The organism is Cyanobium sp. Cruz-8D1, from assembly GCF_024345975.1.
Classification (GTDB): domain Bacteria; phylum Cyanobacteriota; class Cyanobacteriia; order PCC-6307; family Cyanobiaceae; genus Cyanobium.
This window is the reverse complement of sequence record NZ_JAGQCD010000011.1, coordinates 1-56,502: the sequence shown is the minus strand read 5'-3', so window position 1 is coordinate 56,502 and position 56,502 is coordinate 1. Positions and strand designations below refer to the sequence as shown.

The 56,502-nt window shown below is 68.8% G+C and carries 50 protein-coding genes and 1 pseudogene (1 of these 51 only partly in view); 27 read left to right on the top strand and 24 right to left on the bottom strand.

The genetic code is table 11. From position 1 onward, the window contains the following. The 5 genes from urtD to ureG form a co-directional block, all read right to left on the bottom strand. Window positions 1-436, bottom strand: the 5' portion of a protein-coding gene (urtD, locus tag KBZ33_RS09000) for an urea ABC transporter ATP-binding protein UrtD (protein WP_254952354.1). 311 nt of this gene lie to the left of the window's left edge; only the first 436 of its 747 coding nucleotides appear in the window; it begins with the start codon at window positions 434-436; its stop codon lies off the left edge, out of view. Between the two features lie 66 nt (window positions 437-502). Continuing rightward, window positions 503-1,609: an urea ABC transporter permease subunit UrtC gene (urtC, locus tag KBZ33_RS08995; protein WP_254952356.1), complete on the bottom strand. Its 1,107-nt coding sequence runs from the start codon at window positions 1,607-1,609 to the stop codon at window positions 503-505. A gap of 60 nt (window positions 1,610-1,669) precedes the next feature. After that, window positions 1,670-2,827, bottom strand: coding sequence for an urea ABC transporter permease subunit UrtB (locus KBZ33_RS08990; protein ID WP_254952358.1), 1,158 nt, complete (start codon window positions 2,825-2,827; stop codon window positions 1,670-1,672). Window positions 2,828-2,966: 139 nt separating this feature from the next. Then, window positions 2,967-4,262 carry an urea ABC transporter substrate-binding protein gene (gene urtA, locus KBZ33_RS08985; RefSeq protein WP_254952360.1) on the bottom strand — a complete coding sequence of 432 codons (1,296 nt, stop codon included), beginning with the start codon at window positions 4,260-4,262 and terminating at the stop codon, window positions 2,967-2,969. 235 nt (window positions 4,263-4,497) lie between these two features. Then, window positions 4,498-5,112, bottom strand: a complete 615-nt coding sequence (gene ureG, locus KBZ33_RS08980) for an urease accessory protein UreG (protein WP_254952362.1) — start codon at window positions 5,110-5,112, stop codon at window positions 4,498-4,500. A 14-nt stretch (window positions 5,113-5,126) separates the two neighbouring features. Here ureG and KBZ33_RS08975 point away from each other — a divergent pair, with 14 nt between their 5' ends. Next, window positions 5,127-5,783: a hypothetical protein gene (locus KBZ33_RS08975; protein WP_254952364.1), complete on the top strand. Its 657-nt coding sequence runs from the start codon at window positions 5,127-5,129 to the stop codon at window positions 5,781-5,783. A 2-nt stretch (window positions 5,784-5,785) separates the two neighbouring features. After that, window positions 5,786-6,655 (top strand): MlaD family protein, encoded by an 870-nt coding sequence (locus tag KBZ33_RS08970; RefSeq protein ID WP_254952365.1) that lies wholly within the window; start codon window positions 5,786-5,788, stop codon window positions 6,653-6,655. 24 nt (window positions 6,656-6,679) lie between these two features. On the opposite strand, the gene KBZ33_RS08965 is transcribed toward KBZ33_RS08970, so the two are convergent. From KBZ33_RS08965 to KBZ33_RS08955, 3 genes are read right to left on the bottom strand one after another with little or no spacing between them, the layout of a single operon-like run. Next, window positions 6,680-7,693 (bottom strand): ABC transporter substrate-binding protein, encoded by a 1,014-nt coding sequence (locus tag KBZ33_RS08965; RefSeq protein ID WP_261362343.1) that lies wholly within the window; start codon window positions 7,691-7,693, stop codon window positions 6,680-6,682. Beyond that, on the bottom strand, window positions 7,693-8,376 hold the full coding sequence (locus tag KBZ33_RS08960) for an urease accessory protein UreF (RefSeq protein ID WP_254952366.1): 684 nt from the start codon (window positions 8,374-8,376) through the stop codon (window positions 7,693-7,695). The genes KBZ33_RS08965 and KBZ33_RS08960 overlap by 1 nt, the downstream gene beginning before the upstream one ends. Beyond that, window positions 8,373-8,888, bottom strand: coding sequence for an urease accessory protein UreE (locus KBZ33_RS08955; RefSeq protein ID WP_254952368.1), 516 nt, complete (start codon window positions 8,886-8,888; stop codon window positions 8,373-8,375). Before KBZ33_RS08955 ends, KBZ33_RS08960 begins: the two co-directional genes overlap by 4 nt. Window positions 8,889-8,952: 64 nt before the next feature. On the opposite strand from KBZ33_RS08955, the gene KBZ33_RS08950 reads away from it, so the two are divergent. The 4 genes from KBZ33_RS08950 (at window position 8,953) to ureC (ending at window position 12,299) form a co-directional block, all read left to right on the top strand. After that, window positions 8,953-9,852, top strand: coding sequence for an urease accessory protein UreD (locus KBZ33_RS08950; protein ID WP_254952370.1), 900 nt, complete (start codon window positions 8,953-8,955; stop codon window positions 9,850-9,852). Between the two features lie 73 nt (window positions 9,853-9,925). Then, on the top strand, window positions 9,926-10,228 hold the full coding sequence (locus KBZ33_RS08945) for an urease subunit gamma (RefSeq protein WP_254952373.1): 303 nt from the start codon (window positions 9,926-9,928) through the stop codon (window positions 10,226-10,228). A gap of 22 nt (window positions 10,229-10,250) precedes the next feature. Next, a complete protein-coding gene (locus tag KBZ33_RS08940; RefSeq protein ID WP_254952375.1) occupies window positions 10,251-10,568 on the top strand; it encodes an urease subunit beta in 318 nt (105 codons plus the stop codon). Between the two features lie 6 nt (window positions 10,569-10,574). Next, window positions 10,575-12,299 (top strand): urease subunit alpha, encoded by a 1,725-nt coding sequence (ureC, locus tag KBZ33_RS08935; RefSeq protein ID WP_254952376.1) that lies wholly within the window; start codon window positions 10,575-10,577, stop codon window positions 12,297-12,299. A 15-nt stretch (window positions 12,300-12,314) separates the two neighbouring features. Here the strand turns inward: ureC and KBZ33_RS08930 are convergent, their stop codons facing one another. Further along, a complete protein-coding gene (locus tag KBZ33_RS08930; protein WP_254952378.1) occupies window positions 12,315-12,794 on the bottom strand; it encodes a PilZ domain-containing protein in 480 nt (159 codons plus the stop codon). Between the two features lie 237 nt (window positions 12,795-13,031). On the opposite strand from KBZ33_RS08930, the gene KBZ33_RS08925 reads away from it, so the two are divergent. The 6 genes from KBZ33_RS08925 to KBZ33_RS08900 all read left to right on the top strand — a co-directional run bounded on the left by KBZ33_RS08925 (window position 13,032) and on the right by KBZ33_RS08900 (window position 23,344). After that, entirely contained in the window at window positions 13,032-14,471 is a 1,440-nt protein-coding gene (locus KBZ33_RS08925; protein ID WP_254952380.1) for a circularly permuted type 2 ATP-grasp protein, read from the top strand. Further along, a complete protein-coding gene (locus KBZ33_RS08920) occupies window positions 14,465-15,445 on the top strand; it encodes an alpha-E domain-containing protein (protein WP_254952382.1) in 981 nt (326 codons plus the stop codon). The genes KBZ33_RS08925 and KBZ33_RS08920 overlap by 7 nt, the downstream gene beginning before the upstream one ends. Next, the gene (locus tag KBZ33_RS08915) at window positions 15,430-16,329 is read left to right on the top strand and encodes a transglutaminase family protein (protein WP_254952383.1); all 900 of its coding nucleotides are present in this window, start codon (window positions 15,430-15,432) and stop codon (window positions 16,327-16,329) included. Before KBZ33_RS08920 ends, KBZ33_RS08915 begins: the two co-directional genes overlap by 16 nt. Window positions 16,330-16,435: 106 nt before the next feature. Next, window positions 16,436-18,862 (top strand): glycogen/starch/alpha-glucan phosphorylase, encoded by a 2,427-nt coding sequence (locus tag KBZ33_RS08910; RefSeq protein WP_254952385.1) that lies wholly within the window; start codon window positions 16,436-16,438, stop codon window positions 18,860-18,862. A gap of 30 nt (window positions 18,863-18,892) precedes the next feature. Further along, window positions 18,893-20,986 carry a transglutaminase family protein gene (locus KBZ33_RS08905; protein WP_254952387.1) on the top strand — a complete coding sequence of 698 codons (2,094 nt, stop codon included), beginning with the start codon at window positions 18,893-18,895 and terminating at the stop codon, window positions 20,984-20,986. 222 nt (window positions 20,987-21,208) lie between these two features. Further along, window positions 21,209-23,344 carry a bifunctional diguanylate cyclase/phosphodiesterase gene (locus KBZ33_RS08900; protein ID WP_254952389.1) on the top strand — a complete coding sequence of 712 codons (2,136 nt, stop codon included), beginning with the start codon at window positions 21,209-21,211 and terminating at the stop codon, window positions 23,342-23,344. A gap of 9 nt (window positions 23,345-23,353) precedes the next feature. On the opposite strand, the gene KBZ33_RS08895 is transcribed toward KBZ33_RS08900, so the two are convergent. Then, window positions 23,354-23,830 carry a redox protein gene (locus tag KBZ33_RS08895; RefSeq protein ID WP_254952433.1) on the bottom strand — a complete coding sequence of 159 codons (477 nt, stop codon included), beginning with the start codon at window positions 23,828-23,830 and terminating at the stop codon, window positions 23,354-23,356. A 207-nt stretch (window positions 23,831-24,037) separates the two neighbouring features. On the opposite strand from KBZ33_RS08895, the gene KBZ33_RS08890 reads away from it, so the two are divergent. From KBZ33_RS08890 to KBZ33_RS08880, 3 genes are read left to right on the top strand one after another with little or no spacing between them, the layout of a single operon-like run. Then, entirely contained in the window at window positions 24,038-24,523 is a 486-nt protein-coding gene (locus KBZ33_RS08890; RefSeq protein ID WP_255011642.1) for a nitrate reductase associated protein, read from the top strand. Beyond that, entirely contained in the window at window positions 24,520-25,122 is a 603-nt protein-coding gene (locus KBZ33_RS08885) for a molybdenum cofactor guanylyltransferase (protein WP_254952392.1), read from the top strand. Before KBZ33_RS08890 ends, KBZ33_RS08885 begins: the two co-directional genes overlap by 4 nt. A gap of 10 nt (window positions 25,123-25,132) precedes the next feature. Continuing rightward, window positions 25,133-26,185, top strand: coding sequence for a GTP 3',8-cyclase MoaA (locus tag KBZ33_RS08880; protein ID WP_254952394.1), 1,053 nt, complete (start codon window positions 25,133-25,135; stop codon window positions 26,183-26,185). Here the strand turns inward: KBZ33_RS08880 and KBZ33_RS08875 are convergent. Further along, window positions 26,170-28,464: an FdhF/YdeP family oxidoreductase gene (locus KBZ33_RS08875; protein WP_254952395.1), complete on the bottom strand. Its 2,295-nt coding sequence runs from the start codon at window positions 28,462-28,464 to the stop codon at window positions 26,170-26,172. The two genes, KBZ33_RS08880 and KBZ33_RS08875, sit on opposite strands and share 16 nt — an antisense overlap. Window positions 28,465-28,491: 27 nt before the next feature. Beyond that, window positions 28,492-28,770 (bottom strand): glutaredoxin 3, encoded by a 279-nt coding sequence (gene grxC, locus KBZ33_RS08870; protein WP_254952396.1) that lies wholly within the window; start codon window positions 28,768-28,770, stop codon window positions 28,492-28,494. A 75-nt stretch (window positions 28,771-28,845) separates the two neighbouring features. Between grxC and KBZ33_RS08865 the strand changes: the two are divergent. Beyond that, a pseudogene (locus tag KBZ33_RS08865) lies at window positions 28,846-29,097 on the top strand (DUF1971 domain-containing protein); the annotation flags it as partial. Between the two features lie 36 nt (window positions 29,098-29,133). On the opposite strand, the gene katG reads toward KBZ33_RS08865, so the two are convergent. Beyond that, window positions 29,134-31,356 (bottom strand): catalase/peroxidase HPI, encoded by a 2,223-nt coding sequence (gene katG / locus KBZ33_RS08860; protein ID WP_254952398.1) that lies wholly within the window; start codon window positions 31,354-31,356, stop codon window positions 29,134-29,136. Between the two features lie 296 nt (window positions 31,357-31,652). On the opposite strand from katG, the gene KBZ33_RS08855 reads away from it, so the two are divergent. The 5 genes from KBZ33_RS08855 (at window position 31,653) to selD (ending at window position 39,232) form a co-directional block, all read left to right on the top strand. Further along, entirely contained in the window at window positions 31,653-33,074 is a 1,422-nt protein-coding gene (locus KBZ33_RS08855) for a hypothetical protein (RefSeq protein WP_255011635.1), read from the top strand. Between the two features lie 308 nt (window positions 33,075-33,382). After that, complete coding sequence (locus tag KBZ33_RS08850; protein ID WP_254952400.1) at window positions 33,383-34,933, top strand: lysozyme; 1,551 nt, start codon at window positions 33,383-33,385, stop codon at window positions 34,931-34,933. A 159-nt stretch (window positions 34,934-35,092) separates the two neighbouring features. Then, on the top strand, window positions 35,093-35,428 hold the full coding sequence (locus tag KBZ33_RS08845) for a hypothetical protein (protein ID WP_254952401.1): 336 nt from the start codon (window positions 35,093-35,095) through the stop codon (window positions 35,426-35,428). A 19-nt stretch (window positions 35,429-35,447) separates the two neighbouring features. Continuing rightward, the gene (sulP, locus tag KBZ33_RS08840) at window positions 35,448-37,154 is read left to right on the top strand and encodes a sulfate permease (RefSeq protein WP_254952403.1); all 1,707 of its coding nucleotides are present in this window, start codon (window positions 35,448-35,450) and stop codon (window positions 37,152-37,154) included. After that, complete coding sequence (gene selD, locus KBZ33_RS08835; RefSeq protein WP_254952404.1) at window positions 37,151-39,232, top strand: selenide, water dikinase SelD; 2,082 nt, start codon at window positions 37,151-37,153, stop codon at window positions 39,230-39,232. Before sulP ends, selD begins: the two co-directional genes overlap by 4 nt. Here the strand turns inward: selD and mnmH are convergent. Then, a complete protein-coding gene (mnmH, locus tag KBZ33_RS08830; protein WP_254952406.1) occupies window positions 39,229-40,269 on the bottom strand; it encodes a tRNA 2-selenouridine(34) synthase MnmH in 1,041 nt (346 codons plus the stop codon). The two genes, selD and mnmH, sit on opposite strands and share 4 nt — an antisense overlap. Before the next feature lie 106 nt (window positions 40,270-40,375). On the opposite strand from mnmH, the gene KBZ33_RS08825 reads away from it, so the two are divergent. The 4 genes from KBZ33_RS08825 to KBZ33_RS21470 all read left to right on the top strand — a co-directional run bounded on the left by KBZ33_RS08825 (window position 40,376) and on the right by KBZ33_RS21470 (window position 44,913). After that, window positions 40,376-41,326 (top strand): putative selenate ABC transporter substrate-binding protein, encoded by a 951-nt coding sequence (locus tag KBZ33_RS08825; RefSeq protein ID WP_396108234.1) that lies wholly within the window; start codon window positions 40,376-40,378, stop codon window positions 41,324-41,326. A gap of 50 nt (window positions 41,327-41,376) precedes the next feature. Beyond that, window positions 41,377-42,510 (top strand): ChaN family lipoprotein, encoded by a 1,134-nt coding sequence (locus KBZ33_RS08820; RefSeq protein WP_254952407.1) that lies wholly within the window; start codon window positions 41,377-41,379, stop codon window positions 42,508-42,510. A gap of 262 nt (window positions 42,511-42,772) precedes the next feature. Continuing rightward, window positions 42,773-43,849, top strand: a complete 1,077-nt coding sequence (locus KBZ33_RS08815) for a DUF1611 domain-containing protein (protein WP_254952408.1) — start codon at window positions 42,773-42,775, stop codon at window positions 43,847-43,849. Continuing rightward, window positions 43,846-44,913 carry an alanine/ornithine racemase family PLP-dependent enzyme gene (locus KBZ33_RS21470; RefSeq protein ID WP_315859175.1) on the top strand — a complete coding sequence of 356 codons (1,068 nt, stop codon included), beginning with the start codon at window positions 43,846-43,848 and terminating at the stop codon, window positions 44,911-44,913. The genes KBZ33_RS08815 and KBZ33_RS21470 overlap by 4 nt, the downstream gene beginning before the upstream one ends. Before the next feature lie 12 nt (window positions 44,914-44,925). Here the strand turns inward: KBZ33_RS21470 and KBZ33_RS08805 are convergent, their stop codons facing one another. From KBZ33_RS08805 to KBZ33_RS08790, 4 genes are read right to left on the bottom strand one after another with little or no spacing between them, the layout of a single operon-like run. Next, entirely contained in the window at window positions 44,926-45,591 is a 666-nt protein-coding gene (locus tag KBZ33_RS08805; protein ID WP_254952410.1) for an SDR family oxidoreductase, read from the bottom strand. A gap of 38 nt (window positions 45,592-45,629) precedes the next feature. Next, on the bottom strand, window positions 45,630-46,538 hold the full coding sequence (locus KBZ33_RS08800; RefSeq protein WP_254952411.1) for a cation diffusion facilitator family transporter: 909 nt from the start codon (window positions 46,536-46,538) through the stop codon (window positions 45,630-45,632). A gap of 13 nt (window positions 46,539-46,551) precedes the next feature. Next, on the bottom strand, window positions 46,552-46,773 hold the full coding sequence (locus KBZ33_RS08795; protein ID WP_254952412.1) for a hypothetical protein: 222 nt from the start codon (window positions 46,771-46,773) through the stop codon (window positions 46,552-46,554). Between the two features lie 12 nt (window positions 46,774-46,785). Beyond that, entirely contained in the window at window positions 46,786-46,926 is a 141-nt protein-coding gene (locus KBZ33_RS08790) for a hypothetical protein (protein WP_254952413.1), read from the bottom strand. A gap of 67 nt (window positions 46,927-46,993) precedes the next feature. Between KBZ33_RS08790 and KBZ33_RS08785 the strand changes: the two genes are divergently transcribed. Further along, the gene (locus KBZ33_RS08785) at window positions 46,994-47,764 is read left to right on the top strand and encodes an ATP-binding cassette domain-containing protein (RefSeq protein WP_254952415.1); all 771 of its coding nucleotides are present in this window, start codon (window positions 46,994-46,996) and stop codon (window positions 47,762-47,764) included. Beyond that, complete coding sequence (locus KBZ33_RS08780; protein ID WP_254952417.1) at window positions 47,761-49,305, top strand: ABC transporter permease; 1,545 nt, start codon at window positions 47,761-47,763, stop codon at window positions 49,303-49,305. The genes KBZ33_RS08785 and KBZ33_RS08780 overlap by 4 nt, the downstream gene beginning before the upstream one ends. Window positions 49,306-49,322: 17 nt before the next feature. Here the strand turns inward: KBZ33_RS08780 and KBZ33_RS08775 are convergent, their stop codons facing one another. The 6 genes from KBZ33_RS08775 to KBZ33_RS08750 all read right to left on the bottom strand — a co-directional run bounded on the left by KBZ33_RS08775 (window position 49,323) and on the right by KBZ33_RS08750 (window position 55,472). Further along, on the bottom strand, window positions 49,323-51,083 hold the full coding sequence (locus KBZ33_RS08775) for a mechanosensitive ion channel family protein (protein WP_254952419.1): 1,761 nt from the start codon (window positions 51,081-51,083) through the stop codon (window positions 49,323-49,325). Further along, window positions 51,080-51,595: a molybdenum cofactor biosynthesis protein B gene (gene moaB / locus KBZ33_RS08770; RefSeq protein ID WP_254952421.1), complete on the bottom strand. Its 516-nt coding sequence runs from the start codon at window positions 51,593-51,595 to the stop codon at window positions 51,080-51,082. The genes KBZ33_RS08775 and moaB overlap by 4 nt, the downstream gene beginning before the upstream one ends. A gap of 80 nt (window positions 51,596-51,675) precedes the next feature. Then, on the bottom strand, window positions 51,676-53,202 hold the full coding sequence (locus tag KBZ33_RS08765; protein ID WP_254952423.1) for a metallophosphoesterase: 1,527 nt from the start codon (window positions 53,200-53,202) through the stop codon (window positions 51,676-51,678). 10 nt (window positions 53,203-53,212) lie between these two features. Then, window positions 53,213-54,517 carry a diacylglycerol kinase family protein gene (locus tag KBZ33_RS08760; protein WP_254952424.1) on the bottom strand — a complete coding sequence of 435 codons (1,305 nt, stop codon included), beginning with the start codon at window positions 54,515-54,517 and terminating at the stop codon, window positions 53,213-53,215. An 83-nt stretch (window positions 54,518-54,600) separates the two neighbouring features. After that, a complete protein-coding gene (locus tag KBZ33_RS08755; protein ID WP_255011632.1) occupies window positions 54,601-55,017 on the bottom strand; it encodes a hypothetical protein in 417 nt (138 codons plus the stop codon). Between the two features lie 50 nt (window positions 55,018-55,067). Next, complete coding sequence (locus KBZ33_RS08750) at window positions 55,068-55,472, bottom strand: hypothetical protein (RefSeq protein WP_254952428.1); 405 nt, start codon at window positions 55,470-55,472, stop codon at window positions 55,068-55,070. Between the last annotated feature and the right edge of the window lie 1,030 nt (window positions 55,473-56,502).

Here is a 56,502-nt window from a genome sequence, read left to right as displayed (position 1 = left end):
AGCCGGCCTTGACGGTGGCAAACGGCGTCAGGCCGACGTAATTCATGATGCGATGCACCTCATCCTTCGAGGACTGGGGCAGGCTGGAGCCCAGCAGGCTGAAGGCGTTTTTCTCCGGCGAGGCGGACAGCTCCAGGTTGCGCAGCACGGTGAGATTCTCAAACACCCGCGGGGTCTGGAACTTGCGGCCGATGCCATTGCGGGAGATCTTCTGCTCGGAGACGCCCAGCAGCGACTTCCCCTTGAAGGACACCGTCCCCTTCGTGGGACGCACCTTGCCAGTGATCACATCCAGAAAGGTGGTCTTGCCAGCACCGTTGGGGCCGATGATGGACTTGAGTTCACCCTTATAGAGCTTCAGGCTGAGGTCCGTGAGGGCATAGAAGCCGTCGAAACTCACGCTGACGTCATTGAGCTCGAGGAGAGGTTCTGACATGGATTGGAAGGGTGCGAAATCGAAACACAGTCACAGCAGATCAGCCAGGATGGGTCCTCTGGAGGACTAATCCACCGGAATGGCCTCCTTGTCCAGCTGGGGGTAGGTATTGGACTTCTTGGCGATGCCGAAGGCGGCCAGAAAGGTGCGGAAGCCGCCTTTGGTGATCCAGCCGTAGATGCCGTCGGGCATCAGAACCACCACGAAGATGAACAGGGCCCCCTGCACGAACAGCCAGGCCTCCGGCAGGGCTTCGCTCACCAGGCTGCGCAGGTAGTTCACCACGGTGGCTCCGATGATCGGACCGACCAGGGTGCCACGACCACCCACGGCCACCCAGATCACCATCTCGATCGAGAAGGAGATCGACATGTACTGGGGCGAGACGATGCCGGACTGGACGGTGTAGAGAGCACCGGAGATCCCGCACAGGGCCCCTGCCACCAGAAAGACGATGGTTTTGAAGGGAACGGGGTTGAATCCGGCGAAGCGAAGTCGGCTTTCGTCGTCACGGATGGCGATCAGGGCATCACCGAAGCGACCACTGGTGAAGTAGCGACAGACCAGGAAGGCCAGGGGCAGTAGCAGCACCGTGAGGCGGTAAAACCAGACCTGCATGTCAGGCGAACCCACCAGTTGGCCGAACAGCTCGGTGGTGCTGGTTTTGAGGCCATTGGTACCGTCGAAGAGTTTCTGCTGGCCGTTGAAGAAGTGGAAGAAAACCATCAGCGCCGCCTGGGTGATGATCGAGAAATACACCCCCTTGATGCGATTTCTGAAGATCAACCAACCCACCACACCCGCCACCGCCGCAGGAATCACCCAGAGCGCAATCAGGGTGAACAGCGGCGACCAGAAGGGCTGCCAGAAGAAAGGAAGCTGGGCAACACCATAATTCTCAAAGAACTTGGGGATGCCATTGCCACCCGCCAGGCTCTTGGTGTTGAGCATCAGGTTCATGGCCACCGCGTAGCCCCCCAGTGCAAAGAAGATCCCCTGCCCCAGGCTCAGCAGACCGGTGTAGCCCCAGATCAGGTCGATCGCCAGCGCCGTGATCGACAGCGCGAAGTAGCGGCCGAAGAGGTTGAGGCGGAAGTCGTCGAGCGCCGCTGGAAGGATGAACAGGGCGATCGCCAGCAGAATCCAGGGGACAAGTCGTTGGAAGAGTTTCACAGGTAGGACCTCCTGGTGGGGAGATGGAACGGGAATCTGCGCAGGGTTGAAATCAGCGGGTCAGGCATCGACCGAGCGACCCTTCTGGGGGAACATGCCGTTGGGGCGGAACTGAAGGAAGACGATGATGAAGATGAACACCAGCACCAGGGACATGCTCGTGGTGGCGAAGAACTCGATCACCCCTTTCGCCGCTAAGGGCATGTCCGGGAAGATTGTCAACAACGTGCCAGAACCGATCACCGACTGGATGATGCCCAGCAGCAGCGAGGCCAGCACGGTGCCCAGCAGATTGCCCACACCACCAAGAACGATCACCATGAAGCAGGAAACGATGTAGGCCGCACCAAGGTTCGGGCCCACCGATCCCAGCAGGGTGATGGCACACCCAGCCACCCCGGCCAGTCCGGAACCGATGCCGAAGGTGATGCTGTCGACGCGGTCGGTGGGAATGCCGAGGCAATTGCTCATCTGGCGGTTCTGGGTGACGGCACGGATGCGCAGACCCCAGACGCTCTTGTTGAGGAACCAGAAGGTGGCGAGCAGCAACAGGGCCGACAGGAGAATGATGAAGATGCGCAGACCAGGAAGCTCGATACCGCCGATCGCTCCCCAGCTTCCCTGTAGCCACTTGGGCGCGGTGACATCAATGTTGCGGGGTCCGAACCAGGCCTTGGACAGCGGCCGAATCTGATCAAAGACGTTGACGGCGATCAGACCAAGGCCGATGGCGATGGCCCAGCCGAGTCCATTGAGATAGGTGAAAAAGGGCTTCTCCGAGAACTTGGCCCCGAGTAGTTTGGATAGAAAGAAACCAATCACAACGCCGACAATGATGCCGAGCATCATCGCGGTTGAGACACTCCGTATCAGTTGGATGAGAATCAGGCTGACCCCCCACGTGGCCAGCAGTGTTTCAAGCGGGCGGCCGTAGAGCTGCCTGATCAACGTTCTCTCCAGCAGCACCCCGACCAGTGCCGTCACAAGGAAGGCCAGAACCAGTGAGACCGGAAAGTACAGTTCGAAAATCACACCACCCATGGGCTTGAAGGCCGACTGCACCACGTAGGTCACGTAGGCCCCGAGCATCATGAACTCGCCGTGGGCGAGATTGATGACGCCCATCAAGCCGAAAACAATGGCCAACCCCGTGGCTGCAAGCAGCAGCACGGATCCGATGCTCAGGCCATCGAGGATCTGAGAAAAGAAGAGTTCCAACGGAATGATTGTTGAACGTTAGATCGAGCGTCGCCTTGGCGGCGCTCGATCGGGTCGAACCTGGTGGTGTGCTGATCTGGAACGCGGTGGTTCCCGAAGGAACCACCCGTCTTTCATGAATTCACGGACTGTTCCGTGATCACATCTTGAACTTGCCGGCGTCAGGGCGGTCCTGGGTCCAGTCGCAGGTGAAGCCCTTGGTCTCAGGAACGAACTGGTTCCAGGGAATCGGGGGAATGGCCTTGACGCTGTCGTAGAGAATCTTGAATTGGCCCGAGTTCTCAGCCTCGCCGATGAGCACCCGCTCGGAGGTGTGGTGGTTGGGGAACATCTTGATTTCGCCCTGGGGAGCGGCGAAGGTGATCCCGATCATGTCGGTGCGGACCTTGTCGAGATCCTCGAAGGTTCCGGCCTTCTCGACGGCGTTCTTCCAGAGGTACACCATGTTGTAGGCGGATTCGGCCGGGTCACCCGTGACCCGATCAGCGCCGTACATGGCCTGGAAGTCGGCGGTGAACTTCTTGGAGGCCGGGGTGTCCAGGCTCATGAAGAAGTTCCAGGCGGCATAGGTGCCGGTGGTGTACTCCGGTCCGATCTGACGAATCTCTTCTTCCGCGATCGAGAAGGACATGATCGGATATTTGGCTGGGTCGATGCCCGAAGCCTTGAACTGCTTGAACAGGGCGACGTTGGAGTCCCCGTTCAGGGTGTTGATGATGATCCCGCCATCCGGGAACGCCTTCTTGATCTTGGCGATGATCGGAGCCACCTCGGTGTTGCCGAGAGGGATGTAATCCTCGCCGACGGTCTCGCCACCCAGAGCCTTCATCTGCTCTTTGATGATGGTGTTGGCCGTACGTGGATATACGTAATCAGAGCCAACCAGGTAGACTTTCTTGCCGAGTTCTCCGGAGAACTTGTCCATCAGCCACTGCACCGCAGGCTCGGCCTGCTGGTTCGGAACGGCGCCGGTGTAGAAGATGTTCCTGGAGCACTCCTGACCCTCGTACTGAATCGGGTAGAAGAGCATGTGGTTCTTCGACTCGAAGACCGGCAGCATCGCCTTGCGGCTGGCCGAAGTCCAACCGCCGAAGACCACGGCAACTTTGTCGGAGTCGATCAGCTTCTGAGCTTTCTCAGCAAACGTCGGCCAGTCGGAGGCTCCGTCTTCGATGACAGGGACAATCTTGTAAGATTTGTCGCCAACTTTGACACCGCCGGCATCATTGATCTCCTTGATCGCCATTTCTTCGACTTCTTTCAAAGTCGTTTCGGAAATGGCCATGGTGCCACTGAGGGAATGAAGGATGCCAACCTTCACTTCACCATCAAAATTACCGCCTGACCCGGACTCGCCGCCACAGGAGACGAGGGTAACGCTCACAGCAGTTACGGCGAGAGCAGCTGTCAGTCGCCTTGAAAGATGCAGAGACATTGAAGCCTGTTCAAGATGAATTGTAGTCGCCGTAACCGACGGCAAAAGGAAAGGTAAAGAAGGACGCGATGACTCCCGGTATCCAATGAGACAGAAACTGACCGAGGGCCTGCCGGAGTGAGGATTTGCACGTGCTCTCCCTTTCGATAGGTAGCCTTGCCTGTGGGGCCTGGGGATGAAAGGGTGAGAATCGCCGTTCTGAAGGCGTTGAGGCTCAGGCGGTGGGGGTCAGGGGTCAGGCCGTGGTGGGCGCGGGCAACTGCCGCAACAGGAAGCTTTCGACCCGATCCAGTCCTTCACCGCTGCGCAGATTCGTGAAGCACCAGGGGCGACCAGCGCGCATGCGTTCCGTGTCTTGTTCCATCACCGCCAGGCTGGCGCCCACCATGGGGGCAAGGTCGATCTTGTTGATCACGAGCAGGTCGGAGCGGGTGATGCCAGGTCCTCCCTTGCGAGGGATCTTGTCGCCGGCGGCCACGTCGATCACGTAGATGCAGAGATCCACCAGCTCCGGGCTGAAGCTGGCCGCCAGGTTGTCGCCGCCGCTTTCCACCAGCACCAGATCCAGGTCCGGGAAGGCCTCCTCCAGCTCCTGCACTGCGGCCCGGTTGATCGAACAGTCCTCCCGGATGGCAGTGTGGGGGCAGCCTCCGGTCTCGACCCCCCGGATCCGCTCGGGGGCCAGGGAGCCGGCCTTGGTCAGAAACTGGGCATCCTCCTGGGTGTAGATGTCGTTGGTGACGACGGCCAGCTGCAACCGTTCCCGCAGGCGGCGGCAGAGGGCATCCACCAGGGCCGTCTTTCCAGACCCCACCGGCCCTGCGACCCCGACCCTCAATTTGCTACCCATCGCCCCAGCCCAGGATGGGTGCCATCCTGACGCCAGCGCCGATGGCCGCGGTGAGTGATGAACCGATCCCCAGGCTGATCCGCCGCTTTGAGCGTCTGGATGGGCGGCTCGTCGCCGCGGTGACGGGGACAGGGGTGGTGGTGTGCCTTGGCTTCATTGAGCTGTTGCGCAGTCCGCTGCAACAGCTGTCCAGGCTCACGGTCGAGTTGCTGGCGGTGCGGACTCTGTTTTTCTTGGGGCCGCTGCTGGTCAGCCTGCTGCTGCTGCTGCGGGATGGTCCGCTGCTGCTGGGGGAACGCCGCCCCCTCCGCTCCTGGGGGCCCGAGCTGCTGGCCAGCGGCCTGCTGAGCATCGTGCTGCTGCTCTACTACATGGCGGCTGTGATCCTCACGGCCGGCCTCACCCTCAACCAGGGCGATGTGGTGGCGGAAGTGGGCTTCCTGGTCGGCCAGCTGGAGCCGGCCCGCTTCGCCGCCACCCTGGCCAGGGCGGGCCTCTATGGCGCGATCACCGCTGCCATCTGCCTGCAGCAGGGGAGGCACTCCTCGGCCGGCGCCACGGCGATGGCCTCCCGCCTGTCCCGATCGTTCCTGCTGGGCCTGGGGCTGCTGGTCTGCATCGACCTGCTCTGGACGATCGTCGTCGATCCCCTGCGCGTGGGAGGGAGCTGACCTTGACACCGACCGCAGCGCAGCGTCGCCCCGGCCTCCAGAGCCTGGTTGTCCTGGCGGGGGCGGTGGGATTGCTGGGGCTGTTCGTGGTGGGGATCGCCCGCTCCGGCCACTGGCTGGCGCCCAGCGTGCGGCTGCAGTTCCGTACCCTCAATGCCGCCGGCCTGCAGACGGGCATGGCGGTGCGGATCTCGGGGTTCTCCGTGGGCCAGGTGCGCCGCATCCTGCTTCAGCCCGATGCCCAGGTGCTGGTGGAACTGGAGCTGCGAGATCCTTACCGCTCCATGGTGGGTCGCCGTAGCCGGGCGGAGCTGGCCCAGATCGGGCTGCTGGGCGACAGCTACATCGCCATCACGCCCGATCCGGCGGCGGTGGGCCAGCCGCCGATCGGCGATGGCGAGACGCTCGTGTTCACAAGCCGTCCGGACCTCGAGGACCTGCTCGCCGAGGTGGCCAGCAGCCGCATCCCGCTGCAGCGGGCCCTCAGCAGCGGCCTCAACCTGGCGGAGACTCGCCTGCCCCGCAGCCTCGACCAGCTGGACCAGACCCTGGCCTCAACCCGCCGTCTGGCGACACGGCTGGAGGCCGACACCCAGCGCAGCAGCACCGAGCTGAACCGCACCCTGGGAGCCACCCGTGCCCTGGCGGAGCGCCTGGAGAGCCGGGCCGATGGCACCGCCGTCGATCTTTCGGCCCTGATCCGGCGCCTGGAGAGAACCGAAACCGAGACGCGGCCGCTGCTGCTCCAGACCCTGCGGGAGCTGACCACCATGGCCGGCGCCACCAACCGCCTCGTGAAGACCCTCAACGAGAGCTGGCTGTTCGAGCTCATCGATCGGCCCGGGGAGCACCTGAAGGACCGCAAACCCTGATCGGCCTGATGGCCGTGGAGCCGCTCAGCCCACCAACTGGTCCGCCTGGCGCAGCAGCTCGGGCGGGAAGGTCACCCCGATGGCCCGGGCCGTACGGCGATTCAGCAGCAGGAGTTTTTTGGTGACCGGTTCGAAGGGCAGATCGGCAGGCGAGCGCCCGCGCAGCACCTTCACCGCCAGATCCCCGGCCAGGGCCCCATCGGCTTCCGGATCCCAGCCCACCACCGCCAGGCACCCCGGCGTGGCGATGTCGGAGGGATCAACGGAATAGACCGGCAGGCGATGGCGCAGACCCGCCGCCGCCAGGGCGGGGAAGCCGACGCTGGTGGCGTAGTCCCCCACCCGTACCAGGGCCCCCACCCGCCGGGCGGCCAGGGCGTCGGCGGCACGGGCCACCTCCCCCGGTCCGGACACCGGCTCGATCGCGACCGCGATCGACCGCTGGCTGGCTTCCCGGCGCAGCAGCTCCGCTTCGAAGCTGGCATTGGCCTCGGAGGGATGGAAGATGAGCCCGACGCTGGACAGAGCGGGGGTGATCCGGCGGGCGAGGTCGAGTTGCTCGGCGAGGGGACTGGTGCTCACCGTGCCCACCACGTTGGGCCGGTGGTTGGTGTAGCTGGTGCCGGCCCCCGCCCCCCAGGGGTTGGAGCAGTACATGAACACGACCGGCACCCGGGCGGGGGCGACGGCCAGGATCGTCGTCAGGGGCGGGGTGCCGATGGCCACCAGCATGTCGACCCCGTCCTCCAGCAGCGCGATCACCTGGGCGCGGCTGGTGGCCATGCTGCCCTCGGCGAAGCGTTCCAGCAGGATCAAGCTGGCTGGCGGCCGGAAGCCGCCCCTGGCCAGGGCCTGCACGAACCCGCGGCGGGCGGCCTCGGGGGCCGCACCCCGTACGTACTGCAGCAGTCCGAGGCGGGGCGGGCCCGGAGGCCGGGAGCGGGGGGTGCATCCGGCGGCCAGGAGAGCCCCGCCGGCCGCGCCGCCGCCCAGCAGGCGCAGGGCCTGACGGCGGCTGATTCGGCGTGCCTTGGCCATCAGCTGCGGAACAGCCGCGAGTAGAGCTCCCCATGGCCCAGCTGGGCCAGGCCTGCTCCCACCCCCCCGTTCCAGAGGGTCTCGGGGTCGGTGTCCACCAGGTCCGCAGCCCGCGAGGCGATGGCGGCCGCCAGGGCCAGCTGCAAGCGCTGGGACTCGGTGGGGCCCAGGGGCACCAGCCGCACGGCGGCGCTGAGCTGGGCGGCAATCCAGCCGTAGAGGTAGGCCTCCACCACGTCCTGGGGGGCGATCTCCAGGGCCAGGCCCGCCCAGGCCCAGGCCGCCGGCCAGGCCAGCCGCGGCGTGCGTCCTTGCGGCAGGGGCAGGCCCAACTCCGCCAGCAGTTGCAGCAGGGAGCGGCCCATCTGGCGTTGCTGGGCCCGCACCTCGGCCGCCTCCCGCTGGGCCAGCAGCCAGCCGTCCAGTTCCAGCAGCTCCTGCCAGGCAGGCCCGTCCGGTGCCTCACGCCAGCGGGCAAGGGCGTCCATCAGCCGGCCCAGGCTGGCCGCCTCGATCGTCAGGGCGCCGCGGTCCAGCTCCGCCTCCAGCCAGCGGCGCACGCTGGTGGCGTCCCGCAGCTGGCCCGTCTGAACCAGCACCTCCAGGCCCTCGGAATAGCTGAAGGCCCCCACTGGCAGGGCCGGGCTGACGAGTTGGAAGAGGCGCAGCCGGTTGAGGCTCATGGCTGCGGCGCCGCAATCCCGGCGGCGTGGGTGTGGTCGTGGGCGCCGCCGTAGGCGCCGGCCTCCGGCAGGAAGGGCTCGAGCCGCCGCTCCAGTTGCAGGCCCGCCAGCTGACGCAGCAGATCCGCCAGCACCGGATCATCCAGCAGCCGCAGGCCGCCCTCCCCCACCTGCAGGGCGACGTGGCGATTGCCCAGGTGGTAAGCGGCCCGCAGCAGGGCCAGGGGATGGTCTGAGCTCACCAGCAGCAGGGGCTCGGCGGCGGCCTCCACCTGCACCCTGGGCGTGCCGTCCGGGCCGGCGAGCCATTCGCCCGGCTCCAGAGCGGCGCCACGGGGCAGCTGCAGCAGCAGGTCGCGGCCGCAGCTGCTGCGGCGATGGCCCCGCAGCCGGGTGCGTTCATCGGCGCTCAGTTCGAGCCGCAACGGCGTGGCGGCGGCATCGCCCCTGGCGACCTGGCCCGGAGCCACCCGGCCGGTGAGCAGCAACGGCTCCGGTTCCCTCTCGGCCATGGGCTCTGACGTCGTGGCAGTTCACCCCCAGAGTGTGACCCTTCGAGCAGGCATCCGCAGGCCCATGGGCGACACAGGCAGCGACTGGTGCGGCACGGCGAACCTGCGCTTTGCCCGGGGCGACCAGGGCACGCGACACCAGGGGGGCACCACCTCGCCGCTCAAGGTGCAACGGTCCTTCCAGCAGGCCGATGGCCGCTGCGAGCTGCCGATCCTGCACACGGCGGGCGGCCTGGTGGGAGGCGACCGGCTCAGCATCGCCGCCACCCTGGAGGCCGGCAGCCGGGCCCTGCTCACCAGCGTGGCGGCCCAGAAGGTGTATGGCTCGATCGGTCGCTCGCGCCGGGCGCCGGCCGGCAGCTGGGCCAGGCAGGATCTGGAGTTCAGCCTGGAGGCGGGAGCCGATCTGGAGTGGCTGCCCCAGGAGTTGGTGCTTTATGCGGGGGGGTTGTTCGAGCAGCGCGCCCGGGTGACGCTGGCCCCGGGGGCCGGCTGGCTGGGGGGCGAGGTGGTGCGGCTGGGCCGGACGGCGGCCGGGGAGGACCTGGGGGAGGGGCGCTGGCGCTCCCTGCTGGAGATCCGCCGCCTTGGGGCGACCGCCAGCGAACCCGACCGCTGGGAGCTGGTGGACCGGATCGAGCTGGGGGGCTCCAGCTTGAAGGGCTCCCACGGCATGGACGGCGTGCCGGTGTTCGGTTCGCTGGTGTGGGCCGCGCCCGAGCCGCTGGCTGGCGAGGTGCTGGTCCAGCTGCTGGAGGACTGCCGCAGGGATCGCCAGGGGCTGAGCGGGAGCATGGCCTGCGGAGCCCTCGACCAGGGCCTGGTCGCCCGCTATCGGGGCGCCACGAGCGCCGATGCCCGCTGCTGGTTCACCCGGGTGTGGGCACGGCTGCGCGCTGTCCAGGGGCTGGGCGCCCCCCTGATCCCGCGGGTGTGGCCCTTCCAGGAGCAGTCGCTGGGCTGAGAGCGGAGAAAGGTGCGGCAGGAACCTTGGCCGTTCCCGTCCCTGACAGGATGGTTCGGTTGCCGCCGGGCCCATGCACCTGACCCCTCAGGAGAAGGACAAGCTCCTGATCGTCACCGCCGCCCTGCTGGCCGAACGCCGCATGAACCGGGGGCTGCGGCTCAACTACCCCGAAGCCGTGGCCTGGCTGAGTTTCCAGGTGCTGGAAGGCGCCCGGGACGGCCGTTCGGTGGCCGAACTGATGCGGGACGGCACCACCTGGCTGAACCGGGAGCAGGTGATGGAGGGGGTGCCCGAGCTGATCGTCGACGTTCAGATCGAGGCGATGTTTCCCGACGGCACCAAGCTCGTCACCCTCCACGCACCGATCCGCTGACCCCACCCCACCCCACCCCGCCATGGCCCCCCTGATCCCCGGCGAGCTGATCCCCGAACCGGGGACCCTTCTGCTCAACGCCGGTCGCCCCGTCACCAGCCTTTCGGTGTCCAACAGCGGCGACCGCCCCGTGCAGGTGGGCTCCCACTTCCATTTCCATGAGGCCAACGACGCCCTCCACTTCGATCGCGAGGCGGCCCGGGGCCTGCGGCTCGACATCCCGGCCGGTACCGCCATCCGCTTTGAGCCTGGCGACACCCGCCAGGTGGATCTGGTGCCCTACGTCGGCGAGCGTCGTGTGTTCGGCTTCAACGGTCTGGTCAACGGCCCCCTCGACTGAACTCCCATGCCCTATCGCATCGACCGCCGCGCCTACGCCGAGACCTACGGCCCCACCACCGGTGACCGGCTGCGGCTGGCGGACACGGACCTGATCCTGGAGGTGGAGAGCGACTGCACCACCTACGGCGATGAGGTGAAGTTCGGCGGCGGCAAGGTGATCCGCGACGGCATGGGCCAGGCCCAGACCTCCCGGGCCGAAGGGGCCGTGGACACGGTGATCACCAATGCCCTGATCCTCGACTGGTGGGGCATCGTCAAGGCCGACATCGGCCTGCGCGACGGCCGCATCTGTGCCATCGGCAAGGCGGGCAACCCCGACATCACCGATGGGGTGACGATCGTGGTGGGGCCGGGCACCGAGGCGATCGCCGGGGAGGGGCACATCGTCACCGCCGGAGCGATCGACACCCACATCCACTTCATCTGTCCCCAGCAGATCGAGACCGCCCTGGCCAGCGGCGTCACCACCCTGCTGGGCGGCGGCACCGGACCGGCCACCGGCACCAATGCCACCACCTGCACCCCCGGCGCCTTCCACCTGGCCCGCATGCTGCAGGCCGCCGAGGGGCTGCCGATCAACCTGGGCTTTTACGGCAAGGGCAACGCCAGCACCCCCGCCGCCCTCGAGGAGCAGATCCGGGCGGGCGCCTGTGGTCTGAAGCTGCACGAAGACTGGGGCACCACACCGGCCGCCATCGACTGCTGCCTGACGGTGGCCGATAAGTACGACGTGCAGGTCTGCATCCACTCCGACACCCTCAACGAGGCCGGGTTCGTGGAGGACACGATCCGGGCCATCGGCGGCCGCACCATCCACACCTTCCACACCGAGGGGGCCGGCGGCGGCCATGCCCCCGACATCATCCGCATTTGCGGCGAGCCCAACGTGCTGCCCAGTTCCACCAACCCCACCCGCCCCTACACCGTCAACACCCTCGAGGAGCACCTCGACATGCTGATGGTGTGCCACCACCTTGATCCCCGCATCCCGGAGGACGTGGCCTTCGCCGAATCCCGCATCCGCCGCGAGACGATCGCCGCCGAGGACATCCTCCACGACCTGGGCGCCTTCAGCATCATCGCCAGCGATTCCCAGGCCATGGGACGCGTCGGTGAGGTGATCACCCGCACCTTCCAGACCGCCCACAAGATGAAGGTGCAGCGCGGTTTCCTGCCCGAGGACGCCTCAGGCCCCCGCGGCAACCGCAACGACAACCACCGGCTGAAGCGCTACATCGCCAAGGTGACGATCAACCCGGCCATCGCCCACGGCCTCGACAGCCAGGTGGGATCGGTGGAGGTGGGCAAGCTGGCGGATCTGGTGCTCTGGAAGCCGGGCTTCTTCGGCGTCAAGCCGGAGCTGGTGATCAAGGGGGGCTCGATCGTCTGGGCCCAGATGGGCGATGCCAACGCCTCGATCCCCACCCCGGGCCCGGTGCACGGCCGGCCGATGTTCGCCGCCTACGGCGGATCGCTGGCCGGCAGCTGCCTCAACTTCGTCAGCCAGGCTGCGCTCGACGCCGATCTGCCCAACAGCCTCGGCCTGAAGCGGGCCTGTGTGCCGGTGGTCCAGACCCGGGGCATCGGCAAGGCCCAGATGCGCAACAACACCGCCCTGCCCAAGGTGGAGGTGGATCCCCAGACCTACGAGGTCTTCGCCGACGGGGAACTGCTCACCTGCGAGCCGGCGGAGGTGCTGCCGATGGCCCAGCGTTACTTCCTGCTGTAGCGGCGCCCATCCCCTTCAGGAGGTGGCCACGGCCCGCTCTTCCTCGAGAGCCCAGTCCTCCTTGTTCGGATCCCGGCGCAGGCTGCGTCTCTCCACCGTCAGCACCGGCACGTCCTTCAGGGGCATTTCAAAGGCCACGCCGAAGGTGAGGGCAAAGTGGGCCCGGGTGAGCCAGCGCAACTGGGCCTGCAGCCTTATGTGGCCGAAGCCGGGATGGGCGCGCAGATCCATCAGCAGCCATTGCCCGATTTCAAGGGATTGCTCCTCGGACGCGATCAGGCACATCCCGCCCACACCCACATCGGCGACGTCGGCGAGAAACCAGCGGCCCGTGGGCTGGCGATCGTCGTCCAGGCACCGGAGGGCGATGGTGCGGCAGCTCTCGATCGCGTGACGGGCGTAGGACCGCTTGTCTCGGCGGGCGCCACCCCTTTCCTGGTCCCGCAGCAGGACGCCTGACGCGCTTGAGGACTGGGACCCGGACTTATTCGTCATCATCGGCGCGGCTCCTGCCTTTGCGCTCATTCTCAACCCTCTGTGTCTCAGCGAGACCAATACTTATCAAAACGCTATTCCTATGGAGCGGTAGGAGGGGTGCGGATCGGGCCTGCAGGTTGCTCGGCGATGGCTGGCGGAGCCCACCAGTCGAGAGCGCCCCCGATTTCCGTAACAACGGCAACGGGTGGCCAGCCCGGCGGCACTGCAGGATTCAAAGGCGCGGATGGGTCTGGAATGTTCAGTCAGTACAAACCGAGCCAGGGGTATGACGAGTACTTCACCTCCACCGACGAGCCTCGGGCGACCCTGAAGCCGCTGCTGTCGTCCCTGGGCCAGATGGGACTCAACCAGCTGAATCGCAACCATGAGGCGGCCGGCATGCTGCTGAAGCGGCTGGGGGCCACCTTCCGCCTCAACGACTCCGGCAGCAAGGGTGTGGAGCGGATCCTCCCCTTCGATCCCCTGCCCCGCCTGATCGGGGCCCAGGATTGGGAGCGCCTGGAGCGGGGCCTGATCCAGCGGCTGGAGGCGAGCGACCGCTTCCTGGCCGACGTGTACGGCGATCAGAAGATCCTGGCCGACGGCGTGGTGCCCAGGGCCGACGTGGAAAGCTCCCAGGGCTGGCGGCCCCAGATGCAGGGCTTCCAGCCGCCCCTGGGGCGCTGGTGCCACGTCTCCGGCCTCGATCTGGTGCGCGACGGCGACGGCACCTGGCGGGTGCTGGAGGACAACCTGCGCTGCCCCTCGGGGGTGGCCTACTTCCTCGAGAACCGGCGGGTGATGAAGCGCATGTTCCCGAGCCTGTTCGCCGGGCGCACGGTGCAGCCCATCGACGACTACCCCTCCCACCTGCTGCAGACTCTGCGGGAACTGGCTCCCTGGACCGACACCCCCAAGGTGGTGCTGCTCACCCCCGGGGTGTTCAACAGCGCCTACTTCGAGCACAGCTATCTCGCCCAGCAGATGGGTATCCAGCTGGTGGAGGGCCGTGACCTGGTCTGCGAGGGGGATCGGGTGTGGATGCGCAGCACCGCCGGCCTCGAAGCGGTCGATGTGATCTACCGCCGCATCGACGACGACTTCCTCGACCCGGCCGTGTTCCGCCGCGATTCCATGCTGGGGGTGAGGGGCCTGATGGGGGCCTACGGGGCGGGCCGGGTGGCCATCGCCAATGCCCCGGGCACCGGCGTGGCCGACGACAAGCTCATCTACGCCTATGTGGGCGAGATGATCCGCTACTACCTGGATGAGGAGCCCATCATCGAGAACGTTCCCACCTACATCTGCTCGCGGCCCGATGATCAGGCCTATGTGCTGGAGCACCTCGGGGAGCTGGTGGTGAAGGCGGTGGCGGAAGCCGGCGGCTACGGCATGCTGATCGGCCCCCATGCGAGCCAGGCGGAGATCGATGCGTTCGCCGTCAAGATCCAGGCGGATCCCCGCAATTACATCGCCCAGCCGACCCTGGAACTCTCCACCGTGCCTTCCCTGAGCGAAGGGGAGCTCTACCCCTGCCATGTGGACCTGCGGCCCTACGTGCTGCGTGGCAAGGGGGCCTGGGTGAGCCCCGGCGGCCTGACCCGGGTCGCCCTGCGGCGCGGTTCGCTGGTGGTCAATTCCTCCCAGGGCGGCGGCTGCAAGGACACCTGGATCGTGGATGAAGCCCCATGCTGAGCCGCGTTGCCGATTCCCTCTACTGGATCAATCGCAACGTCGAACGGGCCGAGAACATTTCCCGCTTCGTGGAGGTGAGCGAGGCCATGGCCCTCGACTGCCCCCCCGGCAGCGCCGAACCCTGGCTACCCCTGATCGAGGCCAGCGGCGACCGCAAGCTCTTCGACAAGCTCTGTCCGGTGGTCACGCCCGAGGCCGTGATCCATTTCCTGGTGCGGGAGGCCGACAACCCCAGCAGTGTTCTCAACTGCATCAGCAATGCCCGGGAAAACGCCCGGCAGATCCGTGAGGTGATCACCACGGAGATGTGGGAGCAGATCAACGACATCTACTGGACGCTGCAGGAAGAGTCCTTCTGGACGCAGCCACCCCAGGAGCAGCTGCGGGAGATCCGACGCGCCTGCCAGCTCTTCTACGGAATCACCGACGCTACCCTCAGCCGGGACCTCTCCTGGCAGTTCAGTCGCCTGGGGCGGCTGCTGGAGCGGGCCGACAAGACCACCCGGATCCTGGACGTCAAGTATTTCCTGCTGCTGCCTTCGACCGAGGAGGTGGGCGGGGTGCTGGATGAGCTGCAGTGGATTTCCCTGCTGCGCTCAGCGGGGGCCTACCAGATGTTCCGGCAGTCGAGCCAGCAGGCCATCGAACCCAAGGCGGTGGCCGCCTTCCTGCTGCTGGATCCGATCTTTCCCCGCTCGGTGCGTTACTGCCTGGAGCGGATCAGTGACACGCTGCGGATCATCCGCGGCAGCTCGGTGCCCCAGCCCGCCGACGACCTGGAATGCCTGATCGGGCTCACCCTGGCCCATTGGAGTTTCACTAGAATTGATGAACTCGTGGCCACGGGATTGCATGAGGCCATCGATAACTTCCAGTCGGATCTCAACCGTCTGCATGCCTTGATTGAAGCGCGCTACTTCATCGCCCCCCCGAGCAGCACCTCCAGTCAGGAGGCGGCATGCGAGCCCGCCTGACCCACACCTTCAACTACCGCTACAGCGCTCCGGTCTTCCTGGGCCCCCACCGTTTCTGCCTGAAGCCCCGGGGCCACGGCTTCCAGCGTCTGCTCCATTTCCACCTGGCCATCAGCCCGGAACCGTCCCTGCTGTACCCCCTGGTGGCCGCCAGCGGCGATGAGATCCTGCGGGCCCGCTTCGAGGGCAGCACCGATCACTTCCGGGTGCTGGCGATCAGCGATGTGGAAACCCAGCCGCCCCCGGCCCTGGCCACCTGCCTGGAGGACCAGGAGCCCCTGCTCCCCTACCCGGTGGGCCATCTCAACGGCGATCTGCTCGGTTCCCTGGGGGGGTGGCTGCCCAATGGTCAGCACGACCCGGCCGCGGTAGATCTGGCCCAGGAGGCGCTGATGGGCAGCGACCAGCGGGGGCTGATGTTCCTCGAACAGCTGGTGGAGATCATCAAGGACCGGGTCAAGTACACCCAGCGGCATGTGGGGCCGGCCTGGCCGGCGGGCCGCACCCTCAAGGAACGGGTCGGCTCCTGCCGCGACCTGGCGATGCTGATGATCGAGACCTGCCGCTGTGTCGGCCTGCCGTCCCGGTTTGTGAGCGGCTACCACCTGGTGGAGCCGGCACCGAAGCAGTACGACCTGCATGCCTGGGCGGAGGTCTACCTGCCTGGAGCGGGCTGGCGGGGCTTCGACCCCAGTGGCACCGGGACCATCGACGACCGCTACATTACCTTGGCCACCTCCTCCAAGCCCACCCTCACGGCGGCGGTGAACGGCAGCTTCTCGGGCCCTGGGGGGGTGGAAAGCGAGCTGGACTGGACCATCGAGGCGGAGCTGCTGGAGCCCGCTCCCATGGGCACAGCCAGACACGAGCTGCTGCAGCGCTGAAGCGAAGCCACTCTTAAGGAGCGCCCGCCTGTATCCAATGGTGCAGCGGCTGCGGCACTCCCCAGGCCAGGACAGGTCCCACCTCGCTACCCACGGCATCTCCCCCATGGCAAGCTCCACTCCCGCCCCCTGCGCACCCAAAGGGCAGGCCCTCCTGGAGGCGATGCGCCGCCATCTGTTCTCCAGCCAGGCCAAGTCCGCCTCCCTCGCCACCACCCACGACCACTACGTCTGCCTGTCGCTGGCGGTGCGGGACATCCTGCTGACCAGCTGGGTGGACACCGTGGACACCTACACCAGCCAGCACGTCCGCACCGCCACCTACATGTCGGCGGAGTATCTGCTGGGGCCCCACCTGGAGAACAACCTGGTCAGCCTCGGGTTGCGGGAGGAGGCCCGGGCCGCCTGCGCCGCCCTCGGTTTCACCCTCGAGGAGATGTTGGCGGAGGAGCCGGAACCGGGCCTGGGCAATGGCGGCCTGGGACGGCTGGCGGCCTGTTTCCAGGAGTCGATGGCCACGCTCGAGCTGCCGGCCATCGGCTACGGCATCCGCTACGAGTTCGGCATCTTCCGCCAGCAGATCGGCCCCACCGGCCAGATGGAGAGCACCGATCCGTGGCTGGCCCGCGGCAACCCCTGGGAGGTGATCCGGCCGGAATGGAGCTATCCGGTCGTGATCGGCGGCCAGACCGTGATCGGCGTGGCCTACGACACCCCGATCCTGGGCTATGGCGTCCACACCGCCAACACCCTGCGGCTGTGGTCGGCCCAGGCGCCGGACGCCTTCGATTTCGCCTCGTTCAATGCCGGCGACTACACCCGGGCCGTGCTGCACAAGGTGCAGTCGGAAACCCTCTCCAAGGTGCTCTATCCCAACGATGAGCTGGAGCAGGGCAAGCGCCTGCGGCTCAGCCAGCAGATCTTCTTCGTCTCCTGCTCCCTGCAGGACATGTTCCGCATCCTCGGCAGCCAGGGGATTCCGGTCACGCAGTTCCACCGCAAGTTCGCGGTGCAGCTCAACGACACCCACCCGGCGATCGCGGTGGCCGAGCTGATGCGGCTGCTGATCGATGAGCACGGGATCGATTGGGACACCGCCTGGAGCATCACCACCGCCACGATCAGCTACACGAACCACACCCTGCTGCCCGAGGCCCTGGAGGCCTGGGGGCTGGAACTGTTCCAGCAGCTGCTGCCCCGCCAGCTGCAGATCATCTTTGAGATCAATGCCCGCTTCCTGCGCACCCTGCGGATCCGATTCCCCGGCCAGCCCGACCTGCTGGAGCGGCTGTCGCTGATCGAGGAAGGCCCGCACCGCAAGGTGCGCATGGCCCACCTGGCGGTGGTGGGCAGCCACACGGTCAACGGCGTGGCGGAGTTGCACAGCCGCCTGCTGAAGGAAAACCTGTTCGCCGAATTCGCCCAGGTCTGGCCGGAGCGCTTCACCAACATCACCAACGGCGTCACGCCGCGGCGCTGGCTGGCGGTGGCCAACCCGCCCCTGGCCGACCTGCTCAACGACGCCATCGGCACCGACTGGTGCCGGCACCTCGACCAGCTCAAGCGGCTCGAGCCCCTGGCCACCGATGCCGGCTTCCTGGAGCGCTGGCAGGGGGTGCGCGAGCAGGCCAAGGAGCGCCTGGCCGCCACGATCCGCCAGGACACCGGCGTCCTGGTGGATCCCTCCTCCCTGTTCGACGTCCAGGTGAAGCGCATCCACGAGTACAAGCGCCAGCACATGGCGGCGTTGCAGGTGGTGGAGCGCTACCTGCGGCTGCGGGCCGGGGAGGATCTGCCGCCGCGCACGGTGATCTTCGGCGGCAAGGCGGCCCCCGGCTATGCCATGGCCAAGCTGATCATCCGCCTGATCGTGGGCATGGCGGAGATCATCAACATCGACCCGGCGATGGACGGCCGCCTGCGGGTGGTCTTCCTGCCCAACTTCAGCGTCAAGCTCGGCCAGAAGATCTATCCGGCGGTGGATCTCTCCGAGCAGATCTCCACCGCCGGCATGGAGGCCTCCGGCACAGGCAACATGAAGATGTCCCTCAATGGCGCGCTCACGATCGGCACCCTCGATGGGGCCAACATCGAGATCCGGGAGCGGGTCGGTGACGACAACTTCTTCCTGTTCGGCCACACCGCCGAGCAGCTGGCCGCCATCAACCGCAATGGCTACCACCCGATGCCCTGGCTGGAGAACGACGCCCTGGCCAAGGAGGCCATCGACCTGATCGGCTCGGGCCACTTCAGCGAAGGCGACCGCGACCTGTTCCATCCGCTGCTGGCCAACCTCTGCAGCAGCGATCCCTTCCGGGTGATGGCCGACCTCGGCGACTACCGCCGCGCCCAGAATGAGGTGGACAGCGCCTGGTCCGACGCAGGACGGTGGAGCATGATGTCCGTGTTGAATACCGCTCGCTGCGGATTCTTCAGCAGCGACCGCTCGATCCAGGAGTACGCCGATCGCATCTGGAAAGTGGCCCCGGTCCCCGTCAACTCCTGCAGCGTGATTCCCAACGCGTCAACATGAACCTCCCCCAACCCGCATGAGCTGGCCCGCATGAGCTGGATGGAACGGGTGGCGCAGGCGGCCGAGTCCCGCCTGCGCGCTGCCGGCATCCAGCTCACCCTCGGCGGTGAGCCCACCCTGGTGCCCCTCGAACCGGAGGGACCCGAGTGGAGCGTCACCGCCGATGGTCCCACCAAGCTTCCTATCGCCCGGGCCATGGCCCGGGATCTGCAGCAGCGGATCTGGCGCGGCAGCACGCTCCTCTACTGCCCGGGCAAGCGCTACGACGGCGAGGTCAATCCCCGCTGGGCCCTGCGTCTGTTCCTGGGCGACGACGGCACGGCGCCGGTCCGCTGGCCCGGCCCCTGCCAGCCCGGCCTGGAGGGTTCACCGCTGAAGGCCAGCGACGGCCCGGCCTGGCTGGAGCGCCTGGGCGGGCTCCTGGGCCTCACCCTCCAGCCCGTGCTGCTGCGGGATCCGCTCGATCCCGAGCGGCGGGCCTGGGCGGCCCCCCTGAGCGCCGCACCGGCGGAGACGGCGGCCGAGGGGGCGCCGGTGGAATGGAAGGTGGCGCCCTGGCCCCTGGACGACGGCCTGAGGGAGCTGACCGGTGCCCCCGGTCCGGCCGGCCTGCGCCTGCCCCTGGAGCACCTGCCCGAGGACGTGCCGCGCCAGGTGCTTACCCTGGAGATCGATCCTGACGGCTGGGAACTGTTCCTGCCGCCCCTGGAGCGCGAACCCCTGCGCCTGTTGCTGCAGGCGGTGGCCGACAGTCTGGGCGACCTGGCGGCGCCACGGCTCAGCGGCGTCCTGCCCTTCGATGCCGGCGAGCGCTGGCAGGTGCTGGGCCTCACGGCCGATCCGGGCGTGCTGGAGATCAACCTGCCCGTCTGCCACAGCTGGCTGGAATACCACCAGTGGCTGCAGCGTCTGGAGGAGGTCGGCGAGCGCGTCGGACTGCGCAGCTGGAAGGACCTGGGCGATGGCCGCCAGGAGGGTACCGGCGGCGGCAACCACCTGCTCTGGGGCGGCCCCGATCTGGCGCACCATCCCTTCTTCTCCCGGCCGGCCTGGCTCACGGGAATCCTGCGCTACTGGCAACGGCACCCGTCGCTGGCCTATCTGTTCTGCGGCCCCGGGGTGGGCCCTTCGTCCCAGTCGCCGCGGCCCGATGAGGCGATCGGCGAGTGCTTCGACCTGGAGCTGGCCTACCGCGCCATCGAGCAGGCGGAGGGTCAGCCTTCGGGCGAACCCTTCGGCGACTGTCGGGGCCTGATCGGCGAAACGCTGCGCCACCTCCACGCCGACCGCAGCGGCAACAACCATCGCAGCGAAATCAGCTTCGACAAGTTCTGGAACCCCGGCGCCCCGGCCGGCTGCCTGGGCCTGGTGGAGTTCCGGGCGCTGGAAAGCCTGCCCCACATGGCATGGAGCAGCACCATCGCCCTGCTGTGGAGCGCCCTGGCGGCCCACCTGCTGGAGCCCCGCCACCGCCCCAGCCGGCTGCACGACTGGGGCTCCACCCTGCACGACCGCCAGCTGCTACCCAGCCAGCTGTGGGCTGATCTGGAGGGCATCCTGGCCGACCTGGCGGCGGATGGCCTGGCGCTGGATCCAGCGCCGTTCCGTGCCATCTGGGAGTGGCGCTTCCCGCCCCTGCTGCGTTGGCAGGGCCCGTCGGGATCCGCTGAGACGGCAGCGACCCTGGAACTGCGACCCGCCCCCGAGCCCTGGCCCCTGATCTGCGACACCCCGGTGCAGGGGGGCTTCACCAGCCGGTTCATCGACGGCTCCCTGCGCCGCTTCGAGGTGGTGGCCAACCCGGTGTTCCGCCGCGACTGCCAGCTGCTGGTGAACGGCCGGCCCCTGCCCCTGGAGCCCGCCGGCGAGGCAGAGCCCCCGGTGCTGGCGGTGCGCTTTCGCTTCCAGCGGCTCTACCCCTGCCTGCATCCAGCGATCGAGCCGCACATGCCGCTGGAGCTTGTGCTGCGCACACCTGGCGGGGATGTTGGTTTCCGTTTGCATCCTGAGGGCCACCGCTTTGAACCCTGCCCGGTGCCGGCGCCCGGACCGGTTCCCGGCGCGCCCGCCTGGCAGGGGCGCCAGTGCCCCAGCGACCACACCATCGACCTGAGGATCGACTGAACGGGTGGGCGAGGAGCGCAAAAGTGCCAAAACGACTGCCGGGGCAGGCGATCAGCAATTTCTAATTCTTCTCCTTCTTTCACTTTTCTGGCACACAGGGGTCACATTTTCAGTCCAATCTTCAGGAGCGCTGCAGTTGGAGTGAATGGATTCAGGGGGGAAGGAGATTTTCCTTCCCTATTCTGATCGGCACCGAAAAACGATGCCTAACATCCCTGCTGAATGGAAGCCTCCGTGCCATCGCCCTGGTTCAGCACCCCGTCAGAACAGGGGCTGATTCCTTGCGTCGACAGCGTCGGCGACGCCCTGCGTTTTGCCGCTGACCTTGGCAGTGATGATCTTGTCGTCCTGGATCTTGCCAGTGGCCGTCACATCGATTGCAACCGTTCTGCCCACGAACGGCTCGGCTACGACCGGGACCACTTCCTCACATTGAATCCAGCGGCGATTCAGGCGGATGGCGACCAGGTGTCCGATCTGGTGGCGGATCAACTGCGGCTGATGCGACAGCAGCCCAGGGGCGGCTTCGCCACGCGCCTCCGGGCCCGTTCCGGCGCCTGCCGGGATGTGTCCGTGAGCTACCAGGTGCTGGAGTTGCGTGGTCGCTTGGTGGCCCTTGTCAGCCACCGCGACCGCACCGACCTGGACACGGCCCTGCGGGAGAGCTCCCGGCTCGGCTCACTGCTGCAGGAAGCCGAGCGACTCACCCATGTGGGCAGCTGGGAGTTGCACCATCGCAGCGGAGAACTGCTCTGGTCGAACGAGGTCTACAGCATCTTCAACACCACCCCGGGGCAGACGGTTCCGTCCTATGAGGTGTTCCTCAGCAGGGTGCATCCGGAGGATCGTTTCCTGGTGGAGGCCACCTTCCAGGACTCCCTCTGCTCGGGCCGGCCCTACCGGATCGAGCACCGCCTGCTGCTCGGCGATGGCCTGATCAAGGTGGTGCTGGAGCGGGGGCGGACCACCCTGGACGAGAACGGGCAACCGCTCTCCACGGTGGGCACGGTTCAGGACATCAGCGAACAGCACGAGATTCAGCAGCGGCTGGAGCGCATCGCCTTCGTCGATCCCCTCACCCGGCTGCCCAACAAGGCCGCCACCATCCGCCAGCTGGCCCGCCTGCTGCGCACCGCTGGCAAGGAGCACAGCATCGCCCTGATCAATCTCGACCTCGACAATTTCCAGTCGATCAACAACAGCCTGGGCCACGAGATCGGCAACCAGGTGCTCCAGGCCAGCGGCACCTGTCTGCGTCACCTGATGCGGCAGGACGACTGGCTGGCGAGGGTCGGCAGTGATGAATTCATCCTGTTGCGACCGATGGCCCTGGCGGACCGGGGTCAGGCCCTGCAGTGGGCGGAGGAGATCCGCCGCACCCTTGGCAACACCCCCGGGATGGGCACCGGCCTGGCGGTCCAGCCCAGTGCTTCGCTGGGGGTGGCCCTGGCCCCTGATCACGGCCAGGACCCCGACACCCTGCTGCGCTGCGCCAACACCGCCTTGATGGAGGCTAAACAGCACGGCAAGAACCAACTGCGCGTTTACTCCCCGGAGATCAGCCTGCAGCTGCGGGAGCGCCTCGAGCTGGAGCTGAGCCTGGGCCGGGCGATCGATCGGGAGCAGCTGCAGCTCGTCTACCAGCCCCAGATCGATCGGGGTGGCCGCCGGATCGCCGGGGCCGAGGCCCTGCTGCGCTGGCGTGATCAGAACGGCCGGATGGTGTCCCCGAACGTGTTCATCCCGCTGGCGGAGAGGACCGGCCAGATCCACAGCATCGGCCTCTGGGTGATCGAGGAGGCCTGCCGGCAACTGCACGCCTGGCACAGCCAGGGGCTGCGGCTGGGGAAGCTGGCGATCAACATCTCCGCCCTGCAGCTGGGAGCGGAGCATCCCTCCCTTGCCGAGCTGCTGGCCGGTGCCCTGAAGCGCTACGACCTCGTCCCGGAGAATCTCGAACTGGAGATCACCGAAACGGCCCTGCTGAACGATCCCGCCCGTGCCAGCGAGCAACTGCGGCAGCTGGCCAACAGCGGCTTCAGCCTCGCCATCGACGACTTCGGCACGGGGTATTCCTCCCTGGCCATGCTCCACTCCCTGCCCCTCGACAAACTCAAGATCGACCGTTTCTTCGTCGACCGCCTCGGTCATGACGATGCCGACCTTGCCATCGTCAAAGCCACGATCGTGATGGCGAAGGAACTCGGCCTGATGACCCTGGCCGAAGGGGTGGAAACCCGCGAGCAGCTGCAGATGCTGCAGAACCTCGGCTGCGACCAGTTCCAGGGGCACCTGCTGGGCAGGCCCATGGACACCGACGCCTTCGGCTCCCTGCTGCAGGGCGTCGCCGCAGCCTGAAGCCTGCGGTTACCAGCTCACCCCGTGGAGCTTGGGCAGGGGGGCGGTCTTGGAGGTCACCGCGAACAGCCGTGGGATGCGGTGGCTGTTGTAGACGCGGAATTCGCGCACCACGCTGGCGCCCTCCTCGCGCACGGCCTGGTTGAGCACCAAAGAGCCATCGGGATCGGAGACGGACCGGTGGAACGTGCCGGGGGGAATGCGCAGGATGTCGCCGCCGCAATCGAGGCGAACGATGTGATACGGGTAATTCCAGCCCAGATTGACCAGGAAGAAGGTGCGGCCGCCGTGCATGGCCAGGAGATTGTCCTCCTGATGGGGATGGAGATAGAACTGCCAGCTGCCGGACTCCTTGCAGTCCGGCGGGCTGATCGCCGGACCCGAATGGACCACCAGATCCCGCTTGTTCGAGGTGGGCACGGTGATGTCGAAGAAGCGCACCGATGGGGTGTCGCGGAACTTCTCGTAGGGAATCAGCTCGAACATCGGAGCCGGACGGGGTCCTTGGCCAGCCCCGGTGGGCCGGCGATCCTGCAGCTCGTCTCTCGACGGGACGGTGGCGGTCATGGGAGCGACTTCGTCAGAAGCCTCTGCGTTCTCTTCAGTGAACCTAATCCTGGCGGGGTCCCACGGTGAGATCGGCTACGAAAGCCCCCGGGCTTTGGGCCAGTTCCAGTGGTGGTGGTGCCTAGGGTGATTCTCCTGCGCGCCGCGCCCATGGGCCGCCACGACCATTGTTTCGGCTTCGAGGCCGACTTCGTCGGCGACCTGCGCTGCATTCCCATGGCCGTTCGGCGCAAGCTGGATCTGGTCGGCGTCAAGCTGAAGCTGAGCCACTGGGGCGACTTCAGCGATCAGGAGCGGCAGCGGCTGCTGGCCTGGCTGGATGACCCCGGCGCCCTGGCGGAGCTGGACCACTGGCTCGGCCAGCGCACGGCCGGCACGGCCACCGGTGCTGCCGGCCGGCTGGAGCCCGCCTGCGGCGCCCCGTGGCAGCAGGGAGACGCTCCCCCCGAGGTGCTGCTCGCCTCCTGCCAGCAGCTGGGGCTGAGCCTGCCTGCCAACGCCTGGGGGGGGCTCGACGAGCTGCAGCGCTTTGCCCTGGTGAAGCTCAGCCATCCGGGGCACGAGCACCGCAACCTGCCCCGGGCTCTCGCCGAATTCGGCCTGCTGGTATGAGCGGCCTGCGGGCCTGCCTGCTCAGCGGCGGTGCCAGCCGCCGCATGGGCACGGACAAGGCCCTGCTGCCCCATCCCGCCGGTGGCACCTGGCTGGAATTCAGCCTGGCCCAGCTGGCGGCGTTGCCGCTGCCGATCACCCTGGTCAGCCACCACCGGGCCCACCTGGCCCTCGCCCAGCCCCTGCGGGACGGGCTGGGCGAGGCGATCACCGTCCTGGAGGAGCCGCCACCGCGGCAAGGGCCGCTGCTGGCTCTCGACCGGTTGATGCAGCACCACCGGGACCAGCACCTGCTGCTCTGCGCTGTGGACATGCCCTGGCTGCAGACGGCCGCCCTCAAGGCGCTGGTCGCTGCCGCCATGATCCCGACGGGCCCAGTGGCCATCCACCTGGCCCATGACGGCCAGCGGCTGCAGCCGCTGCTGGGGGTCTATCCCGCCCACGCCAGCCGCCGCCAGGGGCTGCGTGCCTTCACGGTGGCCGGCGGCCGGCGGCTCCAGGATTGGCTGGCCGGGGAAGCGGTGGTGGCGGTGCCGCTGCCGCCGGCGGGCCTGCGCAATGCCAACCGACCCGACGACGCCACCGGCCTGTGGCCCTAGCTTTCCTGCCATGGCGGAGCGTCCCCTGGATCTGCATGGCCGGCCCCTGGGGGTGCTGCGGCTGTCGCTCACGGCCCGCTGCAACCTGGCCTGCCCCTACTGCTGCCCCGATCTCGAGGACCCGCCCGACCTGCTGACCCTGCCGGAACGGCTGGCCCTGGTGGAGACCAGCGTGGGCCTGGGGGTGCACACCCTGCGCCTCACCGGCGGCGAACCCCTGCTGCACCGGCAGCTGGAGGCGCTGATCGCCGCCCTGCAGCCACTGCGGCGGCGGGACCCCAACGATCCCCGCGGTGCCCTGCGGGAGCTCGCCCTCACCAGCAACGGGGTGCTGCTCAGTGCCGATCGGGCCCGGCAGCTGAAGGCGGCGGGCCTCGACCGGATCACCCTCAGCCTCGATGGCACCGATGGGGCCAGCGTGGCCCGCATGGCTGGCTTGGCGGGTGCGGCCGCCGGTGGTGCGGTGCTGGAAAAGGTGCTGGCGGCGATTCGCCACGCCAGAGAGGCCGGCTTCGATCCGGCCCGTGGTGAGCTGAAGCTGAATGCGGTGATCACCCGCTCAGGCAATGCCGACCAGCTGCTGCCCCTCGCGGAGCTGGCCCGGCAGCAGGGGCTGGAGCTGCGCCTGATCGAATTCATGGACGTGGGCAACCGCAACGGCTGGCTGCCGGAGCAGGTGCTGCCGGCCGCCGAGATGGTGGCCCGCATCGGGGCGGCCTGGCCGTTGGAGCCGGTGGGCCGCTCCCCCCATGGCACCGCCAGCCGCTGGCGCTACCGCGACCGGGACGGGCTGCACCTGGCGGTGGTGGCTTCGATCACGGCGCCCTTCTGCGGCGACTGCAACCGGCTGCGGATCACCGCCGATGGGGTGGCCTACAGCTGCCTGTTCGCCGCCAACGGCACCGACCTGAAGCCCTGGCTGCGGCCCCGGCCCGAGCCGGGCCTGCTGCACGAGGCGCTGGCGGGTCTGTGGCACGCCCGCCGTGATCGCTGGAGCGAGGAGCGGCAGGAAGCGGCCGAGCACCGCCCGGCACCGCCCGAGATGGCCTACTTGGGGGGCTGAGCGGCTCCGGGCGCTGGAGCCACTGGCCCCTTCACCAGCACCGGCACCCGCTTGAAGGCGGGGGTGCCGCAGCGGGGGTCGACCACGGCCTTCATGATCACGTTCACCTCCGGGTAGAACATCAGCGCCGCGCCCTCGCGGATCTCGCCGGGGATGATCTCCACCCCCTCAAGGGCGCCCGCCTCCCCCTGCACCGTCACCCGCTGGTGGGCCGCCAGGCCGCAGCGGCGCAGGTCGGCGCGGTTCATCAGGATCGTGTGGCGGTGGGGCATGCCCCGGTAGCTGTCGCCGGCCTTGTAGACGACGGTGTTGTGCTGGCCATAGCTGCGGGCCGTGATCAGGGCCAGCACCAGGCCGGTTTCCCCGGGCCCGAGGCCGCCGAAGTGCTCCGCCTCCGGCAGCGTGAGTTCGGGCAGGGGGGTGGGCGCCACCCGGGCCCGGCCGCTGGGGGTGGGGAAGGTTGGGCTGTCGAACAGACGTCCCTCGACGCTGAACTCCTGCCGGGTGGCATCGATGCGGGCGATCGGGCCGTAGCCGGGCACGGTGCGGCCGATCAGGTCCCGCACGTAGGACGGATCCTGCAGCCGCCCCCAGTCGATCGGATCGCTGCCCATCCGGCGCCGGGCCAGCTCGGCCAGGAACGCCACCTCGCTGATCAGGTCGGCGCCGCCCAGGTGGGTGGAGCCCGGCTCGTTGAGGCGCACGTAGTTGTTGCCCGATTCGGTGGTGGTGCGGTGCGGCGTCTCGAAGCGGTTGAACACCGGCAGCACCAGGGTCTGGCGGGCCGCCAGGCCGTGGAAATGGCCCTGGTTGGGCTTGGTGGCCAGGTACAGGATCGTGTCGATGCGGCCCAGGGCCCGCTTCGCCTCGCCGCTGTCGGGGTTGGCGCCCCAGAGGTTGCCCCCCAGGCAGAGCAGGGTGTCGACCCGGCCGGCAGCGGCGGCCTCGATCAGGGCGCGGGTGTCGTAGCCGGGCACCCGGCTCAGGGGCCGCCCCAGCAGCTGCTCCAGGGCCTGCTGCATCTCCGCCCGCAGCTTGACGCTGACCCCCATCGAGCCGAAGCCCTGCACGTTGGAGTGGCCCCGGATCGGCATGGTGCCGGCGCCGGGCCGGCCGACGTTGCCGCTGAGCAGGGCAGTGTTGGCGATCGCCTGCACGTTGTCGATGCCGTTGGCGTGGTGGGTGATGCCCATCGCCCAGGCGAACACCACGCCCCGGGCCGCGGCGACCACGGCGGCGGCGTGCTCCAGCTCCCGGCGGCTGAGGCCGCAGCTGGCGGTGATCGCCTCCCAGGGGGTGGCCTCCAGCTGCTCCAGCAGCGCCTCCCAGCCCTCGGTATGGGCGGCCAGGAAGTCGCGCTTGACGGCGCCGGCCTCCAGCAGGGCCTTCTGCAGCCCCAGGAACACGGCCGTGTCGCTGCCCGGCACGGGCTGCAGGAACAGCGAAGCGATGTCCGCGCCCCCCCGCAGCGACGAGACCGGGAAGGCCGGCGAGCCGAACTTCAGCAGCCCCACCTCGATCACCGGGTTGATGACGACCACCGAGCCGCCCCGCTGGCGCAGCTTGATCAGCTCGTTCATCAGCCGTGGGTGGTTGGCCGGGGCGTTGGAGCCCACCAGCACCACACAATCCGCCTGCTGCAGGCTCTCCAGGCTCACCATCGAGGTGCCGGAGCCGAAGACGGCATTGAGCCCCACGGTGGAGGGGGCGTGGCAGAGGTCGGAGCAGTCGGCCAGGTTGTTGGAGCCCATGGCCCGCAGCAGCAGCTGCAGCAGGTAGGCCGCCTCGTTGGAGGAGCGCCCCGAGCTGTAGGAGGCCACCCGCTCCGGCGGGCGCCGGAAGGCGGCCGCGGCGATGGCGAACACGTCGTCCCAGCCGATGCGCTCGTAGTGGCTGCGGCCCTCCCGCAGCAGCAGGGGATGGCTGAGGCGGCCGAGGCGGTCGGCCTGCATCGAGCTCAGGGCCTGCAGCTCGGCGAGGCTGCGGCTGGCGAAGACGCCGTCGGGTACGGCCGGCTGCAGCTCGGCCATGATCGCCTCGACGCTCTTGAGGCAGCGCTGCAGCGGCTCCCCCAGCTCGTCACGGAAACCGCCGTGCTGCCCGCCGGTGCCCCAGGCGCAGGAGAGGCAGGCGCTGCGGTGGTTGAGGGTCTGCCAGAGCTTGGGGCCCTGGGGGGTCAGGGTGGCGCGGGCCCAGCCCTCGATCAGGGGCCAGCCGCCGCCCTGGCCGGGGAGGCCGGGCTCTGGACGGGGTGCAGCATCGGGGGCCCCAGATTCCACGATCCCTCGTGCGCCAAGGCATTAACCCTAGGCAGAGGCTTCGGCGGCGCCAGACAGCAGCGCCTCCAGCCGGCCCTGGCGCTCCAGGGCGTAGAGGTCGTCGCAGCCGCCGACATGGGCGTCGTCGATGAAGGTCTGCGGCACCGAGCGGCGGCCGTCGCTGCCCCGGGCCACCATGGCGTTGCGGGCGTCCTCGTCGCCATCGATGACGTATTCGGTGTAGGTCACGCCCTTGCGGTCCAGCAGTTGCTTGGCCCGGATGCAGAACGGGCAGAAGCGCCAGGTGTAGATCTCAACCTTGGGCATGGAGGGGAAAGCGATGACAGTTGCCTTCGATTCTGACGACCCCCATGCCCTCTCGCCCGATAGAGATTCCACCCCATGCGCGCTGATCTACCCGCCGGCCTGACGCCTTACAAACGCACCCCCACGTTTGACGCCGACAGCGTGCCGGCGGGCCTGCGGGCGCAGCACAGGACCAAGGCGGGGGTGTGGGCCAGGGTCGTGGTGCTGGAGGGTTCGCTGCCGTTCCGGTTGTTGGAGCCCGACGAGGAGCTGGTGCTGCTGACGCCCGAACGGCCCGGCATCGTGGCACCCAGCCAGTTGCACCAGGCTGAGCCCGGCCCCGGGGTGCGTTTTTACGTCGAGTTCCACCGGGCGGAGCGTCGTTCACCTCAGCTCGAACCGGTCCAGGTCCATCACCTTGCTCCAGGCCGCCACGAAGGTTGCCACGAAGCGGGCCCCGCCGTCGGCGGCGGCGTACACCTCGGCGATCGCCCGCAGCTGGGCGTTGGAGCCGAAGATCAGGTCGACGCGGCTGCCGGTCCAGCGCAGGTCGCCCGTGTGGCGGTCGCGGCCCTCGAAGTTGTCCTCCGCCTCGGAGGTCGCCGTCCAGGTGGTGCCCATGTCGAGCAGGTTGACGAAGAAGTCGTTGCTGAGCGTTTCGGGGCGGTCGGTGAAGACACCGTGGCGTGATTTTCCGTGGTTGGCATCGAGCACCCGCAAGCCCCCCACCAGCGCCGTCATCTCCGGGGCGGTGAGGGTCAGCAGCTGGGCCCGGTCGATGAGCAGCTCCTCGGCGGCGGCCGGCAGGCCCGGCCGCAGGTAGTTGCGGAAGCCGTCGGCCTTCGGCTCGAGCACGGCGAAGGAGGCTGCGTCCGTTTGCTCCTGGGAGGCATCCATGCGCCCGGGGGTGAAGGGCACCGTCAGCGTGTGGCCGCCCCGCCGGGCCGCCTCCTCCACGCCGGCGCAGCCGCCCAGCACGATCAGATCGGCCAGGGAGATGCGCTTGCCGTCGTGCTGGGAGGCGTTGAAGGCCTGGCGGATCACCTCGTAGGCCTCCAGGGCCCGGGCCAGCTTGGCGGGCTGGTTCACCTCCCAGTCCTTCTGGGGGGCCAGACGCAGACGGCCGCCGTTGGCGCCGCCGCGCTTGTCGGAGCCGCGGAAGCTGGCGGCAGCCGCCCAGGCCGTGGCCACCAGCTGGGAGATGGGCAGCCCCGCCGCCAGGATCCGCCCCTTGAGCTCGGCGATGTCCCCAGAGTCCACCAGGGGATGGTCGACGGGGGGAATCGGGTCCTGCCAGAGCATCACCTCCTCCGGCACCAGGGGTCCCAGGTAGCGGGAGCGGGGCCCCATGTCCCGGTGCACGAGCTTGAACCAGGCGCGGCGGAAGGCCTCCGCCAGCTGCTCGGGATGGGCGTGGAAGCGCCGGGAGATCTCCAGGTAGGCCGGATCGACCCGCAGCGAGAGATCGGTGGTGGCCATCATCGGTGCGTGCCGCTTCGACGGGTCGTGGGCATCGGGCACGGTGCCGGCAGCCGCCGGATCGGTGGGCCGCCACTGCCAGGCCCCGGCCGGACTCTTCTCCAGCGCCCATTCGTAGCCGAACAGGTTGTCGAAATAACCGCCGTCCCACTGCACGGGGTTGGTGGTCCAGGCGCCCTCCAGGCCGCTGGTGATCGTGTCGTCCCCCTTGCCGCTGCCGAAGCGGTTACGCCAGCCCAGCCCCTGCTCTTCCAGGCTGGCGGCCTCGGGCTCCGGCCCCAGCAGGTCCGGATCGCCGGCGCCGTGGCACTTGCCGAAGGTGTGGCCCCCGGCGATCAGGGCGACGGTCTCCTCGTCGTCCATCGCCATGCGCGCGAAGGTCTCGCGGATGTCGCGGGCAGCGGCCAGGGGATCGGGCTGGCCGTTGGGCCCCTCCGGATTCACATAGATCAGCCCCATCTGCACGGCACCGAGCGGGTCCTCCAGCTCGCGCTCGCCGCTGTAGCGCTTGTCCCCCAGCCATTCGGTCTCCGGGCCCCAGTCGATGTCGATCTGCGGCTCCCAGACGTCCCGGCGGCCCCCGGCGAAGCCCAGGGTGGGCAGACCCATCGCTTCGATGGCGCAGTTGCCGGCCAGGATGATCAGGTCGGCCCAGGAGAGGGCGCTGCCGTACCTCTGTTTGATGGGCCAGAGCAGGCGCCGCGCCTTGTCGAGGTTGCCGTTGTCAGGCCAGCTGTTGAGGGGAGCGAAGCGCTGGCTGCCGGAGCCGGCGCCGCCGCGGCCGTCGTGGATGCGGTAGGTGCCGGCGCTGTGCCAGGCCATGCGCACGAAGAACGGTCCGTAGTGGCCGTAGTCGGCCGGCCACCAGTCCTGGGAGGTGGTCATCAGGGCGACCAGGTCCTGCCGCAGGGCCTCCAGGTCGATGCTGCGGAACGCCGCGGCGTAGTCGAAGCCGCTGCCCATCGGATCGGCCAGGGGCGCGTGCTGATGCAGCACCGCCAGGTTCAGTTGCCGCGGCCACCAGTCCCGGTTGGAGCGGGCCCCGGCCGTGCTGCCCCGGAGGGTGCCGTGCAGGAAGGGGCATTTCCCGCCGGTGTCGGCACCGGCCTCGGGAGAGAGTCCTTCCATCCGCTGCTGCCGCGTGGATGTCAAATGTAGGGGGGGCCTGGGGCCCACCCGCAACGGCTGCCGTGCTCGTCACGGGCCCACACAGCGGATCAGCTGCCCTGCTGGGGGCCCTTCTGCCAAGGCTTGGATCGCGAGAATGTTCAGTGATCACAGCCTCAACATGAACCTGTTCAACGCGGGCCTGTGCGCACCTGATCGGCATCAAGAAGCTAAAGATATATGAAGATTTGCCGGAGCGAATTGGCCTGAATTGAGCTCAGGTTAGGCTTGCGAAAAAAAGCCGACAGGACATTCGTGTGAACCATCTCCTGCCAGGTGGACGGCGGCGATTTGTGAAGGTCAAGGCATTTCATTTTAGAGGCTTGAAGTCTGGCCTGTTGTTGATTTTCGCCAGTGCTCTGGTGGTGAGTGCTGCCACCCTCGCGGCGGCGGCCCCTGACGTTCCTCCTGCCGCGAGCCTCACCCTCAACGCGCATGATCAGTACATTCTGAGGTACGTCATTTACTTCTCCGTGCTGCTTGGTGGCGCACTCGGAGGTTTGATCTACAGCCTCAGTCGGCACCGTGGCTTCATCGTTCCCCACTGGGTCAGCCAAGCAGCGGAGACCCAGGACTATCCAGCCGGTCAAGACACCGATGGATCGGTAAGACCAGCCCGACGCGGTGCAGCGCAAGCCCAGCAGGCCTTCACGAAACTGGATCTCGGAACACTAGCCGATTGTGTCGTTGGCATCGGTGGTGGCATCATCATCTTCAACCTTGTGCCTCAAGCTGGCGATTCGGATCTGTTCATGAGCCTGCTGAACCAGCCGGCCAGTCTTGGTACGGCTGTGAGCACGGTGATGAAGATCCTGGCCCTTGCGCTGATCGGTGGATTCGCAGGCATCAGTCTGTTCGATGAAGCGGCTAAGCGCATCAGCCGGCAACTGGAAGATACGCAGGCAGAACTCCATCTCAATCGCGACAAGATTCAGGTGCTGCAGAACAATGACCAGCAGGAGTCAGATATTCAGTTTCTGCTTAGCCCTCTGGTTGATCCCTCTCTTCAACCGCTCACCGACACGCAGAATGAGTCCTTTCATGCCCATGTCCTGCAGGCGCCTCTGAACATCCGAAACAAGGTGTTTAACCGTCTCCAGAAGGCCCATGACAGCCACCTGATCACGGGTGGCGATACCGGCCCGCTTGCTGATGTCGAGATTGAGACCCGAATGACCCTGCAGCAGGGACTGCTGGCAGGGTTCGATGCCTTGATCGCCGCCGCCAAGCAGCAGACGGGCTTCGGTGGCGAGGACGATGCCTTCCTGCACCGCTATCTCGCGCACCGCGGCTTCATCCACCTACAACTTGGCGCCGGCACCGAACGGCTGGGTGGACTGGCCGGCAAGCCCAGCCAGCACTGGCGCGAGGCCGAGGAGAGCCTCACGCTTGCGATTGATCTGAGGGACCGCAGCGCCGCTGACAGGCAGATGTTCTGGCATTACAGTCTGAAGCGCATGCTTGCCCGCTTCAAACTCGGAATCACCGATCTTATTGAGGCCGAAATTAATCAGCCAGAGGTGATGCAGTGGCTCAAAAAGAGTCGTGGAACTGTGCATCCCATTCTCAAGTCACTTCCTGACGACTTCTTCACCTATCTGCGTGGTCTGTTTCCCGCGTTGTTCGAGGGCGAAGAAGCCACCCCTTTGCAAAGGATCCAGCGCGCGGGAGCCCTCTGATGCCGTTCATCACTGCCCTGGAAGATGCTGGCCTGAGCCCTGACCCCACCGCAATCGCTGCTGACTCCTACGTTCCAGCGGGTAGGCAACTCGGGATTGACTGGATCCGGCCCAGTGGCGACGGTTCGCTGGCTCTGGTACGCCTGGCCGGACCCTATGCGTACCCGGGTGGAAGCGGGCCTCTTGAGGCCGGGGCGGTCCGCTACTTGAACCCAGCCAGGTTTCAGATTCCCGATCAGGCTTGGGATCGGGTGGCGTCGCCAGCTTCTGCTCCACAGCCTGAACAGCTTGATCCCCGTGCTGTGACGGTGGCTCCTGACACCCAACCACCCAGGGGACTGCTGCCACCGGAGGTCGCTGCACTGACGCATCACTACGAGGGCTGCCGGCTGGAGGCCTACGTCGATCCGAAAACCAAGGCCGAGCCGATCACGATTGGCTGGGGCAGCACGTTCTACCAGGATGGCGCCCCGATCCGCTTGGGGGATCGCATCACCCAGGCGAAGGCAGATGAGCTCTATGACTTCATCTGCTATGAGAAATTTTGGAAGAAACAAGAAGCCCGCATTCCTTTCTGGCAGGAGATGGCCGACAAGCAGCGAGCCGCTCTTTGTAGCTTTGCTTATAATCTAGGGCCTGATTTCTATGGCAGCAAGGGCTTCGATACGATCAGCGCCAATCTGCGCGAGCGCAACTGGGCAGCGGTTCCGGGCTCGCTCATGCTGTATCGCAATCCCAGAGAGCCCCATGTCGTCGTCGGCCTGGGACGACGACGGCGCGCTGAGGGTCTGGTGTGGATGGGCGCTGATCCAGCGGAGGCCATCCGGCAGGCCGAAGGCGAGATCAACAGCGCCGCGGACGCCAAGCGCTGGGAGGAGACGCTGCGCCACAATCCCCCGGCCCCTGGCGGCTCCAGACCCAGGGATATCCCTGGGTCTGCTCCCAGCGGCGAGCTGAAGCTCCAGGACGTGCTGAAGCGGAAGCTTGTCATCGACCACGGGGAGATCCCCCGCTACCCCGCCCTGGCCACCCAGATCCAGCAACGGCTGATCACGCTCCAATTGCTAGAACCACCGACGGGGACCTTCGGGCCCATCTCCACCACAGCCCTCAGGACGTTCCAGACGTTGATGAAGAGCGGAGAGGAGACTGTGCTCGGCGCTGCCACAGCAAAGCTGCTGATCGAAACGTCCCTCAGTGAACTTCCTCAGCCGACCCTTGACCTCAGTGGGGGCGACCTGGCCACGCGGATCATTCAGTACATGCGCCAGAAGAAGTTCCAGGTGTTCGCAGGGCTCGGAGAGCGGAATATTGTCTACGTCGAGGGGATGAATCTCGACGGTAGCCTCAACGATGATCCCCCCAACCACTTCAACGACCTGCGCCTGGTGATCGAGTTCGTGGAGGCACGGCCACGGATCATCGGTCAATGGGAGGCCACCACCGAGCCGGGGAGCCACTACACAAAGAACCCCATGAATCCCCGCGGCGCCGCCCGGATCAAGTTCGACCAATACCGCGCCTGGCAGGTCGGTTCGCACGGCGAAAGCGATCCCCACGAGGCCTTGGTTCAGGCCGCTCCGGTGACAGTCCACCGCGATTCCAACCAGGACTTCCAGCGGCCCGGCGACCTTGTGGACACCGGATTGTTTGGCATCAATCAGCACTGGGGCTATGACCTGCCCCGCAACGACATCGGCCGCGCCAGTGCCGGCTGCCTGGTGGGTCGCTCCCGGGAAGGTCACCGTGAATTCATGCGCCTTGTTCAGCAGGATCCCCGCTACAAGGCCAACAAGAATTTCCTGTTCAGCACCACGATCATCGCAGGGGATGATCTGGAGGCGTCGTTTCCGAGTTAGGGCTGTGTCGCCCTCCAGCGGCCGGCACGCTTTCCACAACCAGGATCTGCGCGACAAGCGGCTGCCGCTGGTGGAACATTGCACGGTCTATGTGTCGGCGTACCGGGAGGCCTGTACGGGAGTCCACCCCTACCCTGACGGCAACGCCACGGCCCTGGCATGCCCACTCCCTTCGCCCTGCTGCTCCTGGCGCTCCTGAACGCCTCACCGGGACTGGCGGCGGCGCAGTCACAGGGTGGGGAACTCAGCCCACGGGAGGAGTTCATGGTGATGGTGGGGGTGGGCTCCGGGTACATGAGCGCCCTGTGCAACCTGGAGAAGGACGGCTTCATCTCCACCGCCACCCGCGCCAAGCTGGCCCAGGCGCAACTGGACAGCATCGGCGGCGATCCCTCCACGAAGGACGATCTGGAGGGCGTGCTCGCCGGTATGAAGGGCGTGGAGGAGGACAAGGACCTATGCCCCAGCCAGGTGCTGCCGCCGCGACGCAAATGAGCACCACGGGAGCACGTTGATGGAGCCGCGCGACCGCCTGGCCAGGGTGGTGCCGGGCCTCGCGCAGCTGCTGGGCTATCAGCGCAGCTGGCTGCGGCCGGACCTGCTGGCGGGCGTCACCGTGGCCGCCTACCTGGTGCCCCAGTGCATGGCCTACGCCGAAGTGGCCGGGCTGGCGCCGGTGGCGGGCCTGTGGGCGATCCTGCCCCCCCTGCTGCTCTATGCCCTGCTGGGTTCCTCGCCCCAGCTCTCGGTGGGTCCAGAGTCCACCACCGCCGTGATGACGGCGGCTGCCGTCGGGCCGCTGGTGGCGGGCGATCCACTCGCCTATGCCGGCTTCTGCAGCCTGTTGGCCATGCTGGTGGGCCTGGTCTGCTGCGCCGGCGCCTGGGCCAGGCTTGGTTTCCTGGCTGATCTGCTCTCCCGGCCGATCCTGGTGGGCTATCTGGGCGGCGTGGCCCTGATCATGATCGGCGGCCAGCTGGGCCGGATCAGCGGCATGACACTGCAGGCCGACTCCAGCCCCGGCCAGCTGCTGGAGCTGCTGGGCCGGCTGGGCGAGATCCACCGGCCCACCCTGCTGCTGGCGTTGGGGGTGCTGGTGTTCCTGCTGCTGGTGCAGCGCCGTTTCCCCCGGGCCCCGGCTCCCCTGCTGGCGGTGCTGCTGGCCATGGCGGTGGTGGCGGTGGGACACCTCGATCAGCGCGGCGTGGCCGTGATCGGCGCCATCCCGGCCGGGCTGCCCCAGCCGACGCTGCCTCCCGCGGTGTCACCGGCCCAGCTGCGCTACCTGCTGACGGCGGCGGTGGGCATCACCCTGGTGGGCTACTCCGACAACGTGCTCACGGCCCGGGCCTTTGCCGCCCGGGGTGGTTACCGCATCGACGCCAACCAGGAGCTGCTGGCCCTCGGCAGCATCAACCTGGGCAATGGCCTGATGCAGGGCTTTCCGGTGAGCAGCAGCGGCAGTCGCACCGCCATCGGCGATTCCCTCGGCAGCCGCTCCCAGCTGTTCTCCCTGGTGGCGCTGGCGGTGGTGCTGGCGGTGCTGCTGTGGTTGCGGCCGGTGCTGGCCCTGTTCCCCACGGCGGCCCTGGGGGCCATCGTGATCTATGCCGCCCTGCGCCTGATCGACATCCCGGAGTTCCTGCGGCTGCACCGCTTCCGCCCCAGTGAATTCCGGCTCGCCCTGATCACCCTGCTGGGGGTGCTGCTCACCGACCTGCTCACCGGCGTGGGCGTGGCGGTGGGCCTGTCGGTGATCGATCTGTTCGCCCGGCTGGTGCGTCCCCACGACGCCGTCATGGGGATCGTGCCGCGGCTGGCGGGCCTGCACGACGTGCGCGACTGGGAGGGGGCGCGCACGATTCCGGGTCTGGTGCTGTTCCGGTTCGATGCCCCCCTCTGCTTTGCCAACGCGGAGCACTTCCGCCAGCGGGTGCTGGCGACGATCGCCGCCGAGCCCCAGCCGGTGGCCTGGTTCGTGCTCAATGCCGAAGCCATTGTCGAGATCGACATCACGGCGGCTGACGTGCTCGAGGAACTGCAGCGGGACCTGACCACCCGCGGCATCACCTTCGGTCTGGTGCGGGTCAAGCAGGACCTCTACATCCAGCTGGAGCGGGCCGGGCTGGTGGAGCGGATCGGGCCGCGCCTGTTCTTCCCCACCCTGCCCACGGCGATCGCGGCCTTCCAGGCCCGGGCGATGCCGGTGCCAAGCGCATGACCATCGCCCCCGAGCGCCACCAGCTGGTCCTGGCGGGGGGCGGCCACAGCCACGTGCTGGTGCTCAGGCGCTGGCTGATGCGCCCGCGCACCCGGCCGTCGCGCACCCGCCTCACCCTGGTGAGCCGCCACGGCACCGCCCTCTATTCGGGCCTGCTGCCCGCCGTGGTGGCGGGGCTGGAGCCCCTGGCGGCCGCCGCCATCGACCTGCGCCGCCTCTGCACCCTGGCCGGCGTGACCTTCGTTCAGGCGGAGATCACCGGGCTGGACCCGGCGGCCCGGGAGCTGCGGCTGGCGGGCCGTCCGCCCCTGCGCTTCGACCGGCTCAGCCTCGATCTGGGCGCCGTGACGGCCACCTCGGGATGGTCGGCGGGGGCGGCGATGGCCGTCAAGCCGCTGGAGCCCTTCCTGGCCTGGGCGGAGCGCCGCGCCGCCGGCGAGCCCCTGGTGATCCGCGGCGGTGGGGCCGCTGCCGTGGAGCTGGCCCTGGCCTTCCGGGCCCGGGGGATGGATTGCCGCCTGCTGCTGCAGGGGGAGTCCCTGCACCTGGGATCGGCCGCGGCGAACCGGGCCGGTGAACGGCTGCTGGCCCAGGCCGCCATCCCGATCCAGCGGCGGGCGCCGCCTGGGGCCCCGGCCGATCTGGCCTGCACCGGCAGCCGCGCCCCCGCCTGGCTGGCAGCCGCCGGCCTGCCGGTGGATCCGGCGAGCGGCCGGGTGCTGACCCACCCCAGCCTCCAGGTGATCGGCCATCCGGCCCTGTTCGCTGCGGGCGACTGCGGCCTGATCGCTGCCGATCCCCGGCCCCCCTCGGGGGTGTGGGCCGTGCGGGCGGCGCCGGTGCTGGCGGACAACCTTGGCCGCAGCCTGGGCGAGCCCCCCAGGCCCCTACGGCCCTGGCGGCCCCAGGCGCGGGCCCTGCAGCTGCTCGGTGACGGCGGCTGGCATGCCGCTGGCCCCCGGGCCCTGGCCCTGTTCGGTCCGCTGGCCCTGGGGCCTTCGTGGTGGATCTGGCGCTGGAAGCAGCGCATCGATCGGGCCTTCATGGACCGCTTCGCCACGCTCCAGCCGATGGCGGCCGCCGCCATGGCCTGCCGTGGCTGCGCCGCCAAGCTGGGGGCGGCCCCCCTGAACGCCGCCCTGGCCAGGCTCGACCCGGACGGCCCGCCGGCGGCGGTGGAAGACGCGGCCCGGGTGGGCAGCGGCGCCGATGGGGCCCTGCTGCTGCAGAGCGTTGATGGCTTTCCGGCCCTGGTGGATGACCCCTGGCTGAACGGCCGGCTCACCACCCTGCATGCCTGCAGCGACCTCTGGGCCAGCGGTGCGGCGGTGGCGAGCGTCCAGGCCCTGGTGACGGTGCCCGAGGCGGCGGCGGCCGTGCAGGAGGAGCTGCTGCTGCAGACCCTGGCCGGAGTGCGCTCGGTGCTGGAGCCCCTCGGCGCCGCCCTGATCGGCGGCCACACCCTGGAGGGCCGCGATGGGGCGGGCCTGGCCCTGGCCCTGACCGTGAACGGCTGGGTGGCGCCGGCGGCGTCCTGGGGCAAGGGGCCGCTGCGCCCCGGCGACGCCCTGCTGCTGAGCCGGCCCCTGGGCACCGGCGTGCTGTTCGCCGCCGCCATGGCCGGTGCCGCCGCCCCTGAGTGGATGGAGGCGGTGCTCATGGCGATGCAGCGCAGCCAGGCGCCCCTGGTGCCGCTGCTGGCCGCCCACGGCTGCGGGGCCTGCACCGACGTGACCGGCTTCGGTCTGCTGGGCCACCTCGGCGAGATGGTCGACGCCAGCGGCGCGGGGGTGGCGGTAGAGCTTGAGGCCGCCGCCATCCCCGCCTATTCCGGCGCCCTGGAGCTGCTGGAGCGGGGCTTTGCCAGCAGCCTGGCCCCCGCCAATGCCGCCGCCCTGGCCCTGCTGGAGGGGCCGGTGCGGCTGGTGGCGTCCGCGGCCCTGGCGGGGCTGCTGGTCGACCCCCAGACCTGTGGTCCGCTGCTGGCGGCGCTGCCGGCGCAGCGGGCGCCTGCCGCCCTGGCCGCCCTGCGCGCCGCGGGCTTCGGGGCGGCGGCGGTGATCGGGCGGGTGGTCTAGCCGGAGGGGGGCTGCTGCAGCGTCACCAGGCCCTGGCTGACGAGCTGGCGGGCAGCCTCCGGAGCCGCCAGGCCGCCCAGATCCACCCCCGAGCAGGCATGGCCGTCGAGGCCGTGGTCGTAGCAGCGGTCGTAGTAATCGAGCATCTGGCGGCAGGCGGCGGCCCAGTTGCCTTGCTCGATCGCTTCGAGGGCCAGGGCGGTGCGCTGGGGTCCCAGCCGCCGGGCGATGCGCTGGGTGGCCTCCGCCAGGGCGAGGGGGTCCTGGGCGCCGTAGATCTCCACCAGGTGGTCCACCCGCTCCTGGAGGGGGCGCTCCACCGCCAGCACCGGCGCGGCCTGCATCTGGCGCCACAGGCCGGCGGGAATGCGGCAGCGGCCCACCATGACGCTTTCGGCCTCCAGCCAGATCTGGTCGGTGCCGGCCAGGGGCGCCAGGGCGGCGGCGAGGCGGTTCTCGTAATGTTCGCTGCTGGGCTGCTCCGGCAGGCCCAGGCCACCGAAACTGCTGCCGCGGTGGTGGGCCAGGCCCTCCAGGTCCACCACCGCCGCCCCCAGCTCCTGCAGGGCCAGCAGCAGATCGGTCTTGCCACTGCCGGTGCGGCCCCCCAGCAGCCGCAGGGGCCAGGGCCGCTCGAACAGCTCCAGCACCCAGCGCCGGTAGCTCTTGTAGCCGCCCTCCAGCAGCAGCACCGGCAGCTCCAGCTGCTGGGCCAGCCAGGCGACGCTGCCCGAACGCATGCCGCCGCGCCAGCAGTGCAGCCGCAGGGGCGCCCCGGCCGAGCGTTCGCTCCAGGTCACCAATTCGGCGGCCAGGGCCTCCATCCGCGGCCCCACCAGGGCCAGACCCCGCCGCACGGCGGCCTGGCGGCCCTGGTGCTTGTAGAGGGTGCCCACCTCGGCCCGCTCCCCGTCGCTGAACAGGGGCAGATTGGCGGCCCCGGGGATGTGGCCCTGGCGGAATTCGGCCGGCGTGCGCACGTCGAGCAGCGCGCCACCTGCCGCCAGGAACGCATCGATGGGAAGGCAGGGCGCCATGGGGCTCGCGGCAGGGACGGGGGCGTCTGGCGATGACGAAGGCCGCGGGCCGGCACCCACCTGATGGCCATAGTGGAGCAAAGGCCGCCAACGCTTCCCAAGCCCGATGAGCATGTTCCGGATCCGCACCACCGCCACCGCTGCCCTGATGGGGGTCTCGCTGGCGTTGGTGCCCCTGCTGACGCCACCGGCCACGCCCCTGGGCGGCTTGCTGGCTCCGGCGGCGGCCCAGCAGAGCCAGAAGGTGCTGCGCATCGGCGCCATCCCCGACCAGAAGCCCGAGATGCTCAACCGGCTCTACCCGCTGGTGGCCACTGAACTCAGCCGTCAGCTGGGGGTGAAGGTGGTCTACGTGCCGGTGGTGGATTATGCCGCCGCCGTCACCGCGTTCCGCACCGGTGGCCTGGATCTGGTCTGGTTCGGCAGTCTCACGGGGGTGCAGGCGCGCCTGCAGAAGCCCGGCGCCCTGGTGATCGCCCAGCGCGATATCGACGCGTCGTTCCAGAGCGTCTTCATCGCCAACACCAGCAGCGGCCTCAAGCCGATCAGCAACGTCAAGGGGCTGAGGGAACTGAAGGGCAAGCGCTTCACCTTCGGCTCGGAGAGCTCCACCTCCGGCCGCCTGATGCCCCAGTTCTACCTGAATCAGGCCGGGGTCCAGCTGAGCGACTTCGCCGGCGGTGCCCCCGGCTTCAGCAGCAGCCATGACGCCACCATCGCCCTGGTGCAGAGCGGCGCCTACCAGGCCGGCGCCGTCAGCGAAGAGGTCTGGCGCAGCAGCCTCAGCGAGGGCAAGGTCAGCCGCGCCAAGGTGGTGCAGATCTGGAAAACCCCCGGCTACCCCAACTACCACTGGATCGCCCAGCCCGATCTCGACAAGCGCTTCGGCAAGGGCTTCACCGCCCGGATGAAGACGGCGATCCTCAGCTGGCGCGCCGCCAATCCCCGGCAGAAGGAGGTGCTGGCGTTGTTCGGCGCCCAGCGCTTCATTCCCGCCAACGCGGCGGCCTACAGCCCCATCGAGAAGGTGGGCCGCCAGATCGGCAAGATCCGCTGAGCCCCCTCCTGCTTGGCAACCACCTAGGGCGCCGGATCACAGGGCTGGCCTTGGGTCTGGCCGCCCTGTTCGGTGCGCCTGGGCCTGCCGCCGCCAGCGCCTGTGTGCCCGCGGGCGTCTGGGTGGAGCCCAGCGCCGCCGGTCCCCGCACCGTGGCGGCAGGCGACCTGCTCGATCGCCTTGCCCGGCGCCCGGTGGTGCTGCTGGGGGAACGCCACGACAGTGCTGCCCACCACCGTTGGCAGTTGGCCACCCTCCAGGCGCTGCAGACGCGGCGTCCCGAGCTGAGCCTCGGCCTGGAGATGGTGCCGCGCCGGCTGCAGCCGGTGCTCGACCGCTGGGTGGCCGGGGAGCTGGAGGAGCGTGCCTTCCTCGCGGCCCTCGACTGGCCGGCCATCTGGGGCTATGACGCCAACCTCTACCTGCCGATCCTGCGCTTCGCCCGTGACCACCGGATCCCCCTGCTGGCCCTGAACGTGGAGCGCCGGCTGGTGCGGCGGGTGCGGGCCGAGGGCTTCGCGGCGGTGCCCCTGGCTGAGCGGGAGGGGGTGGGGCGTCCGGCGCCAGCCAGCCGGGCCTACCGGGCCCAGCTGCACCGGCTCTGGCAGCACCATCCCTTTGTTCCCAGCAGCGGCCAGGGGCGGCCCGGCCTGGAGGATCCCTCCTTTGGCCGCTTCGTGGAGAGTCAACAGCTGTGGGACCGGGCCATGGCCGAGGCCATCGCCGACCGCCGCCGCCTGCACCCCGGGGCCCTGGTGGTGGCCCTGATCGGCCATGGCCACCTGGCCGGGGGCCACGGCGTGCCCCATCAGCTGCGGGCCCTGGGGTTGGGTGAGGCGGCCTGGCTGCTGCCCTGGGAGGTTGGGCTCGACTGCGCCGTGCTGCAGCCGGGGCTGGCCACGGCGGTGTTCGGGGTGGCCTCACCGCCGCCGGCGGGCCTGTGGCTGGGGGTGTATCTGGAAACCCACGGCGGCCGGGTGGAGATCCGTCAGGTGGCGCCTGGTTCGCTGGCGGAGCGCTCCGGCCTGCGGGTTGGTGATCGGATCACATCGATCGATGGCCAGCCGGTGAGCAGCGCCCGCCAGGTGATCGAGCGGCTGGCCGCCCACCCGGAGGGTCGGCCCCTGGGCCTCACCCTGCGGCGGTATGGGCGGCTCCTGCCCCTGCAGCTGGCCCTGCCTTAGCCCTGCCAGGGCCGTAGGGGCAGCAGCAAGCGCTTGGAATCGCTTAATATCTTTCGATACCCTTCCGCTTGGTGGGGGCCAGTGGTTATCCCTGCTCGGTTCGGCGACCGGCAGACCATGCGGCCGCCTCCCCTGAGCCTTCAGAAAGGATCACAACCACTTGACAGCTCCTTCCCGGGCCATCGGCTCGCCCTCGTCGGCGCGCGTCCCTGCCCAGCCGCAGGCGACGTCCGCCCCGCTGACCACATCCATGGCAGCCCCCATGGCAGCTGTGGTCTATTGCGAAGGGCAGTTCGCCAGCGCCGACGGCAAGACCGCCCACGGGCTGGTGCGTTACAGCACCCTCTACCGGATCGTGGCCGTGATCGACAGCCAGGCCGCCGGCCGCGACGCCGGGGAGCTGCTTGATGGCCTTCCCAATGGCATCCCGATCGTGGCCGATCTGAAGGCCGCGTTCCGCCTCGGCGGCCCCACCCCGGAAGCGTTCATCTATGGCATGGCCCCGGCCGATGGCCTGTACAGCTCCAGCGACCGACAGGTTCTTCTGGCCGCCATGGCGGCTGGCTTGTCCCTGGTGAGTGGCATGCGCGAGTTTCTGGCGGATGACCCTGTCTTCGCCGCCAGCGCCGCAGGGCACCGGGTGACGATCCAGGATGTGCGCCGGCCGCCGGCTCTGCAGGATCTGCGGCTGTTCAGTGGCGCTATCAGCAACGTCACCTGCCGGCGCATCGCCGTGCTCGGCACGGATGGTGCCATCGGCAAACGCACCACCGCCACGCTGCTGGTGCAGACCCTCAACGATCACGGCATCCACGCGGCGCTGGTGTCCACGGGGCAGACCGGCATCATCCAGGGCGGCCGTTACGGTCTGCCGCTCGATGCGATTCCCTCCCAGTTCTGCTCCGGTGAGGTGGAGGCCGCCGTGGTGGAGGCCTTCAACAGCGAGCATCCCCAGGTGATCGTGATCGAGGGTCAGGGATCGCTCAGCCATCCGGCTTACCTCTCCTCCACCTTCATTCTGCGGGGCGCCCAGCCCCAGGCCGTGATCCTCCAGCACGCGCCCAGACGCCGCCAACGCTGCGATTTCCCCGGCGTGGCGATGCCCACGCCCCAGAGCGAGATCACGCTGATCGAGGCCTTTGCGCCCACCAGGGTGATCGGCCTCACGCTCAACCACGAGGGCATGAACTCCGCCCAGATCTCCGCCGCCATTGCCCTCTACGAGGCGGAACTTCACATCCCGGTCACCGACCCGCTCACCAGCGCCCCCGAGCGCCTGGTGCAGATGGTGGTGAGGGCCTTCCCCGAACTCGGCGCGGAACTGGCGGCGATGGCGTGAGCGCCCCGCGGCTCGAGATCGATCTCGATCGCCTGCACCACAACGCCGCCACGCTGGTGCGCCGCCTGGCGGGCCAGGGGATCGCGGTCACGGCGGTGAGCAAGGCCTGCCTCGGCAGGCCCGAAATCGTGCGCACCTGGCTGGCGGCCGGCGTGACCTCGATCGGCGACTCACGCATCGAAACGCTGGAAGGCCTGGCCCGCGGCGGCCTCACGGCGCCGACGCTGCTGATCCGTACCCCGATGCTCAGCCAGATGGAGCAGGTGGTGGCCCATGCCACCAGCAGTTGCCACAGCGAACCGCTGGTGATCCAGGCGCTGGCGGCGGTGGCACAGCGTCAACACCGCCGCCATGGCGTGCTGCTGATGGTGGAGCTGGGCGATCGGCGCGAAGGCCTCCTGCCCCATGATCTCGAAGTCATCGCCAGGCTCACCCTGAGCCTGCCGTCGCTGCGGCTGGTGGGGATCGGCACCAACCTGGGCTGCCAGCATGGGGTGGCCCCTGACGCGGCCAACATGGCGGAGCTCTCGGCCCTGGCGGACGCTCTCGAAGCCCGCCTCGGCATCAGTCTTGAGCTGGTCTCGGGGGGGAATTCGGCCAATCTCCCCTGGCTGGCCCAGGGGGGCGCCCCGGGGCGGATCAACCATCTGCGGCTGGGGGAGGCCCTGCTGCTGGGGCGGGAACCCCTGGCACGCTGCCCCATTCCCGGCCTCCACACAGATGCCTTTTCCCTGGTGGGTGAGCTGATCGAAGTGAAACGCAAACCCAGCCACCCCTGGGGGGAACAGGGGTTCACCAGCTTCCTGGCCACGGCCGCACCCCCAGCGCCGGACCGGGGCCTGCGGCAGCGGGGCCTGCTGGCGCTGGGGGTTCAGGATGTGGATCCGGCGGACCTGGAGCCGCCACCAGGGGTGTCGATCGTGGGGGCCAGCAGCGATCACCTGGTGGTGGAGGCGGAGCGGCCGCTTCGGGTGGGTGAGGAACTTCGCTTCCAGCCCGGCTACAGCGCCCTGTTGCGGGCCATGACCAGCCCCTTCGTTCACAAGCGCTGCCTCCAGGCGTGAGTAACGCCTGCCCTACCAGGGCAGCACCTGGCCGTTGGCATGCCAGAAGCTGCCGCTGGTCTCCAGGGTCAGGGCGTCGATGCGGGCCAGCAGGCCGTGCACGGAGTCCTCGGTGCTGATGCCCTGGTCGCTGAAGCCCGTCATGCGGGTGCGCACCAGGCCGGGATGGAGCAGGGCCACGGCGATGCCGCGGGGGTGCAGGTCGATGGCCAGCGACTTGCCGGCCATGTTGAGCGCCACCTTCGACATCCGGTAGCCGTAGGCGCCGCCGGAGCTGTTGTCGTCGATCGAGCCCATGCGGCTGGTCATCAGGATCACCTTGGCGCCGGATGGCAGCTGGCCCAGCAGGGCCCGGGTGAGCCGCAGGGGCGCGATGGCATTCACCTCAAACTGACGCCGCAGGCTGTCGACGTCGAGGTCGGCCAGGGTGGTGCGCTCCAGCAGGCCGGCGTTCAGGATCAACCCATCGAGGGCCAGGGACCCCAGCCGGCCCACCAGATCGGCGATGGCGGCCGCCTCGGTGAGGTCGACCCCGGCCTCGATGCGCACCCCCAGACCCTCCAGCTCCGGCGACGGCGTGCGGCAGACCGCCACCACGGTGTCGCCCCTGGCCTGGAGCTGGCGGCAGTATTCCAGTCCGATGCCGCGGTTGGCGCCGGTGATCAGAACGGTGGCCATCGGGGACGGGCTCGCTGCTGTCTGGATCGTATGGGGGCTCAACCCTCCTCCCAGCGGAAGCCCTCGTCATCCCAGGCCCTGGGATCCTCGATCGGCTCGAGGTGGGTGAGCACATCGCTGCGGGGCAGGGCGATGGCGATCTCCTGCTCCAGCTGCTCGCAGAGGTCATGGCCGTCCTGCACGGTCCATTGCCCCGGCACCAGCACGTGGAAGGCCACGAAGCGGCGTGATCCGGCCACCCGGGTGCGCAGGGCGTGGAAGCGGATGCCCTCGGTTTCATGGCAGGCCAGCAGCGCCTCCAGCCGCTCCTGCTCGTCGCTGGGCAGCGAACGGTCGAGCAGGCCGGAGGCCGTCTCCCGCAGCAGATTCCAGCCGGTGAGGGTGATGTTGAGCGCCACCGCGATGGCGATCAGCGGGTCGAGGATCGTCAGCCCGGTGAGCTTGACCAGGCCGATGCCCACCAGCACCCCGCAGGAGGTCCAGACGTCGGTGAACAGGTGGTGGGCGTCGGCCCGCAGGCTGATCGAGTGGAAGTGGCGGGCGGCCCGCAGCAGCACCCAGGCCACCAGGCCGTTGAGCGCCGTGGCCACCAGGGACAGGGCCATGCCCAATCCCAGTTGTTCCAGCGGCTCGGGAGCCTGCAGGCGGCCCACCGCCGAAGTGATGATCGCCAGGGCGGCCAGCACGATCAGCACACTCTCCAGACCGCTGGAGAAGTACTCGGCCTTGAAGTGGCCGTAGTGGTGGGTGCGGTCGGCCGGCTTGGCGGCCAGGCTGAGGGCCCAGAAGGCCCCCAGGGCTGCCACCAGATTGACCCCGGATTCCATCGCATCCGAGAGCAGGCCCACCGAACCGGTGAGCCGCCAGGCGGCCGTCTTCAGCACGATGGTGGCCACCGCCGCTGCCACCGAGAGAAGGATGTAGGAGCGGGGGGAGGCAAAGGTCATGGGGTGGGGGCGCTCAGGTCGAGGGGCGTTCGGCCACCAGCAGCAGGCCGCCGATGATCGAGAGGTTCTTCAACAGCGCGATCCGCTCCGGGGGGTCGGCCATAGCGTTGTGAAACAGCAGGGTGGTGGGCACCAGGAACAGCAGCAGCAGGATCGCCCCGAGCCGCACCCGGTAGCCGCTGATCACCAGCAACGACCCGACGGCCATCAGTGCCGTGGCCGCTGCCAGCAGCACCGGCGCGATCGGTCATCCCCGACCGGCCATCATCCAGGCCACCCCGGTGAATCCCGTCAGCTTGCCGATCACCGCATGGACGAACACCAGGCACAGCAGCACCCGGGCAAGGCCATCGAGGAGAGAGGGTCTGGACCCGGTGGCTGGCGTCATCGGAGGCCATGTGGATAGGGAGATTCTGCTGGCAATCTGGACCGAGCCTTTGCTGTTTGCGTCTCCCATGGCCGCCGGCCCCCCCACCGCCGTGCTCGCGTTGCGGGGCATCCGCGTCGACGGCCGCGGGCGGCCCCGGCTGGAGGACGTCGATCTGAGCCTGGCCCCCGGCGAGCGGGTGGCGTTGCTGGGGGCCAGTGGCGCCGGCAAGAGCTCATTGATAGCGGTGGCCAACGGCCTGCTGGCGCCGGCGGCGGGCACGGTGCTGTGGGAGGGACAGGCCCCCGCCCGTTCCCGCCGCGGCCGGCGCCGCCAGCAGGCCCGCATCGGCACCCTCTGGCAGGACCTGCGCCTGATCGAGGAGCTGACCGTGCAGCAGAACCTCAACGCTGCCCGCCTGGCCCGCTGGGGCTGGCCCCGGGCCCTGCTCAACCTGCTGCTGCCGCTGGACACCGACGACTGCGCGGCGGCCCTGCGGGCGATGGACCTGGATCCGGCCCTGCTGGAGCAGCCGGTGACGGCCCTTTCCGGCGGCCAGCGCCAGCGGGTGGCGATGGCCCGGCTGCTGCGCCAGGAGCCCACCCTGCTGCTGGCCGATGAACCCCTGGCCAGCCTCGATCCGCGGCTGGCCGCCGAGCTGCTGGCCCTGCTGCTGGCCCAGGCCGTGGCCCCCCGGGCCCTGCTGCTGAGCCTGCACCGCCCCGACCTGCTCGACGGTTTCGATCGGGCCGTGGGCCTCAAGGACGGCCGGGTGCTGTTCGACGGGCCGGCGGCCCGGGTGAACGCGGCCCTGCTGGCGGACCTCTACGGGGGCACCCCACCCGGCGTGAGCGCTTGAAACCGGCGTCGCCGCTGCTGATGCTGCTGCCGGCCCTGGTGCTGGTGCCCCTGGCCGTCCTGCTGCCGCCGCTGGTGCACGGCGGCGGCTGGGAGCTGATCGGCAGCTTTGTGCTGGCGGCGGTGACGCCATCGCTGGATCCAGTGGTGCTGGCTTCGCTGCTGAAGGGGCTGGGGGTGACGGCCGGCATGGCCCTGCTGGGCTGGGCCGGCAGCCTGGTGCTGGGCCTGGTGCTGGGGGCGGCCAGCTCCCGCACCGTGTGGCGCACCCTGACGGGCAGCGGGGTGCCGGCGGAGCTGATCCGCTGCCTGCTGGCCCTGCCCCGGGCGATCCATGAACTGATCTGGGGCCTGCTGCTGCTGCAGCTGGTGGGGCTGCAGCCGGCGGTGGCGGTGCTGGCGATCGCCCTGCCCTTCGGCGCCCTGGTGGCGCGGGTGCTGTCCGACCTGCTCGATGCCCTGCCCACCGCCAACCTGGAGGCCCTGCGGGCGGCGGGCGCCCCGGCGCCGGCGGCCCTGCTCACGGCCCTGGGGCCGGCCCTGCTGCCGGGGGTGCTCAGCTACGGCGGCTACCGGCTGGAATGCGCCCTGCGCAGCGCCACCCTGCTGGGGGTGTTCGGCCTCGGGGGCCTGGGCACCGATCTCAAGCTGACCCTGCAGTCGCTCGAGTTCCATGAACTCTGGAGCGGCCTGTGGCTGCTGCTGGCGGTGATGCTGGCCCTGGAGGCGGTCATCAGCCTGCTGCGCCGGCGCTGGCTGGTGCCCGGCCGTTTCGTGCTGGCCCGGCGGGGCGTGGGCGAACGCAGCCGCGAGATGCTGCTGACCCTGGCCGCCCTGCTGCCCCTCTGCGTTCTGGTGGGTCGCGGCCTGGGGGTGGATCCGGCGGCCCTGCTCCATTGGCAGCCCCTGCCCGGCCTGGGCGGCGGCAGCTGGGTGGCCACGTTTGCCTTGCCCTGGCCCCGGTTGGTGGGGGGCACCCTGCTGCTCACCGGCCTGGCGGCCAGCCTCGCGGTGGGCCTGGCGCCGCTGCTGCTGCTGGTGGTGGCGCCGGTGGGCTGGGCCCGGCAGGGGCTGCGGCTGCTGTGGGCCCTGGGGCGCCTGTGGCCGCCGCCCCTCACGGCCCTGCTGCTGCTGTTCGTGCTCGAGCCGGGGGTGATCACCGCCGCCCTGGCCCTGGGCTTCCACAACCTGGGGGTGCTGGGCCGGTTGCTGCTGGAGAGCGCCGATTCCACCGATCCGGCCGCCGAGGAGGCCCTGGCCTGCGGCGGCAGCGGGCCGCGGCTGGCCCTGCTCTACGGCCGCTTCAGCGGGCTGGCTCGCCCCTACCTGGCCTACGGCGCCTACCGGGCCGATGTGATCCTGCGGGAATCGGTGGTGGTGGGACTGGTGGGGGCGACCGGACTGGGCAGCCAGTTGCTGGAGAGCCTCAGCTCCTTCGCCTGGGACCAGCTGCTGGCGCTGGTGGCGGTCTACGCCCTGCTCACCCTGGTCGGCGAGGACCTCAGCGACCGGGCCCGGCGTCGCTGGTTGGCGGCTGCCTGAGCGCGGCAGCCCTCTGATCAGCTGCGGGCGGCCAGCTCCAGGCCATCGGCCAGGGGAAGGCCCTCCCGCTGGAAGCGGGCCACCAGGCGCCGCTGCAGCTCGCGGGAACAGGCCCACTGTTCGCCGGCCACGGTGGTGAGCAGGGCGCTCACGGTGATGCCCAGGGGCCCGGTGGCACTGACGCCCCGCAGCAGGGGCGCCGCCAGCAGCCGCGGTCCCCAGGTGCTGTCGGCGTGGAAGAGGGCGAGCTCCTCGGCCACCACCGCCAGGGCGTGGTCGATGTCGGGGCAGCGGTGGGACACCAGCAGCTTCACCTCTTCGCCGGAGCGCAGCTTGGTGTGGTTCACCACCCGGTCGAAGGCGCTGTTCTGGATCACGGCCACCCGGTGGTCGAGGCAGCGCAGCTGGGTGCTGAGCACGCCCACGTCCACCACGTCACCCTCGAGGCCGCCGATCTCCACCCAGTCGCCGATGGCGTAGCGATCCTCGATCAGCACGGCGAGGCCGGCGGCGAAATCGCGCAGCAGCCCCTGGAACACCAGGGCCAGGCCACCCAGCAGGGCGCCGCCGGCCAGCAGCAGGGAGGAGGAGGCGGCCCGGAGGCCGGGAATGTCGATCAGGATCAAGCCGCTGGCCGCGATCACGCAGGCCAGATCGATGAGGCGGTGGCTCACCCGCAGCAGGCTGCGGTGTCGCTGCTCCCGCCGGGCCTGCTCCTCCACCGGCACGCTGGCGCTGTCGGCCCACTGGTGCAGCAGAAACGTGGCCAGGGAACGCACCAGCAGGGCAACCAACCCGACGAGCAGCACCTTGAGGAAGGTGTGAACCGGCTGCAGCAGCAACTGCAGGCCCAGGGGCACCTTGCCCGGGACGGCCATCACCCCCAGGGCCAGCATGACCATCAGCTGCAGCAGCACCGCCAGCAGAAGCAGCAGCCCGAAGGCCTGGTGCAGCTGCAGGCGGTGCTCCAGGGCCCGATCCGGTGTGGGGCGGCGGCGGCCCAGGAGCCTGGCGCGGCGGTGGCGGTTCTGGCGCCAGAGCCAGAGGGTGCCGGCGGTGAGCAGGGCCAGCGCCAGCTCCAGCGCGAAGGTGAACCGCCAGCGGCGGCGCAGGTCAGCCGGCTGCATCACCCGGCGGGCGTGGCGAAGGCGGCTCTGCAGCCGCTGCTGCCAGCGTTCCCCCAGGGCCAAGGCGCTGATGCCATTGAGGCTGGCATCGGCACGGGTGATCGTCAGTAGCGGCAGGGGCTCGGACCGTTCCGGCACCCTGGCTTCCAGCACCACATCCCCTCCGGGCAGTTGCTTGCGCTGGACCACCAATTGCTCTGGGGCGCTGCCCGTGACCGGCTGGAGCGGTGGCTGCTCACAGGCCCCCTCGTTGCCCCCCAGCACCCGCAGCAGGATCCACTCGGCGATCTGTTCGCTCTCGCTGCAGAGATGCTGGGGGTCGTAGAGCAGGCGCAGGTTGCCTTCGATCACCTCGGCGCGGCGCTGGGCGTTGGGCGCATCGTCCTGGCTGCCCACCACTGGAGAGGCCACGGTGAGGGCGGGAACGCCAAGGATGCGGACTTTGGCCAGCTCGAAACTGCCGGCGGCCACCATGCCGCTCTGGTCGCCCGGGGCGGCCGCAGCCTGCGGGGGGGCGGCCCCGCTGGGGCCGGAGGCGGTCGCCGACAGGCCCGGGGCCAGGGGCAGGGAAAGGCCCAGGGCCATCAGCAGGGCGAGGATCCCCAGCCACCAGGAACGGGCTGCGCCACTCCGCCACGAACCAGCGATCACGGCGACTGGTCGGCAGGCTCGCGGAGCCGCGGCAGCAGCTGCACCAGGTTGCAGGGGCGGGTGGTGGCGTCGAGCTGGGCGCGGATCAGCCGGTCCCAGGCGGTGCAGACCGCATCGAGGGAGCCGGGCAGGACGAACACCACCGTGCCGTTGGCCACCCCGGCCAGGGCACGGCTCTGCAGGGTGCTGGTGCCGATCGTCTCAAAGGACAGCACCCGGAACAGCTCCCCGAAGCCCTCGATGGTCTTGTCGAGCAGGGGCGCCACCGCCTCGGGGGTGCCGTCGCGGCCGGTGAGGCCGGTGCCGCCGGAGCTGATCACCACCTGCACGGCGGCATCGGCGATCCAGCGGCTCAGCTCGGCGCGGATGCGGTAACGGTCGTCGGGCACCAGGCTGCGCTCCAGCAGCCGGTGGCCGGCCGCCTCCAGCCGCCGTTGCAGGGCATCGCCCGAGGGGTCGTCGCTGAGGCTGCGGCTGTCGGAGACCGTGAGCAGGGCGATGGAGAGGCTCACCGATCCAGCGGCTGCGAATGAGCCTGACGCTAAAGCGAGGCAGGCGGCTGGCACACCCTTGACTGGGGAACGCAGCCGGCTCATAGCGTGATCTCGGCCCCGCAGTAGGGCCGCCATTCCCCTTCAGCCTTCTCGGCCACCAGTGGCGTGAGCGTGAGCTGCAAAGGGGTGCCTGCCGCCACGTCGACCCGCAGGGCGGAGTAGGCACGCCGCAGGCCGGAGCCCCGGCCGCTGCGGCCGAGGAACAGGCGCGAGCGGGCCACGACTCGCTCGGCGCCCCGGGGACCCTCCAGCAGCACGGACCCTTCCCGTCGCTGGCGGCGCAGGCTGTAGCCGCTGCCGCCGCAGATCGCCCAGGGGATGCGGGCATCGCCGTGGCCGGTGTCGCCGACCTCGAGCAGCTCCAGGCAATGGGCATGGCCGCTGAAGGCCAGATCGAGCAGGGGCCGGCCGGCCGGCCGATCGCCGAGGGCGGCGGCCACCCGATCCAGCACGCGGCGCAGCTGGGTGCGCACGGCCAGGGTCTGGCCCTGGTCCCACTTGCTGGTTTCGGTGACGTAGGGGGGGTGGTGCAGCACCAGCAGCCGGCCTCGCACCGCGGGGTTGCGCCAGGAGGCGATCAGGGCGTCGGCGAACCAGTCGAACTGGGCCTCATCCACCGCCCGGGGGCCGCCCGTGAGCTGCTTGTCGATGTCACGGATCTGTTCATCGAGCTGCTCGGCCTTGGTGGCCCGATCGTCGCGGGCGTCCTCGTCGCCGTCGACGGGGCCGAGGGACAGCAGCAGGGCGGCCCGCTCGGCGTCGAGCCCCTGGCGACGCTCGCGCAGGTCGCCGTTGTCGGCGCCGGCCGGCAGGGGCTGGTTGAAGGTGTTGGAGTCGAGGGCGAACACGTCGACACCGGCCCAGCGAACGGTGTAGTGGCGGTGGGGCAGGCGGGTGAACTGGCCGGGGCGATAAAGCAGGCAGGGGGCCCCGTCGACCGTGGCGGTGCGGGTGCGGGCGAGGTGCTCGCCCAGGTCCGCCTCGGGTACGGCGCTGAGCCCATCGAGGAAGGCGCGGGCCCAGGCCTGGCCCACGTAGGAGCCGTGCCAACCCACATCGAGATGGATCCAGGAGCGCAGCAACCGCCGCGGCGCCGCCGTCAGGCCGGCCAGCAACCCCAGGGGCAGCGGCAGGTCGTAGTAGTCGTGGTTGCCGAGCACCGGCAGGAACGGCACCTTGAACACCAGCCGGTCGTAGCGCAGCCGGCGCCAGTCCTCACCGCCCACGATCCACTCGCGGTAGGGACGGATGAAGTTGTCCGGGTACTGCTCGCTGGAACCCACCGGGTACACCACATCACCGGTGTGCAGCAGGAAGCGAGCCTCGCTGCCATGGGCGAGCAACTGCTCGGCCACCCGCCGCTGGGGGGTGTCGCGGCGGTGCAGACCGGTGCCGCTGTCCCCCAGCACGAGGAAGGAGAAGGCCTCCGGTGCGCCTGGATCCCCCTCGATCGCCAGGCGGCAGGGATCGATGCCGCGGCGGGTGATCTCGGGATGGCCCCAGCGCACCCGGTCGGCCATGCGGCGCACCTTGGTGGCGATACCCGCCTCGGAGGCGAGGTTCATGGTGGGGGGATCACGGTGTCTGGAGTGGCGCGAACACCGTCAGGGCGCCGGGCAGGCAGGTGAAGGTGACGGAGTCGGCTTCGAGCATTTCGCCGTCGATCACCAGCCGCTGGGGTGGGTCGGTGCTGATCGTGATGTGGCGGGCCCGCAAACAGAGAAGATCGGGGTGGTTGCTGGGCGACTGGACCACGGCGGAGGTGAGCAGGGAGGCGAGGGCGTTGAGGCCCTGCAGGCGGGTGCTGGGCGAGGCGATCGTGACCTCCAGCAGGCCGTCGTCGGGGATCACCCGCCCGAAGCCCTGGGCCAGGACCGAGGTGGCGGGGGCCACGTTGGCCACGGTGATGGCGGCCGCCTGCACGTCGGTGACGGTGCCGTCGATCTCGACGCGGGCCTGGAAGGGCTGCTGGCTCACCAGCTGCTGGGCGCCGGCGAGCATGTAGGCGAGCGGGCCGAGCATCGTTTTGAGCTCGCGGGTGGCGCGATCCACCATCCCGGCCTCAAAGCCGACGCCGGCCAGCAGGGTCATCGGCAGGCCGTTGCAGCGGGCGGCATCCACTACGTGGGTGTGGCCGGCCAGGATCGTCTCGCAGGCGCCCACCAGGTCGGTGGGGATGTCGAGCGCCGCCGCGAAGGCGTTGGCGGTGCCGCGGGGGATCACGCCGAGGGGAATGCCGGTGCCGGCCACCGCCCCCGCCACCGCCGAGACGGTGCCGTCGCCACCGCAGGCCACGATCATCACGTTGCCCACCTCGCCGGCTGGCCGGGCCTGGAGCAGCTCGACGAGCTCGCGGCACTGGTCGCCTGGATCGGTGCTGGCACTGGTGAGCAGCACCGTCACCAGCAGCTGGGGCTCGAGGATCGAGCGGATCAGGGCCAGATCGGCGTTGGGCTCCCCCTGGCCGGCCACGGGATTGAACAGCAGGTAGGCCGAGCGGCCGTGGGCCAGGCCCCGCAGGGCCAGCTCGGCGGTGGCGGCGTTGAGGACCAGGGGCACGGCGGCCAGATCGCAGGCGCGGATCAGCAGCCGGCCGTCGGGCGGCGAGCCCACGGGCGCCTCCGGATCAAGGAAGGCGATCACCGCCGCCACCTCACCAGCCAGCACGCGGGCGGCCACCTGGATATCGCCCCCTTCTGAGAGTGCCTCCAGTGCCATCACCGGCAGCTGGGCGGTGCGGGGGTCGCTGCGCAGCCGCCCAGCCAGTTCGGCGGTGGCAAGCAGCGGAAAACCGGCGACGGCCAGGGCCTGTCGATCGAGCCAGTCGAGCAGCGCCTCAAGGCGCGACTCACTCGCCAGCAGCACCAGGGTATGGACCATCGGCCATGAGGTTAGGCGGGCATCGTCGCCGCCCTCCCTCCTCTTTCTCAACGGGCAGGTGAGGCATGGCTGGATGGAGCAGCTCAATCAAACAGGCTTGGGATCGTGAGGGAATCGGGCCGAAGCAGATCCATGCTGGGCCCCATGAACGGGGCCATGCTGCCTGGGACCGCCGGTGCCCGCAGCAGCGGCTCACTGGGGGGATCGTCTTCGTCACAGACCAAGGTGCCGTCGCCTGCAGGCACACAGCGCGGTCCATCCCCGCGCATGGTGCCCCGGTCTGGGTTGCCACAGGAGAGCACTCCCCCCAGCCCTTGCACACAGCTGAAGCTGCGGCCGCTGGGGGTTGAGCAGGTGGTTGTGCGGCCCCGGCTGCTCACACAGGTGAGTGTCTCGCCCCCATCCCAGCCGCTGCAGGTGAGCGTGCCATCCGAGTTGTTCGTACAGAACACATCAAATGTGCTGGCTTGGCTGGGGGCAGCGAGAGCCAGGCCAATCAACCCAGCAGCGAACAGACCCGGAAACCGGCAACGGATGCAAGCCAGGCCTCTCATCGGAGATCAGACTCCGGCAGCAGGGACATGGATTCAGGTGGCTGAAACGATGCCGCTGGCACAGGGGCACCGGGGACGAAACGTACCTGTTCGTAGGGCATGGCCAAGGCCTGGAGTTGTTGTTGCTGGGCGGCGAGAAGCCTTCTGCCGCGCGGCGTATCACGAAAGACACCCATCTGTACGCGGCTGGGGGATCGCCCCATCGGGGCCAGCGGCAGCAACTGGGCCAGGAGCTGTTGTTGGCGCCCATTGGTTGGTGTGGCGTAGAGGTAGAGCAAGGCGATGGGCGGCACAGCAGCGATGGCTGGCTGGCGGGCCCAGGCCAAGTCAGCCTGGGGATGCCCCTGGTCGTAGACCAGTTCAAAGGGAAGCGCTAGGCGACGCTGCGTCGTGACGACCACGAGGAGGAATAGCCACCTGCTGACTCGTTGCCCTTGTGGGGTGATGGGCCCATCCAGCCGGCACCAAGAGGCCTAACCAGAACAATGCCATGTGCTGGAGTGAATCCCAGGATCAGAATTGGGATTGAACAAGCGACTGATGCGGCCGCAGTTCCCCTTGCCAGACTCGTTGGAAAAATAGTCTTGTCAAGAGCTGGTCAGATGCCTTGCCCGGATGCTCTGAAGCTCGATGAGATGAGTTATGGTGGGTCAATGAGTTCATGGCAGTGGGCTTAGCGCACCTGCTTGGGTCAATTGCCGGAATGCCTTTACCATGCGTGGAGCTGAGTCATGTTCGCCAAGGTGCCGCTATGAGCGAGTTAATGATTCTCAAAGAAAAGTTAATCAAGGACCCCCTGTTTCGCTCGCTGTTTAATAAAGCAAATGACATGCAAGAGGCAATCAAAGTAGCGAGTCTCTATGGCATTCGCTTGTCCATTGAAGATGTAACTACGCATCGAAAAGAGCTCCGCACCGTGATTGGGAAGCAATCCTTTCATCTTGATTTCGCCAGGCCAAGCGATGCATCCTGGTCTTGGTGGGGCGGAGGAGAGGAAGGGGGCGCGTCTGGAGGAGGCGGATGCTCTCACTACGGTGGTGATTGCTCCTGCTTTTAGCTCATCCCAGATGAGGTCTCTTCCTGTGAATACCAGAGTCTGCCAATGTCCTGCATAGCAAAGAGAATAGTCAAAACTCCTTCCTCATCCGTTTGGTCCTTCCAGCAAGCCGCTGCAGCCGACGATGTCCGCCATCTATTGAACCTCGATGAAGAACAAAACCATTGGCTCTTGCCCGCGGCTGAGCGGGAACGTTAGAGAGAAGGTGGCGACGGCTGCAGGCCAAAGCGGGTATACTGGGCGTATAGATTTAGGAGTTTGCGGAAAAACCGTCTAAGCAGTCGTGTTTTCCCATCTCCGAGCTGATTTCTCGGTGATTTCGTCAGATGGGTTCAGTTCAAGCGCTCAGACAGCCCGATTTCGCAGCATTTGGA

Excerpts from the sequence above, each read along its gene's own strand:
- KBZ33_RS08945 (WP_254952373.1), top strand. The coding sequence starts at position 9,926 with ATGCACCTGACCCCTCAGGAGAAGGACAAGCTCCTGATCGTCACCGCC.
- KBZ33_RS08800 (WP_254952411.1), bottom strand. The coding sequence starts at position 46,538 with ATGACCTTTGCCTCCCCCCGCTCCTACATCCTTCTCTCGGTGGCAGCG.
- katG (WP_254952398.1), bottom strand. The coding sequence starts at position 31,356 with ATGGAAGGACTCTCTCCCGAGGCCGGTGCCGACACCGGCGGGAAATGC.
- KBZ33_RS08805 (WP_254952410.1), bottom strand. The coding sequence starts at position 45,591 with ATGGCCACCGTTCTGATCACCGGCGCCAACCGCGGCATCGGACTGGAA.
- KBZ33_RS08845 (WP_254952401.1), top strand. The coding sequence starts at position 35,093 with ATGCCCACTCCCTTCGCCCTGCTGCTCCTGGCGCTCCTGAACGCCTCA.
- KBZ33_RS08960 (WP_254952366.1), bottom strand. The coding sequence starts at position 8,376 with ATGAGCCTCAACCGGCTGCGCCTCTTCCAACTCGTCAGCCCGGCCCTG.
- KBZ33_RS08885 (WP_254952392.1), top strand. The coding sequence starts at position 24,520 with ATGAGCGGCCTGCGGGCCTGCCTGCTCAGCGGCGGTGCCAGCCGCCGC.
- KBZ33_RS08900 (WP_254952389.1), top strand. The coding sequence starts at position 21,209 with ATGGAAGCCTCCGTGCCATCGCCCTGGTTCAGCACCCCGTCAGAACAG.
- KBZ33_RS08815 (WP_254952408.1), top strand. The coding sequence starts at position 42,773 with ATGGCAGCTGTGGTCTATTGCGAAGGGCAGTTCGCCAGCGCCGACGGC.
- KBZ33_RS08765 (WP_254952423.1), bottom strand. The coding sequence starts at position 53,202 with ATGAACCTCGCCTCCGAGGCGGGTATCGCCACCAAGGTGCGCCGCATG.
- KBZ33_RS08895 (WP_254952433.1), bottom strand. The coding sequence starts at position 23,830 with ATGTTCGAGCTGATTCCCTACGAGAAGTTCCGCGACACCCCATCGGTG.
- KBZ33_RS08940 (WP_254952375.1), top strand. The coding sequence starts at position 10,251 with ATGGCCCCCCTGATCCCCGGCGAGCTGATCCCCGAACCGGGGACCCTT.
- KBZ33_RS08905 (WP_254952387.1), top strand. The coding sequence starts at position 18,893 with ATGAGCTGGATGGAACGGGTGGCGCAGGCGGCCGAGTCCCGCCTGCGC.
- KBZ33_RS08785 (WP_254952415.1), top strand. The coding sequence starts at position 46,994 with ATGGCCGCCGGCCCCCCCACCGCCGTGCTCGCGTTGCGGGGCATCCGC.
- KBZ33_RS08910 (WP_254952385.1), top strand. The coding sequence starts at position 16,436 with ATGGCAAGCTCCACTCCCGCCCCCTGCGCACCCAAAGGGCAGGCCCTC.
- KBZ33_RS08975 (WP_254952364.1), top strand. The coding sequence starts at position 5,127 with ATGGGTGCCATCCTGACGCCAGCGCCGATGGCCGCGGTGAGTGATGAA.
- selD (WP_254952404.1), top strand. The coding sequence starts at position 37,151 with ATGACCATCGCCCCCGAGCGCCACCAGCTGGTCCTGGCGGGGGGCGGC.
- KBZ33_RS08790 (WP_254952413.1), bottom strand. The coding sequence starts at position 46,926 with ATGACGCCAGCCACCGGGTCCAGACCCTCTCTCCTCGATGGCCTTGCC.
- KBZ33_RS08930 (WP_254952378.1), bottom strand. The coding sequence starts at position 12,794 with ATGACGAATAAGTCCGGGTCCCAGTCCTCAAGCGCGTCAGGCGTCCTG.
- KBZ33_RS08950 (WP_254952370.1), top strand. The coding sequence starts at position 8,953 with ATGGGCGACACAGGCAGCGACTGGTGCGGCACGGCGAACCTGCGCTTT.
- KBZ33_RS08915 (WP_254952383.1), top strand. The coding sequence starts at position 15,430 with ATGCGAGCCCGCCTGACCCACACCTTCAACTACCGCTACAGCGCTCCG.
- KBZ33_RS08965 (WP_261362343.1), bottom strand. The coding sequence starts at position 7,693 with ATGGCCAAGGCACGCCGAATCAGCCGCCGTCAGGCCCTGCGCCTGCTG.
- mnmH (WP_254952406.1), bottom strand. The coding sequence starts at position 40,269 with ATGGCGCCCTGCCTTCCCATCGATGCGTTCCTGGCGGCAGGTGGCGCG.
- sulP (WP_254952403.1), top strand. The coding sequence starts at position 35,448 with ATGGAGCCGCGCGACCGCCTGGCCAGGGTGGTGCCGGGCCTCGCGCAG.
- urtA (WP_254952360.1), bottom strand. The coding sequence starts at position 4,262 with ATGTCTCTGCATCTTTCAAGGCGACTGACAGCTGCTCTCGCCGTAACT.
- KBZ33_RS08825 (WP_396108234.1), top strand. The coding sequence starts at position 40,376 with ATGAGCATGTTCCGGATCCGCACCACCGCCACCGCTGCCCTGATGGGG.
- KBZ33_RS08760 (WP_254952424.1), bottom strand. The coding sequence starts at position 54,517 with ATGGTCCATACCCTGGTGCTGCTGGCGAGTGAGTCGCGCCTTGAGGCG.
- KBZ33_RS08955 (WP_254952368.1), bottom strand. The coding sequence starts at position 8,888 with ATGGCCGAGAGGGAACCGGAGCCGTTGCTGCTCACCGGCCGGGTGGCT.
- grxC (WP_254952396.1), bottom strand. The coding sequence starts at position 28,770 with ATGCCCAAGGTTGAGATCTACACCTGGCGCTTCTGCCCGTTCTGCATC.
- KBZ33_RS08925 (WP_254952380.1), top strand. The coding sequence starts at position 13,032 with ATGTTCAGTCAGTACAAACCGAGCCAGGGGTATGACGAGTACTTCACC.
- KBZ33_RS08880 (WP_254952394.1), top strand. The coding sequence starts at position 25,133 with ATGGCGGAGCGTCCCCTGGATCTGCATGGCCGGCCCCTGGGGGTGCTG.
- ureC (WP_254952376.1), top strand. The coding sequence starts at position 10,575 with ATGCCCTATCGCATCGACCGCCGCGCCTACGCCGAGACCTACGGCCCC.
- KBZ33_RS08920 (WP_254952382.1), top strand. The coding sequence starts at position 14,465 with ATGCTGAGCCGCGTTGCCGATTCCCTCTACTGGATCAATCGCAACGTC.
- ureG (WP_254952362.1), bottom strand. The coding sequence starts at position 5,112 with ATGGGTAGCAAATTGAGGGTCGGGGTCGCAGGGCCGGTGGGGTCTGGA.